Raw genomic sequence first — 54,562 nt, forward strand, 5'->3', positions numbered from 1 at the left:
CCATATCGGGGTGGACACCCTCGGCCTGCTCCTGGCTGTCCGGGTGAGCGCGGCGAGCGTTTCCGACAACGTCGGCGGCATGCGCCTGATGTCCCACATCGCCGCCACTCACCCTCGCGTGACCAAGGCATGGGCCGATATCGGCTACCGCACCAAAGCCATCGACCACGGCGCCCGCCTCGGCATCGACGTGGAAGTCGTCCACCGCGAACCCGGAAGCAAAGGCTTCAAGGTGATTCCGCGCCGCTGGGTGGTCGAGCGGACCTTCGGCTGGCTCATGCACCACCGTCGACTCGCCCGCGACTACGAAACCCACCCCCATCGCTCCGAAGCCATGATCCACGTCGCCATGATCGACCTCATAAGCCGCAGACTCGCCCGAGAAAGCACCCCGAACTGGCGCGACACCTGAAGCTCGAACCAAACAACCCTGCCGGGACAAAACGCTCTTTTAGCCCGGAAAGGCAGACGGTGCATCCGAGGGAGCAGGACCCGCGCACTCAACCGCGGAGATCCCCTGCACCACGCAGCGGGACGCCATCAGTCCGGTCCGCTTGCGCACGTCGGCGGGTGCGTCCGTGGCGAACCGGGCAATGCCGGCCAGGCTGGTCGCCCCGCCCAGGACCGCGAGCAGGCACAGGGCGAGCAGAGAACCCAGCCGGTGACGGCGGCACCATACCCGTCTCGGATCCGGGAGCCGGTCCAGCATCTCGCGGAGCGAGGTGAGTTCCTCGGGCGGGCGGCACGGGTCGATGACCCCGCAGTGGCGCTGCAGGACACCGATCAGGGAGGATGACACCCGAACGCGCCCCCTGTCCGTGGGCAAAGACTTCGAGAACCTTGATCATCAGAGGTCGCGTTCGCCATCTCCAACCTGGACAGCTCCCCCCCCATCTCGCCGTAGACAGCTCCAATCGGCACGTCTCGCCGAGTGAGAACGCGTCAGCCCTGGGTCAGGCCTTCCCCGGTGACGACCTGGTGGAGCGCAGGTTGGCCTCGGGCGTGCCTGCGTCCGCGGGATGTACTGCCCGCAGACGGGTGAACGAGGCAGCCGCGAAAATGCATGCCCAGGTGGTCGCGACGAAAGGCGCGGTCAACACGGGCAGACCGATCGGCGCGAGGACTGTGGCGAACATGGCGTAGACCACGACACTGGCCACGGCGGCGAGCGCCGCGAGGACTGCCGACCACAGGCTGAGCAGGTAATAGAGACCACCCAGGGCAATCGCGGTCAACACCGCGTTGTAGCCCGGAATCCCCTCGTGCAGAGTGCCGGCCGGCATGCCGAAGGCCCACCCGATTCCCAGGCCGATCAAACTGCCGATGGCCGCCACCACGGCCGATAGCCGTGAGTTCACCAGGATGCCGACCAGGAAGGCCGCCCCCGTCCACAATCCGGTTTGCAGCAGGACCTGGGAGAAGCCGTTGAAGAATCCGAAGAGAAGGTCAGACGGCGTCAGGGCCCCACTGGTGTGCGGGGTCCCGACCGGGAGGTGTGGTCGGGCAAAGGCGGGTGAACCCGTGAAGTGGCTGAACTGGCGCAGGCCGGCGAGGAAGGTCCACGCGGTCAGCACAAAAACCGCCGTCAGGGTGGGGAGGTGCTCGGAGCTGAGGAAGTCGCGGGTGGCGGCGGTGAGGACTGGTACCGCCATGGAGGCGAGAACCACATAACCGACCAGCGCGTAGCCGTGCTTCACGTAGGTGGCCAGGCCAACGGCCGTCAGGGTTCCGTTGAAGCCGTAGAAGCCCCGCTGCACCGTCGAGCGGTCGACACCGGCCGCCAGGGCTGTGGCCGTGGAGACCGCCACTCCCAGCAGGGCATAGAGGCCGACCACGCAGTTGCTCAGGAAGACGCCCACCAGGAACAGCAATCCGGAGAGAGGGTTGTTCTGCAAGAACACCTGCCCGACACCGCGCAGAACGGCATCGACGAAACCACCCACAGGCGACTTTGAGACGCCTGTCAGGAAGCACGTCGCCATTGCGACTCCTACGTCAGTGGTCCGGCGTGCTGGCTTCCTTGTGGGGCGAGACGCAGCGCGACTGGTCGGATTGCAGCCCTCCGGATCTCCCCCTGGGGCGAAGGCGAGTCACGGAAAAGAAGTATGCACCTATTTAGTGAAGATAAACCGACTCGTGGCGCTATGAGGAGTAATCGTCATATTCCCCAAGAGGGGCGTACGGATCGTGTGGACCGTATGCGTCCCTCCGGGAGGCAGGGGGCGGCGCCCACCTCGATTGCATCGCTGGAAGATGGGTTCCTCCGGTTTCGCGCAAGTCGCCGGTGCGGCGGAACGTCGCCCACGAGCGGGTGTGGCCAGTGGGTGGCCGCCTCGACGCATTCGTCGGAGGCGCCGCCGACGGCCGTGCCGTCTTCGCCGGCCGCGACCGAGGTGACGCTCGGTCGCCGGCCACCCGATGGCCCAAGCCGAGACGACCGGGCGTCATCCGGAAGGTATATATGGCTCATATGACGTTTTCATCATATTCCGGGCGTCCTGGGAGTCGGGCACCGACGTCACGATCGCTTCCGGAAGTGCTCTCCGGTGGCACGTGACGAGCTGCCGGGATGACGGCCGGACCCCACCGCGGACGGAAGACGAGGAGAGGTGCGGATGACGGTGAAGAAGGACGCGAAAGGATCCTCGTCGAAGCGGGATGAGGGGAAGCGGAAGGCGGCGAAGCCCTCGGAAGGAGGAGGGGCGGTCCGCAGCGCGTCGGCCCCGGGCACCGAGACCTGGCTCTCCTCCCTCATGCTCTCCCCGCGTGAGACCGAGAAACTGGTCGTCTACCAGGTCGCCGAGCTGGCCCGGCGGCGACTGGGCCGGGGCACCAAGCTGAACTTCCCCGAGGCGATCGCGCTGATCTGCGAGGCGCTGATGGAGGCAGCCCGGGACGGCAAGACCGTCGCCGAGGCGATCGAGTCGGGCAAACAGGTCCTGACCCGGGACGACGTCATGCCCGAGGTGCCCGACATGGTCACCCTGGTGCAGGTCGAGGCCACCTTCAAGACGGGCACCCAGCTGGTCTCGGTACCCCACCCCATCCCGTGACGCCCCATCCTGTGCCCCGTCGTCCCGTGACCTGCGGTCCCGTGACACCCCGCCCACCGGGCACGCCCGCCCGTACCGAGGCCGGATCCCCAGCCGGGCCGGCGAGTCCTCCGTGGAGGCCCTTGTGAATGTCCCTGGCGAATGGCTGCTCTCCGACGAGCCCGTGGAGATCAACACCGGTCGGCGCACCGTGCGGATGAAGGTGCGCAACACCGGGGACCGCCCCGTGCAGGTCGGTTCCCACTTCCACTTCTTCGAGGTCAACCGGGCGCTGGAGTTCGACCGGACACAGGCGCTGGGGATGCGGCTGAACGTGCCTGCCGGTCAGGCCATCCGTTTCGAGCCGGGAGACGAACGGGACGTCGAACTCGTCGAGTTCGGCGGGACGCGGCGGGTGACCGGCTTCAACGGGCTGGTCGACGGAGCGGTCACGGCCCGGCGGACCGTCGAGCGGGCACGAGTACGCGCGGCGGAGCACGGGTTCACCGGTGAGGGTGGTCCGGGGACAAAGCGCTCCGGAACCGTTTCCGACGAGGTGGCGGAGGACGGGCGATGACCTCGATCCCGAGGCGGACCTACGCCTCCCTGTACGGGCCGACCACCGGCGACCGGTTCCGCCTGGCCGACACCGACCTCATCGCCCAGGTGGAGCGCAGCCTGCTGGTGCCGGGGGAGGAGGTCGTCTACGGCGGGGGCAAGACGGTCCGGGACGGCATGGGACAGGCCCCGGGCCTGCGCAACGCCGACGGCGTCCTGGACATGGTGATCACCGCGGCGGTCGTCATGGACCCCGTGCTGGGCATCGTCAAGGCCGACATCGGCATCAGGAACGGCCGGATCGCGGGGATCGGCAAGGCCGGCAACCCCGGTGTGCAGGACGGTGTGGACCCCGCTCTGGTGGTCGGCCCGGGCACCGAGGTGATCTCCGGTGAGGGGCTGGTGGCCACCGCCGGCGCGATCGACGCGCACGTGCACTTCCTGACCCCGGCGCAGGTCCCGCACGCGCTGTCCAACGGGATCACCACGCTCATCGGCGGAGGCACCGGTCCGGCGGACGGGTCCCGGGGCACGACCTGCACCCCGGGGCCGTGGAACATCGCCCGGATGCTGGAGTCCACCGCGACACTGCCGGTGAACATCGGTCTGCTCGCCAAGGGCAACAGCAGCGGACCACCGGCGCTGCGCGAACAACTGGAAGCCGGCACCTGCGGGTTGAAGGTGCACGAGGACTGGGGCGCCACCGCGTCGGTCATCGACTGCGCGCTGAGCGTCGCCGACGAGTACGACGTGCAGGTCGCCATCCACACCGACTCCCTCAACGAGTGCGGCTACCTCGCCGACACCATCGACGCGATCGACGGCCGGACGATCCACACGTACCACACCGAAGGGGCCGGTGGCGGGCACGCCCCGGACATCATGGCGATCGCCGCGCTGCCCCACGTGCTGCCGTCCTCCACGAATCCGACCCGGCCGTACACCGTCGACACCAGCGACAACCTCTTCTACATGACGATGGTGACCCACCACCTCAACCCGCAGAACCCCGAGGACGTGGCCTTCGCCCAGTCCCGCATCCGCGGGGAGACCCAGGCGGCCGAGGACGTCCTGCAGGACAGGGGAGTGCTCTCCATGTTCTCCTCGGACTCGCAGGCCATGGGGCGCATCGGGGACACCGTGACCACGGCATGGCGCACCGCGGACAAGATGAAGCGCCAGACCGGCAAGCTCGAGGGCGACCCCGCGGAACACGACAACAACCGGATCCTGCGCTACCTGGCCAAGTACACGATCAACCCCGCCCTCACCCACGGCGTCGGGCACCTGATCGGCTCCCTGGAGCCCGGCAAGGTCGCCGACATCGTCCTGTGGCCGACCAACACCTTCGGGGTCAAGCCGAAGTACGTCATCAAGGGCGGCCTGGTCGCCTGGGCCACCATGGGCGACCCGAACGCCTCCATCCCCACCCCGGAACCGGTCATGCTGCGCCCCATGTTCGGCACCGAGGGCAAGGCCGTCGGACGCACCTCGATGACGTTCATGTCCCAGGCGGCGGTCGACGCGGGCGTCCCCGACCGGCTCGGCCTGGACCGGTGGGTGGAACCGGTGCACGGCTGCCGCACCATGAGCAAGCAGCACATGGTCCGCAACAACGCGACCCCGGAGATCCGCATCGATCCCGAGACCTATCAGGTCTACGTCGACGGGCAGTTGGCCACGGTGGACCCGGCCGACCGGGTCGCGATGTCCCAGCTCTACTACATCGTCTGATGACCGGCGCGCAGACCTCTCCGTCCGGAACGGCTCCGGTACGCGCCGCGCCCGGCCCGTCGCGGCGGCGCACCGCGGGCGGTGGCCGGGCGCGGGACGGCGGGCTGCGGGCGTTCCTCGGCAGTCTCCAGCTGGCCGACTCCGCCTTCCCCAGCGGCCGTTACACCCTGTCCCACGGGCTGGAGGCGTTCGTCCAGGCCGGTCTGGTCGACCGCTCGACCCCGCCGCAGGTGCTGGCGGACCTCCTGGCCGACCAGATCCGCCACGGGATCGGCCCCTCCGACGGGACGGCACTGGCCTGCGCGCACCGCGCCGCCGGCGAGGCGGACGGGACGGTGTCGGCCGGACGGGCCGACACCCGGCTGAGCGAGGTCAAACTGCCGCGGGAGGTACGGGAGAGCTCGGTGCGCACCGGCCGGGCGCTGCTGGCCACCGCCACCGCGGCCTTCGGTGACGAGACGGTCGCCGCGTACGCCCGGCAGGTGCGGTCCGGCCGGTGGCCCGGCAACGCCGCGGTCGTGCTCGGCCTGGTCACCGCCTCCCTCGGCATCGACCGCGAACACGCCGTCGCCGGGGAGCTGTACTCCTTCGCCTCCGGCTGGCTCACCGCCGCGGTCCGCCTCGCCGTCATGGACCACCGCGCCGCCCAGGCCCTGCTCCACAGGGTCACACCCGTCCTGGCGGAGACGGCCCGTGCCTCGTGCGCGGCCGGTGTCGACGACATCACCGCCTGCACCCCGCTGATCGACATCATGAGCATGCGACACGAACGCGCGTCCCTGCGCCTCTTCATGAGCTGACCGGACGACCACCACGGACCCGCCAGGAGGAACTCCATGGGGCACACCCGTCCTCACTCCCACGACGACGCTCCCGCCGCCGGGCAGGACATGCCCCGGCTGGGCGGCAGCGTGCCGAGGGTCGGCATCGGCGGCCCGGTCGGATCGGGGAAGACCGCGCTCATCGAAGCACTCGTCCCCCTGCTCCTCGCACAGGGCCATTCCCCCGTCGTGGTCACCAACGACATCTTCACCCAGGAGGACGCCGAGCACGTCCGCTCGACGCTGGCCGGCGTCCTGGATCCCGCCCGGGTGGTGGGAGTGGAGACGGGCTCCTGCCCGCACACCGCGGTACGCGACGATCCCACCATGAACCTCGACGCCACCGAGGAGCTCACCGCGCGCTTCCCCGACGCGGACCTGGTCCTGCTCGAGTCCGGTGGCGACAACCTGACCCTGACCTACAGTCCGGCACTGGCCGACTACTTCGTCTTCGTCATCGACGTCGGCGAGGGGGACAAGATCCCCCGCAAGCGCGGTCCCGGAGTCACCCACTCCGATCTGCTGGTCATCAACAAGATCGACATCGCCACCCATGTGCGGGCGGACCTCGCGGTGATGGACCGGGACGCCCGCGCCGTCCGTGAGGGCCGCCCGATCGTGTTCACCGACTGCTACGGCGGTACCGGTCTGAGCGAGGTCGTCGAGCACATCCGCGCGGCCGTCCTGCGCGGATCCGGCCCGCCCGCACCGTCGGCCCCGTCCGCCCCGGAGCGCGGATCCGGCCGGACGGAGGGGCGGACCACGGGCCCGTCCCGGTGAGCCCTCCCGCGGTGACGGCGAGACCGGAGCGCCGGGACGAGGCGTGGTACACCCCGGCACACCTGCCCGAGGCGGTGAAGGCGTTCGACACCCCCCTGGCCGGTGTGGCGGTGGGCCGCGCGGGCAAGACGGGGCTGCTCGAACTCGACCTGGCACCGGTCGCCGGGGCCACCAGAATCGTGGGGCAGTACCACCAGGCTCCGCTGTACATCTTCCAGCCGATCCATCTGGACCCCCACAGGCCGGACATGGCCTTCGTCTACCTGCAACAGGCCGGTGACGGGCTGGTGCAGGGCGACCGCTACCGCATCGACGTCCGGGCGGCGCCCGGGGCCGCCGTCCACCTCACCACCCAGACCGCCACCAAGATCTACGGCATGCGCGCCAACCTGGCCACCCAGCTCGTCCACCTGACCGTCGGCCCCGACGCGGTCCTGGAGTACCTGCCCGACCCCGTCATCCCCTTCAGGGGTTCCCGCTTCTTCGGCCGGACCTGTCTGACCGTCGACCCCAGCGCCACGGTGGTCCTCGGCGAGATCCTCCTGCCGGGGCGGGTCGCCTTCGGCGAGTCGCACGACTACGACCTCTACTGGTCCGAGGTCCGGGTACGCGAACCCGGCGGGAAACCCCTGTTCCGCGACGTGCTGAACCTCGTCCCGGCCACCGCGTCCCCCACGTCGCCCGGTCGCCTCGGCCCTCACCGCGTACACGCCACGCTCCACGTACTCACCCGGCGGGAGCACCCCTCCGCCCTCTGCGCCGCGGTCGATTCCGCTCTCGGCGCCCACCCCGGGGTCCTCGCCGGGGCGAGCGAGTTGCCCGGTGCCTGCGGAATCACCGTCCGCCTCCTCGGCCCGGCGTCCACCACCGTCGCCGCCGCCCTGGGAGCGGCGTGGAACGCGGTCCGCCTCCGCCTCCTCGGGGCTCCCGCTCCCGATCTGCGCAAGGGGTGACGACAACCCAGGCCCAGCGGGACCGGGCGGGCCGGGAGCAGATCGCGAATCGACATGGCGCGGCTCCCTCGGGACGGCGGTGAGACCGGAACGCGGGGGCGGACGGTCACGTGCTCTCCTGTCTCGACGACGGCAGGAGGAACTGGCGAAGGCTGGGGCCACCGACATCAGTCAGCACCGTCTTCGCCCGGGTCCCGTTGCGGCTGTTGCCGCTGCCCCGGCCTTCGGCCTCGTGCTTCTCGTATCCGAGGTGATCGGTGATCTCGCCCTCCAGGGCGGACTCCAGCCCCCGCTTGGTCAGCTGCCGGAGCAGCCCGCCCTCCCCAGTCAGCTGCAGGCCCTCCGACCGGGCCCGGTCCACAAGCATCGCCACCAACTGCTCGTCACTCGCCGCCACGGCCTCCGCCGCCGGCTCGCTGCCCGGTATCTGCTCGATGGTGGTGTCGCTCATCTGGCGTCTCCTTGATCATCGGATCCGCCGATCAGTGAACACTCCCGCTGGTGAGGGCCTCCGGAGGCAAGGGTCATTCGTCCGGGTGGTGATGGGACCCTGAGCGGCTTTCGTTGCGCTGAATGGGGGACGCACCCTCTAGCGTGCAGGCGTGACGACTTTGAACAACCCACCGCGTGAGGCAGAGCAGCCGTTCATGTGCCCGGACGTGAGCGGGATACGCGTGGTGGTCACGGGGGCCACGGGGTTCGTGGGCCGTCGTTTGTGCCGCCGGATTGTTGAGGGCGGTGGCCGGGTGACGGCGCTGGTGCGGCCGCAGTCCGATCGCCGGGTGCTGGACGGTTGTCCGGTCGACGTCGCCGTAGTGGATCTGCTCACCGGTTCGGGGGTCTTGGAGGCTGTCTCGAGCGCGGATGTGGTGGTTCACCTGGCGGCTGCGGTGCGGGCTGCGTCGCGTGCCGAGTTCCGACTGGCCAACACCGTGGCGACGGGTGTGCTGGCGGGCGTGCTGGCTTCCTCGGGTGCGCCGCCGCGGCTGGTGCTGTGTTCGTCGCTGGCCGCGGCTGGTCCCGCGCCAGCGCCGCGGCGGGCGCGGCGTGAGGAGGACCGGGCCCGCCCGGTGTCGTGGTACGGAGTCAGCAAACTGGCCGGGGAGCAGGCGGCACGGCGGTTCGCCGGGCAGGTGCCGACCGTGATCGTGCGCCCTCCGATCGTCTACGGGCCGTCCGATGTGGCGTTCGTACCGAGCCTCGCCGCGATGGCCCGTACACGGGTGGCGGTGCGGCCCGGCCCGGCGGCTCGCGTCTACTCGGTGCTGCACGTGGACGATCTGTGCGACGGGCTGATCGCCGCGGGCTTGCAAGGGCGTACCGCTGGTCCGGGCGAGTCCCACAGCGGTGTCTATCACCTGTGCGACGGGGGTGAGTACACCCTTGCCGACCTGGTGCGGACGGCCGGTGCGCTGCTGGGCTGTGGCAGGCCGCTGGTGCTGCCCGTGCCATCGGCTGTGGTGCGGGCGGCCGGTGTGGTGAGTGAGGAGGTCGGACGGCTGCGGGGCGGTGTGCCGGTGTTCAACCGGGACAAGGCGCGCGAGGCGGTGGCCGGATCATGGACCGCCACTGCGGACCGCGCATACAGGGATTTCGGGTTCCGGGCCCGGGTGGGGCTCGAAGACGGACTGCGAGAGGCTTTCAAGGAGATGCTTCATGGCTGAGACCACCGAGCTGGCCCCGGCAGCGGCGAGCACGCCGTCGCGTCACGCGGCACGGAGAGGGCTGGGGCAGCTGACGGTCGCGGTCATCGGTATGTCCGGGCTGCGCCTGGACCAGCCCGGACGCCGTGTACTGCGCGCCTTGGTCTGGGCCTGTGTGGTGGCCGCCGGTTTCGCCGCCGAGCAGCAGATCCGTGCCGCCGCAGACAGCGGTGCGGTGCGATGGGCAGCGGTCGGGTACACGGTGGTGATCGCGGTCCTGTACTACGGCGGCCTGATCGCCGTACTGGACACGGCGGTTGCCCGCCGCCTCACTCGTGCCCTCGGTGAGGCGCGAGCGGTCGAAGGGTTCGACTTCGTGCTGGGGCTGCTGTTTCTGCAGCAGGGCTTGTGCCAGGGGCTGCTGATGGCGGCCTTCCCTGGCCAGTTGCCCGAAGTGGGCGTCGAAGGTCTGTGGGTCGTGCTGGGCGTGGTGCTGGGCATCGTGGGCTTCGGCACGAAGCTGTGGGCGACCTGGCTGACCGGCCTGAACACCTACTATTGCCGGGACATGTTCCTGGGACGGGCCGACGCGACGGACGGGTTCGTGGTCCGCGGTCCCTACCGCTGGCTGCGCAACCCGATGTACGGGGTCGGAAACCTGCACGGCTACGGCGTGGCGCTGTGCTACCGGTCGGTGGCCGGGCTGGTGTGCGTGGCGGTGTTCCAGGCACTGATCTACGTCTTCTTCCTCGTGCGGGAGAAGCCGTTCATCGTCCGTACCTACCTCGGCGGCACTACCGCCTGAAACGCTCTGTGGGACAGCCCCGTTGGCCGTGGCGGCCCCACACTCCTGGCTCCGCACGCCGGATGCGGGTCAGACTCCACGCAGGATGAGTGCGGCGTTGGCTCCCCCGAAGCCGCACGCGGTACTCAGAACGGCGCGCAAGCGCGCGGGTCTCGGGGCTTTGCTGACGATGGCGAGGTCGACGGCGTCGTCCTGGTTGTCGAGGTTGGCCGCGGGTGGGATGGCCTGGTGCCGCAGGGCCAGCAGGGCACAGGCGGCCTGGATGGTCGCCGCCGCCCCCAGTGAGTGCCCGAGCAGGCTTTTCAGGGCCGTGACCGGCGGCGACGTGGAAGAGAAGGCGTGGCTCAGGGCGCGGGCCTCGGCAAGGTCTCCGGCCCGGGTGGAGTTCGCGTGCGCACTGACGTGATCGATGTCGGCGGGCGTCAGGCCCGCATCGGCCAGGGCTGTCCTGGTGGCCTGCTGCAGGCCGTGCCCGTCGGGGTGGGGGTTTGACAGGGTGGTGGGCGTCGGCAGAGGCGCCGTACCCGGCGACGACACCGTGGAGGGCGGCACCGCGGGCGCGAGCATGGTCACCGCGTTCGAGGACCAGGACTGCCGCACCTTCACTCAGGACGAAGCCGTCGCGGTTCCGGTCGAAGGGGCGGGAGGCCCCGGACGGATCGTGCCGGCGGGTGGACAGGGCACCCAGGCGGGCGAAACTGATGGCGCTGATGGGGGAGCGGCCGGATTCCGTACCGCCGGCCACGACGATGTCGCAGGTGCCGGAGCGGATGAGAGCGCGGGCGATGCCGATGGCGTGAGCCCCTGAGGCACAGACGCTGGAGACGGTGGAGTTGGGGCCTCGGTAGTCGAGGTGAGCTGCCACTTCTCCGGCTGCCATGCTGGACACGCTCCGTGGCGGAGCCAGTGGGGACACCAGGTGGTGTTCACCGGTCTGAAGGAGCTCGAAGACCCTTCCGTATCCCGTGAGGCTGTTGGAGCCGACGCCGAGGACGACGCCGATGCGGGTGGGTTCGGCGGACCCGGGTGCGAGGCCCGCCTCCTGGGCGGCCTCCTGTGCGGCGGCGAGCGCGAAGTGGATGAAGGCGTCGGTGCGCCGCACGGTGCGTCGCGTGAGGTGATCGCATGCGTCGAAGTTCTGTACGGGTCAGGAGAAGTCCACCGGTAGCCCGGCCAGGAGCGGACCGTGGGCCGTGGTGAAGGACCGCCCTGAACACAGGCCCCGCCAGGTCGAGCCGGCGCCGGCGCCGACCGGTGTGACCAGCCCGATTCCCGTGATGGCGATGTCGAGGGTCACGGCGTGCCCGTGGCGGACGGAGCGGCCTCAGCGCTGGAGGACTGCTCGGCCAGTACGTGCGTGAAGTCGGCGATCGTGGTCGCGGGCGTGACATCCAGGCTGCCCACCAGGTCGACTCCGTGGCGCTCGGCGAGAATGGCGGCGAATTCGGCCAGGTCCAGGGAGTCCATTCCTATGTCCAGCAGGGTGGTCTGCGGGGTGATTTCCTCCTCACCCATTCCAGTGATGTCGACGAGGATCGAGACGACGTTGTCATACCTGAGCGGCATGGGTGGCCTCCAGGGCGGGGCGGGCATGGGCGGCGAGGCATGAGCACGGCTGGCTGTGGCGCACACAGCGTGCGTACAGGCGGTGGCGTTTGTGGATCGTGGCGCCGGCGGCGGCAAGCGGTTTGTTGGCGGCCTGGTTGTCCTCCAGGACCCAGGACACGTCGATCTCGTTCCAGCCGCGCATGAGGGCGCCGGCCGCTACATCGGCGACCAGGGCGAGCGTGGCTCCTTGGGCACGGCTGCCTTCGCGGACTCCGAGGGCCATCAGCCGACCGCGGGTGATGGCGCGGCGGCCCCGCCACACGCGCCAGGCTCCGACCGGCCAGCCGTAGCGGGTCAGGTGTCCCCGGGCGGGCGCCAGGGCCTGGTTGAAGTCGGGCAGCAGGACGCTGAAGCCGAGGGGGGTTCCCTCGTGCTCGACGATGCGGACGCCGGTGGGGGCGAGCAGCCGGATCTGCCGAGCCAGATAGGTGAACTCCGCGTCGGTCGCCGGCGCGAAGCCCCAGTTGTCCTGCCAGCACGCGTGATACAGCTCCCGCACGAGATCGGACTCGCTGCCGAAGCGGCGCCAGTTCGCTGCTCGCACCGTCAGGCCGCCCTTGCGCCGAGGCATGTCGCCGTAACGGGCCCACCGTTTGAGCTTGGGGCTGGTCGGGGACAGCCGCCACGACAGCAGTTCCTTGACCGGGGTGAAGCCGCCCGCGGCGAACAGGTCCGGGTAGTAGGGAGGGGTGTAGGGCATGCCGATGCGGGGGGCGTCGTCGAAGCCGTCGACGAGCAGTCCGCACTCGTGGTGCATGTTCGGGTTCATCGGGCCCGTCACGCTCTGCACGTCCCGCTCCCGCAGCCAGGCCACTGCCTGCTCCCACAGGGCGCGAGCCACGGCGGGGTCTTCGGTGCACTCGAAGAAGCCCACGTGGCCTTGGCGTTGGCGGGCTGGTCCGTCCGGGCCGATGATGGCCGCGACTCGGCCCACAGGTGTTCGGCCGCGGCGAGCCAGGAAGTAGCCGACGTCGCTCTGGCGCAGGTAGGGGTTGCGGCGCGGGTTGAGGAACTGCCGCCGCTCGACTTCCAGCGGGGCGACCCAGTGCGGGTACGCCCGGTACAGCTGGTAGGGCAGCTTGATGAAGTCATCCATGTCGGCGCGGCTGCCGACCATCACGATGTCGGCAGCGCCTTGCGGGGGCTGGGGAGCGCGCATCAGGCGGGACACGGGATCGGCTCCGCTGCCGCGCCAGTGATGTCGGTGGTCGGCAGGAGGTGGCCCACGACCTCCAGGATGTGGTCGATGTGTGCTTCGGTGTGGGCCGCGGTGATGGACAGTCGCAGCAGGGACTGTCCCGGCGGGGCGGCCGGCGGCAGGAACGGCGCAGCGAACACCCCGGCCTTCAGCATCGCCTGCCAAGTGCGCAGGCATCGGTCGGCATCGCCGGCCGGGAGCGTGACGATGGGGCTGGCCCAGTGGGGACGGGCGTATCCCAGCTCGGCCAGTCCGTCGTGCAGACGGTCCGCCAGGCGTGCCAGTACGGCGCGCTGCTCGGGCTCGTCCCGGATGATGCGCAGCGCGGTGAGCGCCGCTGCGGCGGTCGGTGGCGGCATGGACGCCGAGTAGATGGTGGCCTGCCCGAACGCGCGGCAGTGCTCGATGAGTTCGGTGCTTCCGGCGATGTATCCGCCACCGGCCCCGAACGCCTTGGAGAAGGTCCCGGACAGTACGTCGATCTTCTGCTCGCAGCCGAGGTGCTCACCGGCTCCGCGCCCCGACGGCCCCAGGACGCCGATGTCGTGAGCCCCGTCGACGATGAGCATGCCCTCATGACGTCCGGCGAGATCGGCGATCTCCGGCAGTACGGCCAGTTCCCCGCCCAGCGAGAACGCTCCCTCGGTCAGGACCACCGGCGACAGACCCTGTCCCGACGCTTCCTCCAGCAGCCGCGCCAGGTGGCGGGGCGTGTTGTGCCGGAACCGGCGGTGCTTGGCGGCTCCGAGCCGCAACGCGTCGACGAGAGAGGCATGGATGTGCCGGTCGGCGATGACCGCGCGGTCCTCGCCGAAGAGGCAGGCCAGGGTGAGATTGGCCTGGAATCCCGTGGTGGCCAGCAGCACCGCCGGCCGGTGCAGGAAGTCGGCGAGTTCCTCCGCCAGTTGCGCGTGCACCGACCAGGTGCCGATCACCACGGGTGAGCCGGAACAGGAGGCGCCCAGATCACGCGCCGCGGCCGCGGCCGCCTCACGCACCCGCGGATCCGCCGCCAGGCCCAGATAGTCACCGGAGGCCGCGTTGATCGCCCGTAGGCCCTCGACGAAGACCTCCCCCGCAGCCGGCTGCCCTGTGATCCGGCAGTAGAAGGGGTAACGGCCGGCTTTTCTAGCCCTGTTGATGGCGGCCCAGGTAGCGGTCGCTCCACTCGCATCTGACATCGTTTACCCGCCTTGTCACAGCATGCATTTCAAGACCGCGGCAACCGTAGCCTATTGGAGTCATGCGATGACAAGCTGTAATTTCGAGTGTCTCCTATCCGGAGATCTGACACTCAACGTAAGGACATACGAGGTCCCTTGACCCCATCTGATCAGCGGAAACCCGCCACGCATCGAGGTCCTCACCCCGCGTCGGCGCCTCCCCGGACACTGCACAGAGGGCCCTCTCTCCCCGCACGGCTATCACCCGTTCGGACCACACCGTCGATCGCCCGCCGGACCCACCCCCGCCCGGCAGCCCGGCCCCTCCTGAGGGCCGTCGAGAAAGTAACCCTCGGGTACCTCTTCCTCGCTGCCACGGCGGTGGTCCTGGGCCGCGAGGCCGTACCGCACGCCGCGTGGCTGACGGGGGCCTACGCGGCCCTGGCCGGCTTCGTCCTCGGCTGCGCCGCGGCACACCGCTACTGGGCATCGCCAGCCCTGGCAAACGTGCGCGCGCTGTACCCGCTGGCCTGCGCGCCGCTGTTGTTCTCCGCGTCCGGCCCCCAGTCGCTTGCTATGCATGGCCGCCTGCGTGACGACGTCATGCTGGCCTGGGAACAGCACCTCTTCGACGCCTACCCCAACCTCCTGCTCGGCGACCTCGCCTCCCGCCCCCTCACCGAGGCCCTCAGCCTCAGCTACAGCTCCTACTACCTGTACTTCGTGCTGCCCCCGGCCTACTTCCTCGCCAAAGGCATGCACCAGGCCCTGCACCGCTACGTCCTTGCTCTGTGCCTCGCCCTCTACCTGTGCTTCCTCGGCTTCATGCTGCTGCCCCTCGCCGGCCCCATCACCGCGCTGGCCCCGGCGTTCACCCCCGACCAGTTGCACGGTTACCTTGCCCAGCCCCTCCAGGCGCAACTGATGGCAAGCGCCGACCCGCCCGGCACCTGCTTCCCCTCCTCCCACGTCGCCGGCGCCTGGGCAGCGGCGCTCTGCGTGCTGGCCGCCCCTGTACCGCCCCCCGCAAAAGGGCTGATGATCGCAGCCACCGCGCTGCTCACCGTGGCCGTGGTGTACTGCCGCTACCACTACGTCCTCGACGCTGCCGCCGGACTGGCCACCGCCGGACTGGCCTTCTTCCTCACCAGGCAGCTCACCCGCCGCGACAGCAACTGACCGCTGCGCCGTAGAGCGTCAGGGAGCCGCAGACGCCTCCGTGGGACTCTCAGCCACCATGTCCTGCCCGTGCTGTGGGGCGTTCGCTCCCTGGGTGACAGGCCGTTTGACCCATGCCGGGGCCCACCAGTTGGCCCGCCCGGTCAGCTGCATGAAGGCCGGCACCAGGATGCCGCGCACGAGCGTGGCATCGATCAGGACCGCCACTCCCAGCCCCACGCCCATCATCTTCAGTGTCGTGATGGCGGAACTCGCCAGTCCGGCCATGCTGATGGCGAAGACCCCGGCGGCCACGGTGATGAGCCGGCCCGTGCGGGCGATGCCCTCGATGATCGCCGCCCGGTGATCCCCGTCGGCGTCGTAGTGCTCCTTGACCCGGGCCAGCAGAAAGACCTCGTAGTCCAGCGACAGCGCGAACGCGATCGCACACAGCAGCGGCGGAATCGTCATGTCCAGGAAGCCCGTGGTCGTGAAGTCGCCTACCAGCCACCGAAAATGGCCCTCCTGGAAGATGTAGACCATGCTGCCCAGGCTGGCCGTCAGACTCAGCGCGGCCATCGCGACGGCCTTCAGCGGAATCAGCACGGACCTGGTGTACAGCAGCAGTGCGGCGAGCGTCGTGACTGCCATGAGCAGTACGGCCCAGGGCACCCCATCGGCCAGAGCCGTCTTCGCGTCGACGTGCCGGGCGGGCGAACCCCCCACCCAGCGCGGTCCGGGCGCGCGCAGCTCCCGCACTCGCTCCACCAGGCGTGCGGCCGCCGTCGACTGCGGATCCAGCCCCGTCGATGCCTTCAGCCACACTGCCTTCGCCCCATCCGGTACCGCCTTGAACACTGCGGTGCGGTGGCGGTCCTGGTAGCGGCCCGTCGGGGCGGTGACCTGGACGACGCCGGGCACCCCACTGATGCGCCGCGCATAGTCGTCCACCTCGCGGTCATCGGGCACCGGGGCCAGCAGGAAGACGAGCCCGCGGTCGGGCTGGACAGGGAAATCGGTACGGAGGCGTTCGGTGAACTCCCGGGCTTGTGAACCGGCGGGGAGCGCACGTTCGTCGGCGAACCCCCACTGGACCTGACCGAACGGCCACACCAACGCGGCCATCAGCACCGCGCAGCAGACCGCCCACGGCCAGGGCGCTCGGGTCACCCACCTGGCGAGTCGCCGCCAGGCCGGACTCGACGCCGCTTGGCGGTGCCCGATCCTGGTACCCAGCATCGCCAGCAGCGCCGGCAGCAGGACGACACTCGCCATCGCCGCCAGCAACACCACCGCGATCCCCGCCACGGCCATCGACCGCAGCCACGGGAACGGGAACACCCACAGCGCCAAGAACGCCAGGGCCACGACGCAGGCAGACACGAGCACACTGCGACCCGCAGTCCGGGCCGCCTCAACCGCGGCATCCGGCACCGCCAGCCCCCGCGCGCCTTCCTCACGGAAGCGAGTCACCACCAGCAACGCGTAGTCCACGGCCAGCCCGAAGCCCAGAGCAGTCGCGATGTTCAGCGAGATCGCCGACACCTCCATCACACCACCCAGCAGACGCAGGAACGCCCATGCCCCCGCCACCGCCAATGCCCCCACCAGCAGCGGAAAAAGCGCCGCAAGCCACGACCCGAAAGCGAAGACCAGGCAACCGAAGACGACCGGCGCGATCATCAGTTCCGCCCGCACCAGGTCGCGTTCACCCAGCTCGGCCGCCTGGATCCCGCCCCAGACCCGTCCGCCCGGCGACACCCGCAGCACCCCTTGCCGGCCCGTTACCCGGGGCACGAGCCGCGACGCGGCGCGCGCCTGCGCCGCCTCATCACCCTTCAGCGCGACACCGATCAGCGCCGACCGTCCATCGTGCGCTCGCATCGCGGGCGAACGGGACGTCCAGTACGCCTCCACCGCGGCCACTCCAGGTTGAGCAGCAACCCGCCGTGCCAGCGCCACCCCGTCCGAACGCGCCTGAGCCGAGTCGACCGACCCCTTCGACCGGACCCGCAGTACCAGCCCCGGATCAGCCCCCCCGAACTTCCGCAACAGCGCATCAGCATGCGCGGACTCCGTTCCCACGGAGTTGAACCCCCCCGTCGACAAGGCAGCCGTGGTGCCAAGCGCCGCCACGCACACCACAGCCACCGCGCACAGCACCGCCGCCCACACAGTGCGCATCGGAGCCCTGACACTGCGACAGGCCAGCCGGCACAGCCATCCGCCCCCGTCTGCACCCACGCCCACCTCCGGTCCCCCCGGCATCGCTCCGCTGCGACTCGGCGCACAACCGTCCGGCAGCCCGCCGGCATCACGGTCGTCACTCTCGGAACGGATGGTCACGAGAGTCCCCCTGCGTCGCTGGGGGCTGGATGCACGGCGGCCGGAGTAATCAGAATGGCGGCTGTGGCGCCAACGGCGCGGGGCAGACACACGAGCGGGGTTCCTCTCGAAGATCACGGACAAGTCGGCGATCTTCGTATCGGGCACTGTCTCCGTCTGTACGGGGTTTGACCGTTGACTCACCCTCCCGGGCGGCAAATCACATGATCGGCGGGGAGAGTTCAACCAGCATGCCCCCGCGGCTTGCGACACGCTCTGGCCCCTCGCGCTGACCGCGTGCGCGGTTCTGACCGAGCAACCTCCTTGACGTTCGCTGAGGGTGCCTCCCAGCTGCGGACGACACCGCGCCTCGTGCCATGGCCCCCTGGCGCACTCTCGCCGTCGGCGCCCTCCGCCTGACTGGCAAGACGGACAGCGCCTCCGCACTGCGGCACGACGCCCGCCCTCCCCGGACTCACCTGATCACGAAACGGGCACCATGTGACTACGCCGAAGCCCTGCGCCCGCTCCACGTCCCGCACCGTGCGGAGCTGCACCTCCAGGTCGCCCGTCCCGTGGTGGCCGAGACCGGACACGTCCCGGGTGAACCCCGGCACGAGGTCAACGTCCTTCGGGTCGACCTTCAGACAGACCAGCAGCTTGCTGCGCTGCGGCGGGCACCGGCAGGCGAAGTTCCGCAGCCGCTGATACACCCGGCAGGTCTTGCGCTCGACCCGGTTCACGCCGTCCCCGAGCCCAAGCAGTGCCTCGTCGACCACGTTCGCCAACGCCGCCATCGACGCGCCTTGGACGTCGTCCGCCGCTTGGACGACCGCCTGTCGGCGAGCCTGACGGGCCACCCGCGTGCCGCCGCTGACGGACGCCACGGTCGCAAGCCCGAGCAGGTCGCTGCCGAAGAGTCGGCAGCGGACCAGGTCGATCGACCTCCGGTGCTCGCGCACGGCATGCGCGTCGTAGCGGGTGAAGTCGCCGGCGATGCAGATCAGGCGTGGACCGCTCCGCAGGACCTGGGACGCAGCCTCAGGCGCCCCGTCGGCAGTGCTCGACGGGCCGAGCCGCGGATGCATCGGGCCAGCCGGCTTCCCCCCGACTGTGTGAGATTTCGTGAGACGTGAGAGGGTGCGGGGCGTGAGTGAGACAGTGCCGAACACCCTGCAATACCGCTTTGACGGGCCAGAAGAGGCCCCGGTCCTGATCCTCGGTCCCTCACTGGGTACCACATGGCACAGGTTGCAGAGACCGTCTACGGGTGTCCACGCCAGTCCATGGTGTGTGCGTTGTAGCAGGTCAGGGCTTTGCGGCCCGGTGGCGTCGGCGTAGTTGGTGACAGACGTGTGACAGGTCCGGTGACAGACCGAGGCCCCGCCGGGGGCATCCTTGGCGGGGCCTCTGCCCAGAGCCGTGAGACGAGTCCTCACCGGAGCGCAGGCGGGCAGGACGGCGGCCCTGACGCTGTCACTGCATGCGGCGCGGGCACCCGTTAACGGGACGGTCGGCTCAAGACCGCCCCGCGCTTGCCCAGCCCCGCTGCACTTCTCACCGCCACGCCGATGACAGCAGAGATACAGAAGTCCGGCTGACGTATCAGAAGTCGAGGTCCAGAGCCTTGACCTTGTCCCGCTCGCGCGTCGGGTGAGAGTCGCTGAAGACGAAGCAGCGAGTGTTCTTCAGAGTGTTGTCCTCCACCTTCGCCGTGGAGAAGATCACCACCGGGACGCGCTCGTCATCCCTGGAGCGGTCCATGAAGTCCGCACGGAAGTCGATGATGGGGGCGTCCTCGCCCCAACGCCCGAGGAAGTCCTCGACAACCGGCTGGTCGGCGTAGATGTGCCGGATGTGGTGGCCGACGTAGGAGGTCGGGTTGTCCGTCGCGCCGACGAGTGCGATGTCCTTCCAGTTCGCGTGCTCGACCGTGCCGTCCTCGGCGATGAGGTGAATCGCGACAGGGCAGGTGTCGTAGTAGGCCTTGAGCAGGTCCACAGACTTCTCGCCGACGGGTACGTAAGCGCTGCTGGGGGCATCAACCTGGTTGATCCACGACTGCGCGGTGGTGGCACCCTGGCCGTCCTGTGGGGCCGGCGTCGGGTGCGAGGTGACCGGGCGGAGTGCCCAGAAAGCGTAATCGGTGCCGCTGACCGCCGCGAAGCCGACGTTGGCGTAGCCGGAGGGGAAGTTCGGGTTGGCGAAGGCCGCGGCAATGTTCTCCACCGGCTTGCCGGCCTGCCGGTAGGCGGCGTAGTCGTTGATGCCGAGTGCGGCCGGGAGGTCCGTGCCCTTGGTGGCCTTCTCGCCCAGCAGCTCGGTGGCTGCCTTGTTGGCGATGACGACCTCTCCGTCGGCGGTGGTGACGATCAGGCCGGGGGATGCCCAGTTGAACAAGTCAAGGAACTGTTCGACGGACGGGTATGCAATGGTTGCGGTCATTTCGATGTCTCTCCTGGTGGGCGTTCAGAGAACCTTGCGGCTGTAGTTGAAAACCTGGCCTGTCGGGCCGTTCGACGGGAACTCGGCGATGGTGGCGATCCATTCCGCGACCGTGCGCGAGGACTTGAGCCAGTCGGTCCCGAAGCCCTCGTTGATCGCCCGGAGGACCTGTTCGTTCACCGCGCTGTCGAGGCCCGCCATTGTCATGGCGGTTGCCACGGGGCCGGGGCGCACTTCGTTGCTGACGATCCCGTCGTCCTTGAACTCGGTGGAGCAAGCCCGCATCAGCGTGGTCATGGCGGCCTTGCTCGCGGCGTAGGCGAAGCGGTCCGCCTGGTAGCCGTTGGCGAGGCTCGCGCCGACGAACGTCAGCGATCCACCGCCGGCCTGCTTGAGCAGCCCGCAGGTGGCCTGCGTCAGGTGGAGCGCGGTGGCCACGTTGACGGCGTACGTGTCCGCCACCGTCTCCCAGGGCAGCTTCGGCAGGTCCACCGGGGCCGGGGAGTAGCCGGCGTTGAGTACGACTGCTTTGACGCCGTGCTCCCTCGCCTGGGGTACGGAGGCAATGGCCTCGTGGACCGCGGTGGCGTCGCGCAGGTCAGCGGTGCGGTCGATGTATGCCTCGTCCTGTGCGAGCCGTGCGTTGCCGCGCCGAGAGAGGCCGACGACCGTGTATCCGCGCTCCAGCATGACCTCGGCCACGGCCTCGCCGATGCCCGAGGAGGTGCCGGAGACGACCGCGATGCGGGCCGGATCCTGCTCCATCAGACGGTCTCGCTCTGCGTCTGGAAGACGGCCTTGTCGATGGCGCGCAGGCTGCGCATCTTGTCGATGGTGATGACGCCCGGTTCCAGCTTGTCGCCGTGGATGCGCTCGATTTCCATCACCATCTGCACGAACTGCAGGCTCGTGACGAGACCCGACTCGATCAGGTCGGTGTCGTGGTCGAAGGCCGGCAGTTCGGCGTGCTGGGCCGTGATCCAGGCATGCAGCTGATCAATCTTGGTGGTCATGGGAGTTCCTTGTCGTCGGCCCGTGTGTACCGGGCGGCTTGAGGTGCTACTTGGTGGTGAACCGGACGGTGAAGTCGACAGGGTGAGCGAAGGCCTGGCTTTCCAGGGCCCGCGAGTCCTGGGTGACCGCGACCTGCGAGCAGCGACCGGCAATCGAGTCGATCAGTACGCCGAACTCCGCCTTGGCCAGCCGCATGCCGGGGCAGGAGTGCGCGCCGGCCGCGAACGGCATGGAATCCTTGTGCGAGCGGGTGACGTCGAACCGGTCCGGATGGGCGAAGATCCGCGGGTCTCGGTTGGCCCCGGCGATGGACGTCAGGACGGCGGAGTGCCGGGGGATGGTCACCCCGGCGATGTCCACGTCTTCCACGGCGAACCGCACGGCGGTCTGCACGGGGGGAAACATCCGCAGGGTCTCGTCGATGAAGGCGTCGCGGACGGTTTCGTCCGCGAGTTCCTCCATGCCGAACATCTGCCGACCCATGCAGTAGACCAGCGAGGTGATGAAGGCGCTGGACGTCTCGGTCCCGGCGATGAAGAACAGCAAAGCGGTCGAGCGCACCTCGCTGTCGGACAAGGTGATGCCCTTGCGCTCTCGTGTCCGCTCGATCTTCTCCAGGAGCGAGTCGCCGTCGCCGGACCGTTCTGCGCGCTGCTCCTCGATGAGTGCCAGCAGTTCGGCGGTGTTGAGGTGGGTCTGCTCCGACTCCACCGTGGGGAAGTCGAGCAGTCGTGCCAGGGGCCTGGTCAGACTGTGGAAGCGGGACTCCAGCTCGCGGTCGATGCCAAGTATCGTGCAGACGATGCCGTACGGGACACGGTGCGCGTACGTGTCGTAGAAGGCGCTGCTCTCCACCCCCAACAACTCGTCGACCAGGGCGTCGACCAGATCGGGCATCAGCTGTTGCTGGTATTCCGCGATCCGGCCCCTGGACAGTGCGGGCGCGAGCAGCGCGCGGAAGGAGCGGTGCTCGGAGCCGTCAGCGTCCAGCACATTGGGACCGAAGGCGCGGGCGGATGCCTTGAGCGGATGTTCCGCGAGAATGTCCGGGTGGGAGAGGGCGGCGCGCACGGCCGCATTTCCGGTAATGGCATATACACCGTCGTGCAGCGAGTGAACGTCGCGCTCGGGAGGCAGATCCCGGTACCAGAAAGGGTTGTCCAGCAGATCCAGTGGGTTTGCGGTCGTGGTTGCGGTCATATGGTGGCGCTCCCCCCGAGAGCGAGCCCGAGGATTCCGGTAAGCAGCCGCATGGCGGCCTGCCATTCATCCGCAGTGAGGCCGAGGGTGCCCGGCGGAGCGTAATAGGCAGTTACGGTGCCGGCGGCGCCATCGGCCCCCTTGAGAGTGGCGCGGAATACGTGGTCGCCGCGCTCCGCGCTGACCGCGTCCGTACAGAGCACGAGGCCGCGGAATTCCACTGCAATTTCGGGGGTGAAGTTGCGACGTACCAGCTCGAAGAAGGCGTTGACGCGGTCTTCGGTTCCGGTGTGCGTGGAATAGCGCTCAAGGAGTGCGGTGGCCGCCTCGTTGACGCGCTCGATACGGCGCTTGGACTGGATGGCGTCCAGTGCCAGGGAAACCTTTGTCTCGGCATGCGTGGTGGCGCTCACGGTGAGGAGTCCTTCCCGTCGGTCAGGCGGTGTAGCCGTACTGCGCGGCCAGCGCCTTTTTGTCGATCTTGGTGTTGTCGAGCAGCGGAATCCGCGGCACCACATGCGTCCTGGCCGGCACCATGTAGGCGGGGAGGGTCTCCTTGAGTTCCGCGCGCAGCCGTTCCTCCGTGAAGCCGGCCTCGGCCTGCTCCGCAAAGAGGATCAGGCGTGGGTTGCCTGCCGCGTCGGGCAGCGGCAGGACCACGGCGCGGGGTGCGCCGAGAACGCGCGCGGCGGATTCGATTTCCGCGGGCTCGATCCGGTGGCCGGACACCTTGACCTGGGCGTCCCTGCGCCCGGCGAAGTGCAGCCTGCCGTCCTCGTCGATGTGCCCGTGGTCGCCGGTGAGGTAGACGCGCCGCGGCTCACCGTCGATGGCGATAGTGGCGAAGACGGCGTCTGTCAGCTCCGGCTCGTTCAGGTAGCCGAGAGCCAGGCCACTGCCGCTGAGAGCGACTTCGCCGATCTCGCCGCGAGGCAGCGTTCGGCCGTCCGCCACGATGTGCACCCCGGTGCCCGGCACCGGCTCGCCGGCCGGGATGGGACGCGCGGAGAGGGCGTCGGCCATGGTGATCCGGTGCGTGGTGGCGAAGACACAGGACTCCACCGGCCCATAGCCGTTGAGCAACGTCATCTCCGGATAAGCGCCAAGCACCTTCTGGCAGCTGGTCGGGGTGGGCTTGTCACCGCCGATCATCAGGCAGTCGAGGCCGGCCAGGCAGTCGATGTCGCCGGCGATCAGCACATCCGCGAGGGCAGGGGTGAGGAAGAGGTGGGTGGCCCCGAAGTCCCTGATGTACAGGCGCAGGTCTCCCGGCAGCAGCACGTCGGCCGGATGTACGAGCAACGTGCCCCCGAGCAGCAGCATGCCCCACATTTCCAGTGAGAAGGCGTCCCAGGCGACGGCCGCCGCGTGGATCATCGCCGGCGCCGGGCCGTAGTCCAGGAACGGCGAGGCGTGGAACAGGCGGGTGGTGGCCTGATGCGGCGACAGCACAGCCTTGGGAGCACCCGTGCTGCCGGAGGTCCAGAACACCGTGGCGCAACTGTCCGCCGGTACCTGAGGCAGCGGGCCGCTCCCCGCCGGGGCGTGGTGCAGTTCGTCCACCGTCAGTATGGGTAGGCCGGCGTTGGCCAGCCCATCGTGCGCTCCCGGATCTGCGATGGCGAGCGGCGCCTCCATGCGACTCAGGAAGTGCTCCAGGCGACGGCGCGGCCAGCGGACGTCGAGCATCCCGTAGGCCGCGCCGGTCGCCAGAATCCCCAGCAGCACGGCGGGGAGCCGAGCGCTGCGCCGGGACGCCACGGGCACGATGTGACCGGGCCCGATTCCGCGGGCGATCAGCTGCCTCGCGATGCGGCGCGAGTCCGCCGCGACGGCCGCGTAGCTGACACTGCGGTCGCCGTCGCGTACCGCGACCCTTTCCGGATGACGGTCGGCCACGTCGTAAAAGGTGCTGTGGATGGTCCGCGGTCGGCATTCCAGGCCGATGCTGCTGGCGCCCATGGCTGGACACCTCCTCCCCGAATTTACTGCTGAGTCAGTTTTGTGGCTACACCTGATGAGGCGTGCTCAGTCGTCGAATTTCATCGACGAGGGCACGAGAGATCCGGGTGCGAGATCCATTCGCGGCGGGGCGGAGAGTTCGAGGAGTACCGCGCCCTTGGGGCCTACATAGGTGGCGGTGTGCTTCTGGCCGGAAGGTATGTAGGCGACGTCGCCCGCGTTCAGCTCGTATTCCTTGCCCTCGCACACGAAGCGGATGGAGCCCTCGGTGACGACCACCCATTGCTCATTGGTGTGCCAGTGCGGCGGCAGGTTCAAATCCCCTTCCTCGCTGGCCTCCACTCGCAGGCAGGACATTTCCTGGCCGTAGGCAAAACGGCGGGATAGGGCGATGCCCTGCGCCGGCAGAACCTCATGGTCATCCCAGTTGATCTTCATTGAATTTCTCCCTCGATGGCACACGTAACCCCTTCAACAGAATGTTGATAGAGGAGCTGAATGAAAGTTACACCGACACTTGTCCGGCGAGTCAAGGCTGTCCGGATCGCGGGCAACCGAGCCTGCATTCACTGCCGTTGGGCAGCTATCCGGCGGCGCCCTCGGCGACGGCGGGCTGCTCCTTGGGGGGCTGTTCCCGCAGACTGGGCTCACGCAGCGTGAACGACAGGATCAGCGGCACGGCGAACACGGCGGGGAGCGTCCACAGTGCGGTACGCAGGCCGCTGGCGTCGGCAAGCCAGCCCAGCAGCGGCGAGCACAGCCCGCCGGCGGCGATGGCCACGCCGAGCGCGAGTCCGCTGGCTGTGCCCGGCCGATTCGGCAGGTAGTCCTGAGCGAGGGTCACCTGCGCCGCGAAGGGCAGGAACATCGCCGCGCCGAAGCAGCCGGCGCAGACCAGCAGAACTGGCAGCGACGGCGCCCAGGCGATCCCGGCCAGTGCGGGCAGCGAGAGCAGGTATCCCCAGCGGATGACGGTCATGCGGCCGTAGCGGTCCCCGAGCCAGCCACCGCCGAGCATGCCGACGGCCTGCGCGGCGACGTACACGGTCAGCACGGTGGCGCCGACGGCCTTCGCCTGGTCCAGGTCGCGCTGTGCATGCAGCGCGACCATGGAATTGATGGCCTGGAACGGGATGGACCACCCCACGATCACCAAGCCGAGCCGTGCGAACGACCGCCAGTCGTCGACCGCGGCGAGCCGCCCCTTCTTGGCCACGGTCAGCGGCTGGACAGGCTCGTGCCCACGCCAACGCATCCAGGGGCCATGGGCGGCCCACAGGATCGCCCAGACGATCGCGGGAATGACGAGCAGCGAAGTTCCGGACAGGCCCGCACCGCCGACCACCAGCGTGACCAGGGACGGCGCGATGGCGCTTCCGGCGGTGCCGCCGACGGCGAAGATGCTCATAGCCGTCTGTGAGGAGCCGCCCGCGGCGCGGGCTTGGCTGGTGGCGGGCGGGTGGTAGGCGGCGATCCCGATCCCGGCCAACGCGAACAGGATCCACGTCAGCACGTACGAATGCACGAGCCCCACCGCCGACACCCCGACCGCGGCGACGCAGAACCCGGTGGGCACGAGCCAGGTGCGGGCGCTGCGGTCGGCCATGATCCCGAACACCGGCTGCGCCACGCTGGACAGCCCACTCGCCGCAAAGGCGAGGCCGGATACCTCGGTGTAGGAGTAGCCCCGCTGCGACATGAGGAACGGCAGTAGCGCGGGCACCGCGCCCTGATACATGTCGTCCACCAGGTGCGTGCTGGTCAGAAAGCCCAGTTGGCCGCGCTTCACGCGCTCGCATCCCCTCGTTCGATGACAGTGATGGGCAGGCCCATCCCCTCCGGTGTTCAGGTTGTCAGACATGTTGCTGGAAGATCAACATCTGTCCGATGGGTGGACTGCACCCTTGCCCGCACGCCGTGTTCGAGCACCTGGGTGTATTGACCCGCAGCGTTGCTCACACGGCTGATCGGTGGCTTTCCTCGGAGTGCGGTGTGGCAGCAGTGATGGTGGTTGTGCAGGAAGTCCGCCAGGGCTGCGGTGCGTTCGACGTTGCTGGTGCGGGGCCGCAGACAGGCCCATTCGTCGAGCAGGGTCCGGTTGAAGCGCTCGGCCTTGCCATTGGTCTGCGGCCGGTGGGCGCGGGTGGGCGTGCCGGACGCGCCGAGTCCGACGAGCGCCTGCCGCCAGGCGAAGCTCTTGCGGCCGGGCCAGGCCTCATCCGCCAGGACGCGTTCGATGCGGAGGATGCCGCAGGTGGCGAAGAAGGCTGCGGCCCGGGTCGGGAAGGCAGCGCAGGTGGCAGCCTTCTCGTCCGGGTGGACCTCGCTGTAGGCCAGGCGGCCGTGGTCGTCGATTGCGGAACGGATGTGCAGTCCAAGACGGTGGTGCGGCGGCGGTCGGGGCGGGCGGCACGGCCGTGGACGTGTCAGCCTCCGCCGTCGAGGATGACGAAGACCTCCGTGCGGGGCGGTCCTGGACAGCTCCACCGCGCCGGAGGTCTTCGCCATGATCAAACCCGACAGGCGTCAACGACGCTCGTGATCAACACACCTGACTGTCGGCAGCGCTGTGGGCCCGGTTGACGGCAGCCATCACCGCGTGGACCGAAGCGGTCAGGATCGAGGTGTCCCAGCCGGCACCCCAGACGTCTTGCCCCGCGGTGCGGCAGTGCGCGTATGCAGCGGCCGGCGCGTCCGGTCCCGTGGTGGTGGCGTGCTCGCTGTAGGTGAGGATGTCGACCGCGATGCCGGCCTGCGCCAGGGCATCGGTCAGGGAAGCGAGAGGGCCATTGCCGCTGCCGCGTACCGGGGTGCGCCCGGACGAGGTCACAACAGTCGCGGTGAACTCGTATGCGGACTGGACCTGTCCGGTGCTCCAGTCCTCCAAGCGGTACGGGCCTTCGTGGGCCGGAGCCAGATACACCTCATGGAACAGCTTCCACAGATCCTCCTCCGACTGCTCCTGCCCGGTGTCGTCGGTCACCCGCTGCACCGCGGTGTAGAAGTCCGGCCGCATTCCGGCCGGCAGGTCCAGGCCGTAGCCGGTCCGCAGGAGGTGGGCCATGCCGCCCTTGCCGGACTGCGAGTTGACGCGGATGACCTCTTCGTACGTGCGGCCGATATCCGCGGGGTCGATCGGCAGGTAAGGCACGTTCCATGGCGCCTGTGCCTCGGCGATGCCCTGCGCTGCGGCATCCTCGCGGTGCCGGATGAGGCCCTTGGCGATGGCGTCCTGGTGAGTGCCGGAGAACGCGGTGTGCACCAGCTCGCCCACGTACGGGTGGCGGACATGCACGGGCATGCGGATGCAGTCCTCGACCGCGTCCTTCACGGCATCGATGTCGGAGAAGTCGACCATCGGGTCGACGCCCTGGGTGTGCAGGTTGAGGGCGAGGGTGACCAGGTCGACGTTGCCGGTGCGCTCGCCGTTGCCGAACAGGCAGCCCTCCACGCGCTGGGCACCGGCCAGCACGGCCAGTTCCGCACAGGCCACACCGGTTCCGCGATCGTTGTGCGGGTGCACCGAGAGGATCACTGCGTCCCGACGCTCCAGATGCCTGGACATGTACTCGATCTGATCCGCGTACACGTTGGGGGTGGAAATCTCCACCGTCGCGGGCAGGTTGACGACAACGGGGCGGTCGGGAGAGGCGTCCCACAGGGCAGTGATGGAGTTGCAGACGTCCAGTACATAGGCCGGCTCGGTGAGGTTGAACACCTCGGGAGAGAACTCGAACCGCACATCGGCGCCGGCCAGCTTCGTCTCGGCCTGGCGCAGCAGGTACTCGGCAGCGCCCAGCATCATGTCCTTCAGCTGCGCCTGGTTGCGGCCCAGCACCACGTTGCGCCACGTCGGAGCGCAGGGCGTGTACATGTGCACCAAGACTCGGGGCAGCCCGACCACGGAGTCCAGGGTGCGATCGATCAGCTCGGCGCGGGCCGGCGTGAAGACGGAGACGGTCACGTCGTCGGGCACGGCGCCGCTGGTGGCGAGGTGGCGCACGAAGTCGAAGTCGGTCTGGCTGGAGGAGGGGTAGGCGACCTCGATCTCCTTGTAACCCATGGCGCACAGGAGGTCGAACATCTTGCGCTTGCGGGCGGTGTCCATCGGCTCGGGCAGGGCCTGATTGCCATCTCGCAGATCAACTGGCACCCACAGCGGCGCCGTCGTCGTCTGCCGGGTCGGCCACTTCCGCTCAGTCTCGGTCAGGGGAACCTCGACCCGTTCGTGCGCGGGGAGGTAGCGGAAGGACGGCATCCGGCCCGGCCGCTGCGGGTTCCACGCCGGAGCGTCGGTCGGCAGCGGTCCAGCGGGTGCATGAATCGTCGGGAACGCGAAATCGGATACGACGGACTCGGACACGGGATTTCCTCAACGTCTCGGTCGGCGGGTTTCGACCGGCGGGCACCAGCAGACTCCGCTGCGGGGTGCCGGTCGGATCAGGCCCCGCAGCGGCAGCCGAGAAGGAGAAGGCCACGCAGCGTCACGCCGGGTAGACTACGCACCTATCAGCTACGCAGACAACCTGAGAGGTGATGTGCCGCTATGGCGCTCGACACGTTGCGACCCAACTCCCTGGTGGATCAGGCGGCCCAACGTCTGGGCGCCGAAATCACCTCGGGGGAATGGCCGGTGGGGGCCAAACTGCCCGGGGAGGTGGCGCTGGCCAAGAGCCTCGGTGTGGGCCGCTCGACCGTGCGAGAGGCCATTCGCTCCCTGGCCTCGGCCGGGCTGGTCCAATCCCGGCAGGGGGCCGGCGTCTTCGTCATCGCCTCCACCCCGCAGGAGGGCTGGCCCGCACAGCTGCGGACGGCCGAGATCACCGAGATCTATGAGGTCCGCGCCATGCTGGAGATCCAGGCCGCCCAGCTCGCGGCGGAGCGCCGCGACAAGGAGGACATCGCCGCCCTCGACCAGGCCATGAAGCAGCGCAGCGAAGCGGCGGCGGGCAGCGACGCCGACTTCGTCGACGCCGACATCCACCTGCACGCCACCATCGTCGCAGCCGCCCACAACAGGCTGCTGACGGGCCTCTTCGCGGAATTCGTGCCGGCCCTGCGGCGTGGGCTCATCGACCTGCTGCGACTGACCGGCGCCCGCTCGGACCAGGCCAACCACGGCGAGGAGGCACACGCCGCGCTCGTCGACGCCATTCGGCGCGGCGAAGCGGACACGGCCGGGCGGTTGCTGCGGGCCGAACTGGACCAGACCCTCGCCCTGCTCCGGGACATCTGAGCGGCGATTCAACCCGACATGACACCAGCGCCGCTGCTCAGGCCGTACCCGCGCACCTCCCCTTCCGAGACTGCTCGGAACGTGCTCTTCTTCCCTCACTCCGGAGGCTCTCCGGCCTCGTATCAAGACCTCTCCGCCGCCCTCTCGCACTCGGGGGAGGTGAACACTGCGGCGGTGCACTACCCCGGGCGGGCGGAGCGCTGCCGGGAGCCGTTCTTCACCAGCGTCCATGCGCTCGCCGATCAGGTGGCCGATGCCCTCCCCGCATGGGCCGACTCCAGACCGACACTGCTGTTCGGGCACAGCCTGGGCGCGGTCATCGCCTACGAGACGATCCGCCGCCTGCCGGCCTCCGGCAACCTGTTCCTGGTGGCTTCCGGCTGCCCAGCGCCCTCGTGGCCCAGCCCCCCGCTCCTGGATGACCGGCCGGAAGGGCTCGACGAGCGCGTCGCCCAGGTGGTCCGGGAACTCGACGGGCAAGCGGCCGAGATGCTCGATCATCCGGTGCTCAGCCAGATGTTCCTGCCCGTCATCCGCGCCGACCTCCTCGCGTATCACCGCTACCGCCCGGACCCCGGAAGCGTGATCGAGTGCCCCGTGGTCGGCCTGCGCGGGCACGACGACGCGCGCACCCCCACCTCGGCGATGCGGGCGTGGGCCAGGCACACCCGAGGAGGCTTCCGGCTGCACGGATTCCCAGGTGGACACTTCTTCGTCCGCGACCATGCTCGGCCCATCGCGGAAATCCTGCGCGCTGCCGTACACGAATGCGATGTCGCATCGTTGCGCACCAGCAGCTTCCGCACACCCTGGATGGTGTAGGTCAGGTGGAGGCGCCGGCCGATCATCGTCTTGATCCGCGCGAGCGTCCACCGCTGGTCCTCCCAGCCGTGCGCGGCAGGCCCGTTGGCCATCTCCTTCTCCAGTTGCGCAAACCGCTTCTCGCTCAGCCTCGGCAGCGACGCAGGCCCCTGCGACCGCAAAGCCAGCGGACCTCTCTCGGGCGGCGACCGCCAGGCCAACGCCGCCCTGCACCGCATCGCCCTCACCCGGCTGCGTCACGACCCGCGCACCCAGGCGTACTGTGAACGCCGCACCCAGGAGGGCAAGACCCGGCATGAGAACATCCGATGTCCCAAGCGGTATGTCGCCCGCGAGGTCTTCAACCTGGTCAGACCGGTTTCCCGCGCCCCCGCGTCATAGGGGCGTCTGTCCGATCCGCGCCGGATCCCCACGACGCGGCGCGTGCAGAAAGCGCTCCTCGCGGCGTCCCGGCAGGCATGGGGCATCTCCGCCGGGTCGGACCGCTCGATGCCGGGCGCGGTGTGCAGTGCCCTGGCCTCCGGGCCGACGGACCGCGTCGCCGGCTGGTACCTGCGGCGCGTCCTGGAGCGCTACCCCGGTGACCCGGTGGCGGGGACCGCCTTCCGCTCCGTACTGGGCCTCTGCGCACCCGTCACCAGCCTGTTCGCCCCCTCCGCGGCCCGTGCCGTCCTCCTCCGGCCGCCCATGCCGACGCCGGCCGAGCCGCCGACGTCACCGGAGGAACCCGGGGCCTGAGGAAGTGCGGCAGCTGATGGTCTGTCCGGCTGCCCAGCTGTCCGGCTGGGTGGGCGGTCGCAGCCTTCTGGGCCTGGCGGGGGACGGTCTGGGCTTGTCGAGGTGCCCGTGCACCGTGAAACGGGGCACGCCGAGTCTGTCGGGGATCTGCTGGACGGTCTTCTCCCGCTCGTCGTCGTCGTAGAGCCGCTGGACGAGCACGGCCTGGTCCGCGGCGAGCTCGGCCTGCGCCCGCCGTCTGTTCCGGCGGCGGATCCAACGCGTTCGGCGCGGGATTCCATCTCCACGCTCACGTCACTCCGCCCCGGTGGGCAGAACCCACGCCGAACCCTACGGTTCGCACGGGGTCGCCCAGCTGATCAGAGAGGCTGGCGAGGTGCCGCGAGTACGTCCCTGAGCACCTTCTCGAGCGTGACGCGGGCCAGTTCGTGTCTCAGGGTCTCCTCGATGTCCTGGTAGATGCCCCGCATTGCCGGCTGGATGCCGTGACCCACCACGCATCCCTGGTCCGGGGTGGTGCGGTGCATCGCGAACAGCGGGCCGGGTTCCACTGCCTCGTACACGTCGAGCAGGGTGATCGACCCCAGCTCGCGCGCCAGCGACCAGCCCGCGCCCGCGCCCCGCCGGGACTCCACGAGCCCGGCCCTGCGCAGCTCTCCGAGCAGCCGCCTGATCACCACGGGGTTGGTGTTCGCGCTGGTCGCGATCTGCTCGGAGGTGGCGACCTCGTGCCCCTGGCGCTGGTAGAGACCGATCCAGGCCAGCGCATGGGCGGCAATGGTCAGCCTGCTGTTGGCGCTCATGATCCCTCCTCCGGTCGCAACGCTCCATGTTACGACAGCGCAGTCGCAACAGTAAAGGTTGCGACAACCTGCCGTAACAATTATCGTTACGACAGTCGGGAAGGGTCGATCAAAGACAAGCGCGGACCCTGAGCGTGTTGCGAACTCAAAGGAGAACAGGAATGGAAAGTAACGAAAAGATCATTCGCGAGGCTTACCGGCTCGCGGAAGGGAACGTTCTCGACGGTGACGGTTTCCTGGCCTTGTTCACCGAGGACGGGTCGTTCAACGACATGTCGACCTCGCAGAGTTTCCGCGGAGAGCAGATTCCGCAGGTGATCGCGGGCCTCGCCCGCTCGTTCCCCGATGTACACCGTGAGCTGCTCGAGGTGCATGCGTTCGGTGATGTCGTCGCCGTCGAGTTGCGAATCCAGGGCACGCATCTCGGAGGGTTTCCGACTCCGGTCGGCGAGATCCCACCGACCGGGAACCGGATCGACGTGCCGGCGGCGGACCTCTGGTACCTCCGTGACGGAAAGATCGAAAGGTTCAATTGCTACAACTCGATGAGCGTGTGGCTTGATCAAATCGGGGTCCACCCTGACTTCAAGTCCGCGGTCGAAGCCACCGAGACAGCAGCCACGACGGCGTAACTCTGCCGGTCAGCGCCGAGTATGCGACAAGACAATCCCTTCTTCGGGCCGCATACCCGGCGCTGCTTCTTGAACAAAGTTGTTGTTCGCACCCAGCCGCCGACACGACCCGGCAGGCCGACTCATCGAGTATCAGCAGCCCTGGCCGGCAGGTAGGGCGACGACCCACATCGAGTGACGTTCTCCGGGCCCGCCTCCACGAGACACACGGCTGCGACGAGACCCCACCCCAAAGATCATCGAGGTACGCGGGGCCGGACTGCCCTTCCCCATGCCGCCAAGCCCTGCGCGTCCGACGCTGACCGTGGACGAGTTCCACGCGTGCGCGGACCGTGGAGGGCTCGGCCTGCCATGAGTCCGCGACGATCACGAGAACCGGCGCGGAGGCCGGCGTAAGAGACGGCACCACCCGCGCCCCTTGCTCCGCCCTCGGGCAGGACGACGACTCCCAGCTCGACGCCTTGCGGGCCACGGCATCCCGAGGGACAAGATCTTCAGCGAGAAGATCAGCACCCGCGTCCGCGGAGGGCCCAGTTCGAGGAGGCGCTCGTACGGCGCGGGAGGTCAAGGCCCACGCCCCGCACTGCCGCGTCATCTTTACCGTGTACGAGATGAAGCGGCTCGGTCGCGACGCCGCCGAACTCACCGCGCTCGCCGACCACCTCACCGCCCACGGCCTGGTCCTGGAGATGCTCGCCGGGCCCCTGCCCGGCATCTACGGCCCCCCCGGCCCCGGCAAGCTGCTGTTCGCGTTCTTCGCGGCGATGGCGGAGACCGAACGGGAGAACATCCCGGAGTCGACGCTGGAGGGGCTCGACACCGCGGCCCGCAAGGGCAAGCACGGCGGCCGACCCCCGGTCATCACCGCCGACATGCTCCACACCGTGCTCCGCCGCCGCGCGGGCGGCGAGTCCGTCGAGCAGATCCAGCCCGACCTGATCATCCCCACCGGCAAGCGCAAGGGACAGAACCCCTCCGTCGCCAGCCTCTACCGGGCGCTCGCCGAACACGCCAAGCGCGAGGCGTACCCCGAAGCCGTCGAGGCCGCGCACGCCGACTTCGCCGCCCTGAAGGCCAGGGACGTTCCCGCCCCGCGTACGGCGGACCAGCCGGAGCCCACCCGGTACCTCGCGGTCCTCCGGTTCGAAGAGGGCGGCCCGGCCGTCACCGGCGAATGGACCGACGACGCTCCCGCCCTGCGCACGTACCGCGGCTGGGTCGGGCTGTACGGCAGCCAGGACAGCGTGGTCATCCGCCTCATCGAAGTCAGCGACGGCCGCGAACATGTACTCAGGACCTGGACCGCACAGGGCGAAGTCGGCACCCTACCAGGGGCAAATCCGTAAATCTGCTGGTCACCGGCCCGACGGCGGGGTGATGACGGCCGCCGCAACGCCGTACGAGAAGGGGTCCCCGAGGGCTCTGCCCGCACTGACCGCCGAGGCCTGCGCCGAAGCGCTGAAGAAAGCCGCCGCTGTCCGCAAGGAGCGCGGCGAGATCCTCGCCCAGCTCAAGGACGGCAAGGTCTCACTGAAGGAGGTGCTGGAGCGCGAGGACACCGTGGTCGGCAAGGTCTACGTCCGCCGCCTGCTGGAGTCGATGCCCGGCATCGGCAAGGTCCGCGCCGCACAGCTGCTGGACGAACTCGAAATCTCCGAGAGCCGCCGCGTCCAGGGCCTGGGCGCGGCAGAAGGAACGCCTGCTCGAACTCTTCACGCCAGCGGCCTGACCACCGCGAACACCAAGCTCCCGGCCGGGGCCCTCTGCTGTCCTTCTACCGCTCCCGCAGCTCGTACGGGTTGATCTCCGCGTACCGGTCGTCCGCCTCAGTCAGGCTGATCATCGGCGTCGTCGTGCTGGCCGCATCCGCCCACGACAACGCGGCCGACACCGCCCTGCTCGACCAGGCCGCCGAGCGGTGCGGGATGCGTCTGGAGAAGGCTCTGGTGGACCAGGGCTTCAAGGACGAAGTCCTCATCCATGGCGCATTGTTGGACATCTACGTCGCAGTCGTCCGCCGCAACCCGGCCGACCAGGGCGAAGGCTTCGTCCCGCAACCGAAGAGGTGGATCGTGGAGCAGGTCAACGGCACGTTGACGCTGCACCGCAGACTGGCCCGCGAGTACGATCACCGGTTCGACACGTCCGCCTCGCGCGTCTACTGGGCCTCGATCGCGAACATGACCCGGCGCCTCACCACACCGAGTCCAGCCTGGCGCGACACCCTCGGACTGGCCGCGTGAACGTCATCGAGCTCCTGGCCGGCCTCCAGGCCCAGCACGACAAGACCGCAGCCCGTGCCGACGAACTGCGTGATCAGGTCCAGCACTTGACCGCCGCCCTGACCAAGACCGAAGCGCGACTCGCGAACCTGGACACCACCCGGAAGGTCATCGCCGAACTCGCACCGGCTTCAGGCCGACCCGCACCGCCCGAGACGAACACCGCCTACCAGGCCATCGTGAACACCTTCAACCAGCATCCCGATCAAGAGTTCCGAGCCCGTGAACTGCACGAACGCCTCGGCATGCCCACCGACGAGGCATCCGTCGACATCACCCGCAGCCGCCTCGGACACCTCACCCGCCAAGGCTTCCTCACGCAACCCGGACGAGGCCGCTACCAGAAGCGGACTCAACGTCCGCTGAGAACCACCGGTCGGGTCTCAGCACTGCCCCGGTACTGACGTGAGCGAGTCGTCGGCCGGATGTCAGTCAGCTGACGGAGGCTGTCGGCACGGTGGCCGAGCCATTCTCGTGGAGACATCGAATCCGCCCGGTACCCGGGCGAGACCACGAGGAGCGGACCATGAACACCATCGCGCAGCACTGGATCAACGGACAGTGGACCGGCTCCGGCTCGATTCTGGAATCGATCAACCCGGCCGACGGCACCGTCGTCGGCTCGTTCTACGACGGTGGCGAGGCAGAGGCCTCGGCCGCCGTGGACGCAGCCGCCGCCGCGTTCGAGACCACCGAATGGGCGCACACTTCCTCGCTCCGGGCGACCGCACTCAGCCGGCTGGCCGACGCCCTCGAGGCCCGGGTACCCGAGGTTGCGGCCATGTTGTCCCGGGAGAACGGCAAGCTGCTGGGCGAAACCACGTGGGAGGTCAGCGGTGCAGTCGGGTGGCTGCGGTACGCGGCGGCCTCTGTGCGCACCCAGACCGCCGGGCGCGCCGCCGAGACGGCACCCGGCCAGTACACCCACTCGGTGCCCGAGCCGCTCGGTGTCGCCGGGATCATTTCTCCCTGGAACTCCCCCATCATGCTGACCGTGCGGGCACTGGGCCCGGCGCTGGCCGCCGGCTGCACCGTCGTGGTCAAACTTCCGGCTCAGACGGCACTGACCAATGAACTTTTCGCGCAGGTCCTGGCCTCGGTCCCGGAGATCCCGGCGGGCGTGGTCAGCGTGTTCACCGAGTCCGGCAACACCGGGGCCCCGTTCCTGGTCTCCTCGGACAAGGTCGACGTGATCAACTACACCGGCAGTACGCCGGTCGGGCGCCGTATCGCGGCCGCGGCCTCCACCACACTCAAGCGGCTCGGTCTGGAACTGGGCGGCAAGGCGCCCATGGTGATCTTTCCCGACGCCGATCTGGACATGGTGATCCCCACCGTGGTGCAGTCGCTGGTGCTGATGAACGGGCAGTTCTGCTGCACCGGCTCCCGCGTACTGGTTCACCGGGACATCGCCGACCAGGTGCGCACTCTGCTCACCGCCGCGCTCGCGCAGGTGCGGCTCGGGTCGGGCGACGACGAGAAGGCCCAGCTCGGCCCGGTGATCGACCGGGCGTCCGCTCAGCGGGTGGACGCGATCGTCGAGGAAGCCACCTCGTACGGCACGGTACTGCTGCGCGGCGGTGTGGTCACCGACGGCCCGCTGGCCGCCGGCGCGTTCTACCGGCCGAGCCTGGTCGAGGTGGACCGCACCGACGTCCGGATCGTGCAGGAGGAGGTCTTCGGTCCGGTCCAGACGTTCGAGATCTTCGATGACGAGGACGACGCCGTGGCCAAGGCGAACGCCACCATCTACGGTCTGGCCGCCTCGGTGTTCAGCTCGGACTCGATGAAGGCCCGCCGGATCGCCCGGCGCATCCGCACCGGCACGGTATGGATCAACACCTGGGGGGCCATCAGCGAGGACTTCGAGGAGGGCGGCGTCAAGGGAAGCGGTTACGGTTACCTGTGCGGCCCGCGAGCGATCGAGGAGTTCCAGGCCCTCAAGGTGTACGTGGAGCAGGACCACACCCAGTCCGCTCACTGATCAGATCATCACCTGGCCCGGCGCCCACCTGGGCGCCGGGCAGCCCTCCTGCACAGGAAGGGTGCACCATGGCCTCGATTCTGATCACCGGAGCGACGAACGGTCCTGGTCTCGCTCTGGCTGAGGAGCTTGCGGAAGCCGTACACCAGTTGCTTCCGCACGGTCGTGCCCCGCAGCGACCGGTGCCGGTCGCGCAGCGTTTCGGGGTCGGGCAATACACCGCCGACCTGTCCGCTCCGGCCGAGCCCCAGCGACCCGCGGCCGAAGTGGCGGCACGGCGCGGTCGCCTCGACGTGCTGGTCAACAACGCGGGTGTGGCTTCACCTGGAACGGCACCATCCGAGGCATGCCTGCAGACGGATACCAGCAGCGGCTGGCGGTGAGCCATCTGAGCCCTGTGCTGCCCACCCGGCAACTGCTGCCGCTGTTGCGCTCGGGCAGCCCATCACGCAGCGCCGGCATCGCCTCGGTCGCGCAGGAACCGATGGAATCAAAACGATACGCAGCTTTTCGATGTGGAGTGGTCCATGAACGAGAGAACTGTTTCTGATGCCTACGGTGCCGACGATTCTGGACTGCCAAGCCCACCGGCAGTGACAGGCATCCGGCACACGCTCCGGGAGCAGAGCCGGAACGCGTTCGCGAACGCCGAACCCCGGCTCGGCCCCACCGTTCCGGCCGCCGTCCGGCGTTGGAAGCTGTGGCTCCTCACCGTGTGCGGTATCTACCCCACCATCGTCCTGCTGGGCCTGGCCACGAACCCTGTTCTGGAGGATCTGTACCTGCCGGTGCGACTCGCTGTACTCGTCCCGGCGGCGGCAGCAGCGATGGTCTGGCAGATCAATCCCCGACTGCAGCGGCATTTCGGAGCTTGGCTCACCAGATGACAAGCAGCCCGGCTCCGCCGCCGGTGTGCTCCGCGGCGCCCGCACACCACAGACCACTGCGCAGGCTCACGGCGCGAGGCCGCGACGAGACCCGCCGCGGCGTCTCCTCACTGGAGCTCTTCTACGACCTGTGCTTCATCGTGGCCATAGCCCAGGCAGGCGCCCAGTTGGTGCACGCCATGGTCGAAGGACACACGGGCGAGGGGATCCTCGACTACTTGATGATCTTCTTCGCCATCTGGTGGGCGTGGATGAACTTCACGTGGTTCGCCTCGGCTTACGACAACGACGACGTGCTGTACCGGATCGTCACGCTGATCCAGATGGCCGGCGTGCTCGTCCTGACGGCAGGCGTCTCCCAGGTGTTCGAGGAACACACGTACCTGGTCGTCGTCCTGGGCTATGTGATCATGCGGCTCGCCATGACGGCGCAGTGGCTGCGCGTGGCGCGGTCGAGCCAGGGCCCCGAGCGGACGATGGCGCTGCGGTACGCCATCGGGCTGTGCCAGATCGGCTGGCTGGGGCTACTGGCCCTGCCGGAGGCCGGCCGCCCGTGGGTCTTCCTGGTGATGGCGTTGCTGGAGATGACCGTACCGCTGTATGCGGAGCGGGCCCACCCCACGCCCTGGCACCCCCACCACATCGCCGAACGGTACGGGCTGCTCACGCTCATCGTGCTCGGCGAGACCATCGCGGCGGCCACCGTCGCCGTGAAGTCGGGGATCGACGAGCACGAGGCCCTGGGTGAGTTGCTGCCCATCGCCGCCGGCGGACTGCTGATCATCTTCGCCGCCTGGTGGGTCTACTTCGCGGTCCCCATCCACGGGCACCTCCGCTCCAACCGGCAGTCCTTCCTCTGGGGCTACGGCCATTACCTGATCTTCGTCTCGGGTGCCGCGATCGGGGCCGGCCTGGAGGTGGCGGTGGAGCAGGCGGTGGGCAAGACGCACCTTTCGGCGCTGTCGGCGTCGGCAGCGGTGACGCTGCCGACAGCGCTGTTCCTGCTCACGGTGTGGGCGCTGCACTCGCGCTTCTACAAGGTGGGGATCGCCCAGCAGTCGGTGCTGCCGGCCACGGCGCTGCTGGTGGTCGTCTGTACGTTCCTGGGTCACTGGGCGGTGCTCGCGGCGGGGCTGGTGGCGGCGCTGGCGGTGGCAGCCGGGGTGACGCTGACGGCGCTCGGGGCGAGCCCGGAGCGCGGGATGGGGGAGGAAGGCGTCGCGGTGCCAGTTCTGTGAGGGAACCCTCGCCGCCGCGGGAACCTGGCCGGCACGGCGTACGACGGCGCCCGTGCCGTGCGCCCGGTGCACCTGCTCGATGACGGCGACACGTTGTTCACGCCGACGACGGGGATGCACCCGCTCGGCACCGCGAACCCGCTGGCCCTGGGCAACGTCCTCACGGCGGGGCGCGGACGCGGTGACCCACGCGACCGTACACGCCGTGGGCACTGCCGAGTCGGTGCCCACGCCTGCTCGACGAACCGGGCACCAGCCTGCACGGCGAGGCCCAGGGCGACTTTCTCCGGTACGCCTACGGCCAGCTCGGACCCAAGCAGCGGGTCCTCCGCAGCCTGATTCGCCGGGCATGGGTCACCCACCGCTGGGTCACCCACCGCTGGGTCACCCACCGCTGGGGCACCCGTCCCCGACGCCTCCCACGACTCGTCACCAGGGCACGGGGGTTCCGTCCCAGGAGAAGAAGCCACCGGTGGGGCCGTCGTCCGGCAGCAGGGCCAGGCGGAGGGCACCTTGGGCGGCCTCGGCCGGGTCACCGCCGGCAGCGGCGGCCCCGGGAGTGAGATCAGTGGCCCGCAGGCCAGGAGCGAGCGCGTTGACCTTGAAGCCGTCCTCGGCCAGCGTCTGGGCGTACAAGACGGTGAGGGCGTTGAGGGCGGCCTTGGACGACCGGTAGGCAGCGGCGCCGCCGCTTCCCGGGATGAACTGGGGGTTGGGGTTCGTGCTCCAGGTCAGCGACGCGGTGCCACTGGAGATGTTGACGACGCGCGGGCGCGGCGACCGGCGCAGGGCGGGCAGGAAGGCATTGGTCACCGCCACTACCCCGAACACATTGGTTTCGTACGTGCGCCGGAACTCCTCGACGCCGGTGCCGGCCGGCGGGGCGAGTGACAGCGAGATGCCGGCATTGTTGACCAGCACGTCCAAGCGGTCCACCTGAGCCGCGGCCTGTGCGATGCCGTCGGGATCACTCACGTCGAGGACCAGCAGGCGGGCCCCGGCGCCGATCTCCTCGACGGCCCGCTGCCCGCGCCCGGGGTCGCGGGAGCCCACGTACACGGTGAGGCCCTCGGCGGCGAGCAGCCGGGCAATACGCTTGCCGATGCCCTTGTTGGCACCGGTGACCAGAGCTGTGCGTTTGTTCATGGCAACCACGCTTCCCTGGTCGCAGGCGCCCGGCCAGGGACAGTCTGTACCAGGCAGTGGGAGGAGACAGGAGGCGGTATGGCACGGCAGGAGCTGGCCCGCTACCTGCGGGACCGCCGGGCGGCCCTGCGTCCGCACGAGGTCGGCCTGACGGAGACGGGCACCGCCCGCCGCACACCGGGCCTGCGCCGCGAAGAGGTGGCGGAGCTCGCCCACATGTCGGTCGACTACTACACGCGGCTGGAGCAGGCCCGGGGACCGCGGCCGTCGGCCCGGATCCTGGACGCATTGGCCCGCGCGCTGCGGCTCACGCCGGCCGAGCGCAGCCACCTGTTCCGCCTGGCGGGTTCGAGCGCGCCGCCCGGCACCAGCGCCGTGCGGCGGGTGCGCCCGCACGTGGCCCGGATGCTGGACCGGCTGCCGGAGACCGGTGCCATCGTCACTGACGCGGCGTACCACGTCGTCGCCTGGAACCCCCTGGCCCAGGCACTGCTCGGCGCCGACCTCGGAGACGGGACGACGAACCTGGCCCGCCGCCACTTCCTGGGCCAGGGGCGGACGTACGAGAGCTCCAGCGCCGAGGAATTCGGGCACATCGCGGTGGCGCGGCTGCGCCGGGCCGCCGACCGCTACCCGCACGACCCGCAGCTGGCCGCCCTGCTGGCCGAACTGCACGACGGCAGTGAGGAGTTCCGGCAGATTTGGCAAACACATCCGGTCCACGCTCCCGGGCACCGCACCAAGACCCTGGACCATCCGGAGGCCGGCGCGCTGCGGTTGAACTGCGACGTCCTGCTCGTGCCCGAGGACGACCAGGAGGTCGTCCTGATGACGGCCGACCCCGGATCACCTGCCGTGCGGGCCCTGCGCGGGCTGGCCAGGCAAGCAACCTGAGACGAAGGATGCGCACAGGTCTCGCCGGCGATCACAGAGCGTCGCAACTCCTGATTCACCGGGGCCTTGTACCCACCTCGATGCCGAGGCTTTCCACGCCGCCTATCTGCGCGAGCTCCAAAACCGTGTCCTACATGGTCAGTTGGTCGTCGGACTGGTCATGGGGAGTGGGCGGTGGGGATGGATCGTGCCGGATGGCCTGTGGGAGATCGCCAGGCCACTGTTGCCGCCGGCGCGGGTGCGTCCGCAGGGCGGACTCGGCAGCGGCGTCGGCGTCGTGGTGTTCTTGGTCTTCGCCGTCGTCCTCGCCGCCGTTGATCCGTCCGTCTTCGTCGCGCCGGACGTGGATCTCGCGCTGTCCGCTGGTGCGGGCGTGGGAGGCGAGCTGCTCGACGAGTCGTTCATCATGACTGCGCAGGCCTCCGGAGGACGGCGACGAAGGGGCGATAGCCGGCGGAGGCGGTCATGCCGGCCGGGTCTTTGCCAGGCCGGGGGGAGAGAGACCGGCACGATGACCCGCGTGACCTTCGTGCTGTCGTTGCGGTGGGGCTGCGGCGCCCGGCTGGTGTTCTGCATGATCTTCGTCCGGGAGCTGGGGGTGTCGGCGAAGCAGATGGCTTCAGGCTCCGTTTGCCGGTGGGTGCAATACTTCCTGGTCAAGTGCGTGGCTAGTGTTTCGACTGCTTCGCGAGGCAGGACGAGGGACGCGGCGGATGTGGGCGAAGTCAGGGACAGGCACGGGCGTCGGCCCGACCGGGCTGGTCGGCCGGGAGGGCGAGCTCGTCGAGCTTGCGGCGTTCCTGGACATGGCCGGGACGGACGGAGCTGCCCTGCTGCTCACCGGTGATCCGGGCGTGGGGAAGACGGCACTCCTGGACGCGACCGCCGAGCTGGCGGTGGCGAAGGGAGTGCGGGTCGTCCGCGGGAGCGGTGTCGAGTACGAGACGGACATCAGCTACGCGGGGCTCCATCAGCTCGTCGGCTCGCTGCCGGACGAGCTCGGTCGTCTGCCGCGTTCCATGCGGGAGGCCCTCGAGGTCGCCCTCGGTCTCGGCGCCGGTCCCGCGCCGAGCCGGATCGCCGTCCTGAACGCGGCACTGTCCCTGTTCGACGAGGCCGCGAAGGAGCGGCCGTTGCTCCTCGTGGTCGATGACCTTCATGTCGTCGACCAGGCGAGCCGGGCCGCGGTGGGTTTCGTCGCCAGAAGACTGGGGGGCCGCTGCATCGGGCTGCTCGGAGCGCAGCGGGCGGAGTCCGGCGAATCCTTCCGGTCCCCCGGTCTGCCGGAGCTCGAGGTCGCACCGCTGGGTGACGCGGACGCCCTGCGGCTGCTGTCCCGACGCTTCGCTCACCTTCCCCGCCGGGTTCTTTCGACCGTGGCCCACGAGGCGCAGGGAAATCCCCTGGCGCTGCTCGAGTTCGCCGGGTCCACCGGGGTGTCCGGCGACCGACACGGCCAAGGGGCGGGGCGGGCGAGCGGCCCGGGGCGGGATGTCCGCGCTCTGTACGGCGCCCGCGTCGGACGACTGCCGCGGGGAACGCGCGAGGTACTGCTGCTCGCGGCTCTCGAGGGCTCCGGCGACATCGGCGTCCTCGAGGCGGCCGGCGGGCCGGGCAGCCTCGAGGAACTCGCTCCCGCGGAGCGTGACCACCTGGTCATGGTCACGGAGAACGGCCGCGCGGTGCGCTTCAGGCATCCGCTGGTCAGGTCCGCGGTGGTCGACGGTTCCACCGGTGAACAGCGGCGCGGCGCCCACCGCCGGCTGGCCGACGCGCTGGCCGACCAGCCCGAGCGGCGCGGTGATCACCTCGCGAGAGCCACGACGGCGCCCGACGAGGTGGTCGCCGCCGTCGTGGAGTCGGCGGCCCGGAGCAGCCTGCGGCGCGGTGACGCTGACGGCGCGATAGCGAGATTGCGGCGCGCGGCCGAGCTGAGCCCCGACCGCGCGGACCGCAGGCGCCGCCTGTCGCAGGCCGCCTATGCCGCCGCCTGGGTCGCAGGCCATCTGGAGGTCAGCCACGAGATCATGCGTGAGGTCGAGGGCGATCCGGCGGCCCGGTCGCTCTCGGCGGCCGCGACGGCCGGCTTCCTGGTGCTCGTCACGGAAGGCGACGCCGATACAGCCCATGCGCTCCTGATGGAGGCGGTCGAGCAGGCCCCGGTGATGCCCAAACCGCCGCGTGAGGAGCTGGAGACCGCGCTGTTCACCCTCACCCTCGCCAGCCAGTACTCGGGCCGGCCCGAGCATTGGCAGCCTCTGGTTGACGTGCTCGCCCGGTTCCCCGAGGCGGCGCCCGCCGCTGCGGCGTCGCTGGGGCGCGTCCACCACGACCTCGGCTCCGTCACCGACGGCGTGCTGCGCCGCCTGGACGAGGAGATCGCGCGGCTGAGGGACCAGAGTGACGCCGACGTGGTCATCCGCACCGCCCTGACCGCCTCGTACCTCGACCGGCTTCCGGGCTGTCGCGAGGCCGTGTCCCGGGTCATACGCGACGGCGGCGCGGTGGGGTCGAGCATGCCGGCCCTGATGTTCGTCGCCCTGGACGACCTGTACACCGGCCGGTGGCAGCCGTCGGCCGACGCCGCGGACGAGCTCATCGCCCTGTCCGAGGAGACGGGATACCACTTGTTCGCCCAGGTGGGGCACTACATCGCCGCGATGGCCGCGGCCCAGCGCGGCGACCTCGACGCGTGCCGCCGCCACTGCGAGGCCGTCTGGGGGTGGTCGGGGCCCAGAAGACTGCGGCGGCTGGAGAACTGCGCCCACCAAGCGGCGGCCCGGGCGGCCCTCGGCGCGGCCGACTTCGAGACGGCCTTCCGGCACGCCACGGCGATCTGCGCCCCGGGTGTGCTGCCGCCGTTCAACCCCGAGGCCGTGTGGTCCGCGCCGGACCTCGTCGAGGCCGCCGTGCGCACCGGGCGGCACGCGGAGGCGCGACGGCACGCGGACGCGCTGCGCGACGCCGGTGTCGGCCACCTCTCGTCGCGGTTCGCGCTGAGCTCGGCCACGGTCACGGCGATGACATCGGCTGCCGAGGACATGGTCCGGTGCTTCGAGGAGGCACTCGGGCTGCCGGGCGTCGAGCAGTGGCCCTTCGAGGTCGGCCATGCTCGTCTGGCGTACGGCGAAGCGCTTCGCCGGCAAGGACTCAACCGTGACGCCCGGGTGCAGCTGGCCGCCGCCCGCGACCGCTTCGAGGAACTCGGGGCCCGTTCGTGGGAGGCCCGGGCCGCGGCGGAGCTCCGCGCCACCGGGATGACGCGGACCGGCCGGGGCAAGGCCGGCACGGCCCTCACCCCGCAGGAGCTGGAGGTCGCCCGGCTGGCGGCGACGGGGCTGTCGAACCCGCAGATCGCGTCACGTCTGTTCCTCTCGCCGCGGACCGTGTCGTCGCATCTCTACCATGTGTTCCCGAAGCTGGGGATCACGTCGCGGGCCGGGCTCCGCGATGCACTGGAGGCGCTGCCTCCCGAGCCTTCGACCACCCGGCTGTGAGAGCTACCGGTCGGGTCCCAGCACTGCCCCGGTACTGACGTAAGCGAGCCGTCGGCCGGATGTCAGTCAGCTGACGGAGGCTGTCGGCACGGCCGCCGAGCCATTCTCGTGGAGACATCGAAACCGCCCGGTACCCGGGCGAGACCACGAGGAGCAGACCATGCCGTTCGTCACCGCCAGCGACGGAACCGAAATCTTCTACAAGGACTGGGGCTCGGGCCGGCCGGTCATGTTCCACCACGGCTGGCCGCTGAGCTCGGACGACTGGGACGCCCAGATGCTGTTCCTCGTCCAGCACGGCTACCGTGTCGTCGCCCACGACCGCCGCGGGCACGGGCGCTCCGCCCAGGTCGGCCACGGGCACGACATGGACCACTACGCGGCGGACGCCGCCGCCGTGGTGGCGCACCTCGGCCTGCGCGACGTCGTCCACGTCGGCCACTCCACCGGTGGCGGAGAGGTCGCCCGGTACGTCGCCAGACACGGTGCCGGGCGGGTCGCCAAGGCCGTCCTCATCGGAGCGGTCCCGCCGCTCATGGTCCAGACCGAATCGAACCCGGGAGGGCTGCCGGTCGAGGTCTTCGACGGCTTCCGCGAGGCCGTGGCCACCAACCGCTCCCAGTTCTACCTCGACCTCGCCTCCGGGCCGTTCTACGGGTTCAACCGCCCGGGCGCGGACAGCTCCCAGGGCGTCATCCAGAACTGGTGGCGTCAGGGAATGACCGGCAGCGCGCAGGCGCACTACGAGGGGATCAAGGCGTTCTCGGAAACCGACTTCACCGACGACCTCCGGGCGATCGACGTGCCCACGCTCATCATGCACGGCGACGACGACCAGATTGTCCCGATCGCCAACTCCGCCGAGATGGCGATCACGTTGGTCAAGAACGCGCGCCTGAAGGTCTACCCGGGACTGTCCCACGGCATGTGCACCGTGAACGCCGACACCGTCAACGCCGACCTCCTCGACTTCATCGAGAGCTGACACCGGCCCGGTACCGACACACAGCCCGCCAGCACGGAACAGAAAAGAAATGACCATGACCGCAACACCCACCGGCTACGTGACCGTCGTCTGGGACGCGAAGGCGAAGGCGGGCAGGGAGGACGACCTCAAGGCGTTCATCACCGCCGCCGTCACCCCCTCGCGCAACGACCCCGGCAACATCGACTACGAGTCCCACGAAGTCGAGGGCCGACCCGGCGAGTTCGTCATCTACGAACGCTGGGAGACACGCGCCCACCTCGACGCGCACCTCGCCGCGCCCCGGATGCGGGAACTCGTCCCGCAGATGCTCGAACTGATCGACGGATCCATCGAGGACGGCATCCGCCTGCTGCGTCCGTTCCGTCCCGCCCACTAGCGCCGGACGCCCGCCGGCATCGACGCCGGCGGGCCGCACCACCGCGAACCGATCCCGCGGGTGCTCCCGGTGACCGCTTTCCGGGAGCACCCGCTCCGACGACACGCACAGGAGAGACACGACGTGACCACCACATCGATCACCGGCGGCAACAGGGGCCTCGGCCACGAGATCGCGCGCCGACTCGTACAGGCGGGCCAGACGGTCTGGATCGGCGCCCGGGACGCCGGGAACGGACGCAAGGCCGCCGACCGGCTCGGCGGTCGAGACGCTGCGCGCTCGGGCGGGCCACCTGGACATTCTCGTCAACAACGCCGGGATCCTCGGCGAAGTGACCACGCCCGAGGACATGACGGCCGACCAGATCCGCCACGTCTACGAAACCAACGTCTTCGGCCTGGTGCGCGTCACGCACGCGTTCCTGCCCCTGCTGCGTAAGGCAACTGCCCCGTCCGTCGTCAACGTCACCAGCGGTCTGGGGTCGTTCACGCTGACCCACGACCCGGAGCGGGTCGAGTCGCAGTATCCGCTCGCCGCCTACGGCTCGTCGAAGAGCGCGGTCACCATGCTGACCATGCAGTACGCCAGGACGATCCCCGACGTCCGCTTCAAAGCGGTGGACCCCGGCCGGACCGCGACCGAGTTCACCGGCCACATCGGGCAGAGCGTCGAGGAGGGCGCGGAGGCGGCGGTGCGTATCGCCACCCTGGGGCCCGACACGCCCACCGGCACGGTGACCGACCGCGCCGGCGCACTCCCCTGGTGACGGCGGCAGGCCCGACCCCGCGACAGTCCTGGCAACCACACCCACCCGGCGCGAACGCCGCCCTACACCGCATCGTCCTCACCCGGCTGCGCCATGACCCACGCACCCAGGCGTACTACGAACGCCGCCCCCAGGAGGGCAAGACCCGGCGTGAGGACATCCGATGTCCCAAGCGGTATGTCGCCCGCGAGGTCTTCAACCTGGTCAGACCGGTCTCCCGCGCCCCGCGTTATAGGGGCGTCAGTGATACGGCGAGGCCCCGTCGGCGTCCGTCCTGACGGGGCTTTGAGCCGAGCCGTGAGACGACGAAGTGCATCGGAGCGCTCCGGTGTAGCTTCGTCAGAGACCGCGCAGCCGGACACGGATCTTCGGATCCGCGACGCCTCGGCCAGTCCTGGGCAGCCTTGGCGGCATCGCCGCTGAAGCGACGGTGCGCGCCACGCTGGGAGAACTTGACCAGGCCCTCCCCATGCGCCAATGGCCGTGTGTCAGCTGGTGGTTACGCCGGGTCGATGGCCTGCGCTTCAGCGAAGGTGTCGTAATCGGTGGAGCGGTCGAGCAAGGTGAAGTCCATGTCACCGGCGGTAAACCGGCTGGTGTAGTAGCGACCGGTGGCGGCCTGCGGGGTCAGGCCGGTGATCGCTATGCGGCAGGCGCCCTCGTGTCGGGGGGCTGCGGTGCTGATGTTCCACCCGCGGCGTGTTGCCGTAGAGGAATCCGATCTCGGCGGTGCCCGAATTTTCGGGAGCGTCGATCGAGGCGTTGCTGGATCGAGAAGTGCTCTCCTTGGTACGGAGCGTGGCGTGCAGGCTCCAGAACGTTTGCTCAATGGTCATGTAGGTAGTGATAGGGCCCCGGTTTCCGCCTTCGGGGATGTGGCTGTCCGGGCTTGGGGCCAGGATCACTCGCCAGGTTCCGGTCAGCGACGTCGCGAACTTTGGCAATCGTCGTTGGCGGGCACGTCGACCCCCTGGGTGCGAAGGTCGTCCCAGAGCCCGGTGGGGAGGTGCCGGCCGTGAAGTGCCACGTTGCGCAGTACCTGGTCTGGGTTTCGCATGCCGAGTGGTGTTGATGATGCGGGTGCGTGTGTGTGGGGGGGCGATCGCGGCTGTGGGCAGGTCGTTCCGTGCGCCTCGCAGACCTTCGCGATCCTTCGGATCTGAGTGACGAGTGCGGGCGGGGCGTCCTGGGAGTCGTACTTCATTCCGTCGGCGGGGCGGTCCTGAACGTGCAGGTCGTCACCGATCCCGAAGGTCGGCTGCTGTGGATCTCACCGGCCCTGCCGGGCCGGACCCACGACCTGACCGCCGCCCGCACCCACCGCATCATCCGGATCTGCGAACGCCCCCAGCTGACGCTGAACCGCGCACTCGCCCACGCTCGCGCTCCCGTCGAACGAGGCGTCGCCAGCCTGAAGTCCTGGCAGATCTTCCGCAGATCCCGCATCAGCCCCAACCGCATGTCCGTCATCACCAAGGCCGTCCTCACCCTAGAGAAGCAACGCTGAAAAGGCTCAGTAAGACCAAGGTCCAGCAGCGGTTCGCCACGCTCCTGACCGAACGCGCCGCCGCTGAGCACGATGAGCGCGCCGAGGAACTGCTACGAAAGGATCCAAGCACCCGCCGGCACCCGATCGACGGGAAGGTCATGGCCTGCGTAGAAGAGGGCATCTACCTGTCCGGCCCCGACAACCGCGCGGTGTGGCTGGAGCCATTCCTCATCGACGTCTACCCGACGACCAACGAGGACTACGCGAGGTTCGTGCAGGCCACCAAACACCGGCCGCCCCAGCACTGGCCCGACGGTCACTGCCCCGTCGCCCTGGCAACCCATCCAGTGGTGTGGGTGACGTGGCACGACGCGACCGCGTACGCCCGCTGGGCAGGCAAGGCACTGCCTACCGCGCGACAGTGGGAGAAAGCGGCTCGCGGACCACGCGGGCGCATCTACCCCTGGGGCAACGAACCGACAGCTGCGAAGGCGAACACGGCAGAGGCCGGCATCGACGCGACGACCCCCGTCTTCCGCTACCAGTCCGGAGCCAGCCCTTACGGCACCTTCGACATGTGCGGCAACGTCTGGGAGTGGTGCTCCACCGAAGAAGACCCCGGCAGCGGGCGATACCACCTCAAGGGATCCGCATTCACGTCCCCCATCGAACGGGCAGCGCCCTCCTTGCTGAACACCGCCGCTGCGTCGATGAAGGACAACGACACCGGATTCCGCTGCGCCATGCCAGCATGATTCGCGCACGCGGCGGGACAATCGATCTGACGCCGACGGCCATGAGATACGGATTCGCCCATCAGCTCACTACCACCGGCTGCGTCCGTCTCTTCGTCGGCGACAGCCACGGCCGTAAGCGAAACCCAGACTCAGCGCCCCTCCATACGCACCAACTTGAGCACACCCAGCGCACCACCGTTGGCAGGCTGCCCGATAGACATGATGCCGCCACCCGTGCTCAGGCCCAGCTCTGCACCGAGAGTGCCGCCGATGTTGCGTATCTGTGTAGGTACCGCAGGGTGACCTCGGTATTCGCTCACGGCAGACGAGGAATCTTCCGCAAGAGCTGGAACTAATTTCCTGCCTATGTCAACGTACAACACCCCGGAAAAAAGTGGCGGGAAGTGGCCTGTCGGTGACGAGATCGGGAAAAGTTCTCCGGCGATGTGCGATGTAGTCCTTCCGGAGCTTGCTCTCGCCCTCTCCCCTGGTGAGCTTGGCGGCCCGACTCAAGCCGGGACGGGCAGGAAGCCGGAGAGGGGCAACATATACGACGATCGTCGGTTGGGCCAACCGGCGATACTTCAGACCATGGGACGGTTGATCCTGATCGCTTTCTGTGGCTATGTCGCGAAGGCTTGAGAACGAAAATTCCGAAAAACCCGGCTGCTAACTAAGGAGGTTAAGGTGCCCGAACCGATCAAAAAACTGCCGCCAAACGCGAAGGGGCAGGTTCGCTACCGCTTCGTGGTGGACGTGGGTGTGGACCCCGAGACGGGGAAGCGGAAACAACTCCGACGTACCTTCGGCACACTGAGGGAGGCGAAAGCGGAGTATGCCCGCATCACCAGCAAGCGGCACGAGGGAACATTCGTCCCACCCAGCAAGATCACCGTGAATGAATGGCTGGATCAGTGGCTCACGATGAAGGCCGAAGACCTGGAGTCGACAACGATCTACAACTACCGGGTGACCCTGGATCGTGTGCGAGGAAAGCTCGGGAACCTCCGGCTGCAAGAGCTTACGGAGGACCATGTGGTGGAGTGGATGCGGTGGGCACTCCAAGGAGGCCGTGTACGTGGCGAGAAAGCCGGAATGGGACTCGGAGTTACGTCGGTGGACATGAGCCTGGCCAGGTTGAAGGATGCCCTGAACCGCGCTGTCACACGCGGCCTGGTGACCGTGAATGTAGCCAGCGAAGTGCACATCCCGCTGAAAGCCCGGAAGGCGGAGCGGAAGACGAAGGTGGTCGTCCAGCCATGGAACGCCTCAGAGGTGGGTGACTTCGTCGCTGCGATGAAGGGCGATCGTCTGTACGCGCCCCTGCTGCTCTCCCTGATGGGCCTGCGCCCTGCGGAGGTCTGCGGGCTGCGGTGGTCGGACATCGACCTGGACGCGGCCACGCTCAGCATCGCCAACACGCGAACCATGATGGGCAACCGCACGGTGGTGGAGAAGGACACCAAGAGCATGGCGGGCGAACGCGTGCTGCCGCTCCCGAATCTCGTACGCGAGGCGCTGAAGGCGTTCAGGGCGCAACAGGCAAAGGAACGCCTGGTGGCGGGCGAAGGCTACGAGGGCGCGGGCTACGTGCTCGTGGACGAACTCGGGGCCGCGCTGAACGGTCGGCAGCTCCGGGTGCGGGCCTACAAGATCATGGACGAGAACGGCCTCCGCAGGGTCCGTCTGTACGATGCTCGGGCGTCATGCCTCACGTACCTCGCCAACAATGGGGTGCCGGATCACCTGCTCGCCATGTGGGCCGGGCACACCAACGTGAAGACGACCAAGAAGTGGTATGTGAAGCCGGACGTGGCAGACCTGCTTCCAGCAGCGGAGGCATGGGGAGGTCTCGCAGGGGGCGTGTGACAGATCGTGACAGATGAAGGTGTGAACCCGTGACCGAAGCCAAGATCGAAACGCTGCAATACCGCTTTGACGGGCCAGAACACCTCCCCGTCCTGATCTTGGGGCCGTCCCTCGGTACCACATGGCACATGTGGGACCGGCAGGTTCCCGAGCTGGCGCAGCAGTGGAGGGTCCTCCGGTTCGACCTGCCCGGGCACGGGGGCGCCCCGGCCTACGCGGCGGGCTCCGTCGCCGACCTCACCGCGCGTCTGCTGGCCACGCTCGACGGACTCGGCGTGCAGCGCTTCGGTTACGCGGGCTGTGCGTTCGGCGGCGCCGTCGGCATCGAGCTGGCCCTGCGCCACCCCGAGCGGCTGGCCTCCCTCGCGCTGATCGCCGCCTCGCCGCGCTTCGGCACGGCCGACGAGTTCCGGCAGCGCGGCGTGATCGTCCGGACCAACGGGCTGGACCCCATCGCCCGCAGCGCGCCCGAGAGATGGTTCACCGGAGGGTTCGCCGCCGCCCAGCCCGCGATCACCGAGTGGGCCGTGCAGATGGTGCGGACCACCGACCCCGGCTGCTACATCGCGGCCTGCGAGGCGCTCGCCGCGTTCGACGTGCGGGGCGAACTCGGCCAGGTCGGCGTGCCGACCCTGGTCCTCGTCGGCTCCGACGACCAGGTCACCGGACCCGCCGAGGCCCGCACCCTGGTCGCCGGCATCCCCGACGCCCGCCTCGCCGTCGTCCCCGGCGCCTCCCACCTGGTCCCCGTCGAGCAGCCCGCCGCCGTCACCGACCTGCTGGTCCGGCACTTCGACACCGCCTGGCAGACCGCGCACGACACCGGCACGGGCCATGTCCCCGTCCCGCCCGCCGCCCACGCCGCGCCCGCCGTGCCGGGCGGCTCTGCGGCCCCCGTCCAGCCCGCCCTGGCCGCCGCCCCCGTACCGGCACAGGTGGCCCCCGTACCGGCACCGGCCGCCGCCCCCGTGCCCCCGCAGGCCGCCCCCGTGACCCCGTCGGCCGTCCCCGTCGCGCCGCAGGCCGTGCCCGCGCCGCCGAGGACCGGGCCCGTCGCCGAGATCGCCCCGGCCGCCGTACCGCCGCAGACGCACGCGCAGGGGCGGCCCGACCCGTACGACCCGGGCCTCAAGGTTCGCCGCGAGGTGCTCGGCGACGCGCACGTCGACCGGGAGCTGGCGCAGGCGGACGAGTTCTCGGGGGACTTCCAGGAGCTCCTCACCCGCTACGCCTGGGGCGAGATCTGGGACCGGCCCGGACTGGACCGCCGCACCCGTAGCTGCGTCACCCTCACCGCCCTGGTCGCGGGCGGCCACCTGGACGAGCTCGCCTCCCACGTCCGGGCCGCCCTGCGCAACGGCCTCACCCCGGACGAGATCAAGGAAGTGCTGCTCCAGGCCGCCGTCTACTGCGGCGTACCGGCGGCGAACAGCGCCTTCCGGGTGGCGCAGCAGGTCGTCCGGGAGGAGACCACGCCGCCGGAGTGAGGGCACCCGGGGCCGTTCGCGCGACGGTGCGGTGCGGCGGCAGGATGGAGTCATGAGGTTCACCAAGAAGTCGCACTCCTGCGTCCGCCTCGAGAAGGACGGGCGGACGCTCGTCCTCGACCCCGGCGGATTCAGCGAGGAGGACGCCGCCCTCGGTGCGGACGCCATCCTCGTCACCCACGAGCACCCCGACCACTTCGACGAGCTGCGGCTGCGCGCCGCGATGGAGGACAATCCGGCCGCCGGGATCTGGACGCTGAAGTCCGTCGCGGAGAAGATCTCGGCGGCGTTCCCGGGCCGCGTGCACACCGTCGGCCACGGCGACACCTTCACCGCCGCCGGCTTCGACGTACAGGTCCACGGCGAACTGCACGCGGTGATCCACCCGGACATCCCGCGCATCACCAACATCGGGTTCCTCGTCGACGACGGCGCGGTCTTCCACCCCGGCGACGCCCTCACCGTCCCCGACCACCCGGTCGAGACGCTGATGCTGCCCGTCATGGCTCCCTGGAACAAGATCTCCGAGGTCATCGACTACGTCCGCGAGGTGAAGCCGCGGCGTGCCTACGACATCCACGACGCGCTCCTCACCGACCTGGCCCGCCCCGTCTACGACCGCCAGATCGGGCAGTTGGGCGGCGCCGAGCACCTGCGGCTGACCCCGGGGGAGACCGTCCGGGTGTGAGCGGCCGGGCGCCCCGCGCCCCCTGCCGGGCGGGGCCGGGCCGTCGGTCCCGCCGGGTAGGTTGGGGACATGCGCATCGCCACCTGGAACGTGAACTCGATCACCGCCCGCCTGCCGAGGCTGCTCGCCTGGCTGGAGAGCAGCGGCACCGACGTGCTGTGTCTCCAGGAGGCCAAGGTCGCCGAGGAGAGGTTCCCGTTCGACGAGCTGCGCGAGAAGGGCTACGAGGCCGCCGTGCACGCCACCGGGCGGTGGAACGGCGTGGCGGTGCTCTCCCGCGTCGGCCTGGCGGACGTCGTCAAGGGCCTGCCCGGCGACCCGGGCTACGAGGGCGTGCGGGAGCCCCGCGCCGTCTCGGCGACCTGCGGCCCGGTCCGCGTCTGGTCGGTGTACGTGCCGAACGGCCGTGAGGTCGGGCACGCCCACTACGCCTACAAGCTCCAGTGGTTCGAGGCGCTGCGCGCGGCCGTCGCGGGCGACGCGGCCGGCGGCCGGCCGTTCGCCGTGCTGGGCGACTACAACGTGGCACCGACCGACGACGATGTCTACGACCGCGCAGCCTTCGAGGGCTCCACCCACGTCACCCCCGCCGAGCGCGCCGCCCTCGCCTCCCTGCGGGAGGCCGGCCTGTCCGACGTGGTGCCGCGCCCGCTGAAGTACGACCACCCCTTCACGTACTGGGACTACCGCCAGCTCGGCTTCCCCAAGAACCGCGGCATGCGCATCGATCTGGTCTACGGCAACGAGCCGTTCGCCAAGGCCGTCACCGACGCCTACGTCGACCGCGAGGAGCGCAAGGGCAAGGGCGCCTCGGACCACGCGCCCGTCGTGGTCGACCTGGACGTGTAGGCGGCCTCCCGCGCCCCGCCCCGACGGAATCCGGCCCTGCGTGCCTGTGGTGCGCGCGGCGGTACGAATGCCAGTCTGGGAGGATGCACTTCCCCTTCCTGGGCAAGCGGCGCGAACCCGACCGGGTCCACGACCCGGCCGGCATCGCCGAGCTGCTCGCCGACTGTGAACTGCTCCGCTCGCAGGCGTCGCAGGAGGGGATCGAACTCGACGACTCCGAGACCTCGCTGGCGCGGCTCGACCAGATGCTGCCGCGCTGGCGCGCCGACGCGGAGACCGTCCCCTGGCTCGGCAACGACGCGGGTCTGTACCTGGGGACCGTGATCGTGCGCACGGTGCCCGGTGCCGCCTGGGTTGTCCGGGCGGACGGCCGGCCGGTCGTCCGGCTCGGCTCGGGCCGGGAGTTCGACGTGGTGGCCTCCGGCTGCGCCTGGGCGGCGGACGGCGCTCCCGAACTGTCGCAGCTGTACGCCGAGGTCTCGGAACGGTGAGCCTCCGGCCCGGCCGTGGCCGGGCCGCAGACCAGGACGTGCTGGCCAGGACGTGCTGGGGTGCGGACCTGCCGGGTCCGACGGCTCACCGACGAGATCACGGCATGCGCACCCTCTTCCGGGGTATACGCCCCCTCGCCGACCGACGGGCTGGACAGACAGGGCCGGCCGACAGGGCCGACCGACAGGGAGGGCGCATCATGGCGACGACGACCGTGCAGGCTAGCGGGCACCGGACCACCGGTGTGCCGGAGATCGCGGACC

At 69.5% G+C, this 54,562-nt stretch carries 49 protein-coding genes and 13 pseudogenes; 37 read left to right on the plus strand and 25 right to left on the minus strand.

Annotated elements, in window-relative coordinates:
* Nucleotides 1–412 (plus strand): transposase (locus tag ACIRFH_RS32020; RefSeq protein ID WP_403528600.1); only part of this gene is annotated, 412 nt, incomplete at its 5' end.
* 39 nt (nucleotides 413–451) lie between these two features.
* On the opposite strand, the gene ACIRFH_RS32025 is transcribed toward ACIRFH_RS32020, so the two are convergent.
* A complete protein-coding gene (locus ACIRFH_RS32025; protein WP_403528721.1) occupies nucleotides 452–709 on the minus strand; it encodes a transposase family protein in 258 nt (85 codons plus the stop codon).
* A gap of 244 nt (nucleotides 710–953) precedes the next feature.
* Nucleotides 954–1,982 (minus strand): urea transporter, encoded by a 1,029-nt coding sequence (locus ACIRFH_RS32030; RefSeq protein ID WP_403528603.1) that lies wholly within the window; start codon nucleotides 1,980–1,982, stop codon nucleotides 954–956.
* A gap of 633 nt (nucleotides 1,983–2,615) precedes the next feature.
* Between ACIRFH_RS32030 and ACIRFH_RS32035 the strand changes: the two genes are divergently transcribed.
* From ACIRFH_RS32035 to ACIRFH_RS32060, 6 genes are all read left to right on the plus strand, one after another.
* Entirely contained in the window at nucleotides 2,616–3,053 is a 438-nt protein-coding gene (locus tag ACIRFH_RS32035) for an urease subunit gamma (protein WP_403528605.1), read from the plus strand.
* A 124-nt stretch (nucleotides 3,054–3,177) separates the two neighbouring features.
* Nucleotides 3,178–3,609: an urease subunit beta gene (locus tag ACIRFH_RS32040; RefSeq protein ID WP_403528607.1), complete on the plus strand. Its 432-nt coding sequence runs from the start codon at nucleotides 3,178–3,180 to the stop codon at nucleotides 3,607–3,609.
* Complete coding sequence (gene ureC / locus ACIRFH_RS32045) at nucleotides 3,606–5,324, plus strand: urease subunit alpha (RefSeq protein ID WP_403528610.1); 1,719 nt, start codon at nucleotides 3,606–3,608, stop codon at nucleotides 5,322–5,324. Before ACIRFH_RS32040 ends, ureC begins: the two co-directional genes overlap by 4 nt.
* The gene (locus ACIRFH_RS32050) at nucleotides 5,324–6,124 is read left to right on the plus strand and encodes an urease accessory protein UreF (protein WP_403528613.1); all 801 of its coding nucleotides are present in this window, start codon (nucleotides 5,324–5,326) and stop codon (nucleotides 6,122–6,124) included. The genes ureC and ACIRFH_RS32050 overlap by 1 nt, the downstream gene beginning before the upstream one ends.
* 99 nt (nucleotides 6,125–6,223) lie before the next feature.
* Entirely contained in the window at nucleotides 6,224–6,925 is a 702-nt protein-coding gene (gene ureG, locus ACIRFH_RS32055; RefSeq protein WP_403528724.1) for an urease accessory protein UreG, read from the plus strand.
* Nucleotides 6,926–6,936: 11 nt separating this feature from the next.
* Nucleotides 6,937–7,878 (plus strand): urease accessory protein UreD, encoded by a 942-nt coding sequence (locus ACIRFH_RS32060; RefSeq protein ID WP_403528616.1) that lies wholly within the window; start codon nucleotides 6,937–6,939, stop codon nucleotides 7,876–7,878.
* Between the two features lie 157 nt (nucleotides 7,879–8,035).
* On the opposite strand, the pseudogene ACIRFH_RS32065 reads toward ACIRFH_RS32060, so the two are convergent.
* Nucleotides 8,036–8,245: pseudogene (locus ACIRFH_RS32065) on the minus strand (transposase); the annotation flags it as partial.
* A gap of 235 nt (nucleotides 8,246–8,480) precedes the next feature.
* Here ACIRFH_RS32065 and ACIRFH_RS32070 point away from each other — a divergent pair.
* Nucleotides 8,481–9,542, plus strand: a complete 1,062-nt coding sequence (locus ACIRFH_RS32070; protein ID WP_403528619.1) for an NAD-dependent epimerase/dehydratase family protein — start codon at nucleotides 8,481–8,483, stop codon at nucleotides 9,540–9,542.
* Nucleotides 9,535–10,326, plus strand: a complete 792-nt coding sequence (locus ACIRFH_RS32075; protein WP_403528622.1) for a PEMT/PEM2 family methyltransferase — start codon at nucleotides 9,535–9,537, stop codon at nucleotides 10,324–10,326. Before ACIRFH_RS32070 ends, ACIRFH_RS32075 begins: the two co-directional genes overlap by 8 nt.
* Nucleotides 10,327–10,395: 69 nt before the next feature.
* On the opposite strand, the gene ACIRFH_RS32080 is transcribed toward ACIRFH_RS32075, so the two are convergent.
* From ACIRFH_RS32080 to ACIRFH_RS32105, 6 genes and pseudogenes are all read right to left on the minus strand, one after another.
* Entirely contained in the window at nucleotides 10,396–10,893 is a 498-nt protein-coding gene (locus ACIRFH_RS32080; RefSeq protein WP_403528727.1) for a hypothetical protein, read from the minus strand.
* A 58-nt stretch (nucleotides 10,894–10,951) separates the two neighbouring features.
* Nucleotides 10,952–11,428, minus strand: a pseudogene (locus tag ACIRFH_RS32085) (beta-ketoacyl synthase N-terminal-like domain-containing protein); the annotation flags it as partial.
* Nucleotides 11,429–11,473: 45 nt separating this feature from the next.
* Complete coding sequence (locus tag ACIRFH_RS32090) at nucleotides 11,474–11,623, minus strand: beta-ketoacyl synthase N-terminal-like domain-containing protein (protein WP_403528624.1); 150 nt, start codon at nucleotides 11,621–11,623, stop codon at nucleotides 11,474–11,476.
* The gene (locus ACIRFH_RS32095; RefSeq protein WP_403528627.1) at nucleotides 11,620–11,892 is read right to left on the minus strand and encodes an acyl carrier protein; all 273 of its coding nucleotides are present in this window, start codon (nucleotides 11,890–11,892) and stop codon (nucleotides 11,620–11,622) included. The genes ACIRFH_RS32090 and ACIRFH_RS32095 overlap by 4 nt, the downstream gene beginning before the upstream one ends.
* Nucleotides 11,876–13,030 (minus strand): hypothetical protein, encoded by a 1,155-nt coding sequence (locus ACIRFH_RS32100; protein WP_403528630.1) that lies wholly within the window; start codon nucleotides 13,028–13,030, stop codon nucleotides 11,876–11,878. The genes ACIRFH_RS32095 and ACIRFH_RS32100 overlap by 17 nt, the downstream gene beginning before the upstream one ends.
* Nucleotides 13,031–13,092: 62 nt before the next feature.
* A complete protein-coding gene (locus ACIRFH_RS32105) occupies nucleotides 13,093–14,313 on the minus strand; it encodes an aminotransferase class I/II-fold pyridoxal phosphate-dependent enzyme (protein ID WP_403528633.1) in 1,221 nt (406 codons plus the stop codon).
* A 363-nt stretch (nucleotides 14,314–14,676) separates the two neighbouring features.
* Between ACIRFH_RS32105 and ACIRFH_RS32110 the strand changes: the two genes are divergently transcribed.
* Nucleotides 14,677–15,474 (plus strand): phosphatase PAP2 family protein, encoded by a 798-nt coding sequence (locus ACIRFH_RS32110; RefSeq protein WP_403528636.1) that lies wholly within the window; start codon nucleotides 14,677–14,679, stop codon nucleotides 15,472–15,474.
* An 18-nt stretch (nucleotides 15,475–15,492) separates the two neighbouring features.
* Here the strand turns inward: ACIRFH_RS32110 and ACIRFH_RS32115 are convergent, their stop codons facing one another.
* Together ACIRFH_RS32115 and ACIRFH_RS32120 are read right to left on the minus strand one after the other, a co-directional pair.
* The gene (locus ACIRFH_RS32115; RefSeq protein ID WP_403528639.1) at nucleotides 15,493–17,637 is read right to left on the minus strand and encodes an MMPL family transporter; all 2,145 of its coding nucleotides are present in this window, start codon (nucleotides 17,635–17,637) and stop codon (nucleotides 15,493–15,495) included.
* Nucleotides 17,638–18,296: 659 nt separating this feature from the next.
* Nucleotides 18,297–18,818 (minus strand): annotated as a pseudogene (locus tag ACIRFH_RS32120) (transporter); the annotation flags it as partial.
* A gap of 109 nt (nucleotides 18,819–18,927) precedes the next feature.
* On the opposite strand from ACIRFH_RS32120, the pseudogene ACIRFH_RS32125 reads away from it, so the two are divergent.
* A pseudogene (locus ACIRFH_RS32125) lies at nucleotides 18,928–19,038 on the plus strand (3-oxoadipate enol-lactone hydrolase); the annotation flags it as partial.
* Between the two features lie 345 nt (nucleotides 19,039–19,383).
* Here the strand turns inward: ACIRFH_RS32125 and ACIRFH_RS32130 are convergent.
* From ACIRFH_RS32130 to ACIRFH_RS32175, 10 genes and pseudogenes are all read right to left on the minus strand, one after another.
* On the minus strand, nucleotides 19,384–20,223 hold the full coding sequence (locus ACIRFH_RS32130) for a PAS domain-containing protein (protein WP_403528641.1): 840 nt from the start codon (nucleotides 20,221–20,223) through the stop codon (nucleotides 19,384–19,386).
* A 24-nt stretch (nucleotides 20,224–20,247) separates the two neighbouring features.
* A complete protein-coding gene (locus tag ACIRFH_RS32135; RefSeq protein WP_403528644.1) occupies nucleotides 20,248–20,988 on the minus strand; it encodes an SDR family NAD(P)-dependent oxidoreductase in 741 nt (246 codons plus the stop codon).
* Nucleotides 20,988–21,236, minus strand: a complete 249-nt coding sequence (locus ACIRFH_RS32140) for an acyl carrier protein (RefSeq protein ID WP_403528647.1) — start codon at nucleotides 21,234–21,236, stop codon at nucleotides 20,988–20,990. Before ACIRFH_RS32140 ends, ACIRFH_RS32135 begins: the two co-directional genes overlap by 1 nt.
* A gap of 46 nt (nucleotides 21,237–21,282) precedes the next feature.
* The gene (locus tag ACIRFH_RS32145) at nucleotides 21,283–22,437 is read right to left on the minus strand and encodes a cytochrome P450 (RefSeq protein ID WP_403528650.1); all 1,155 of its coding nucleotides are present in this window, start codon (nucleotides 22,435–22,437) and stop codon (nucleotides 21,283–21,285) included.
* Nucleotides 22,434–22,850: a hypothetical protein gene (locus ACIRFH_RS32150; RefSeq protein ID WP_403528653.1), complete on the minus strand. Its 417-nt coding sequence runs from the start codon at nucleotides 22,848–22,850 to the stop codon at nucleotides 22,434–22,436. The genes ACIRFH_RS32145 and ACIRFH_RS32150 overlap by 4 nt, the downstream gene beginning before the upstream one ends.
* Before the next feature lie 22 nt (nucleotides 22,851–22,872).
* Nucleotides 22,873–24,399, minus strand: coding sequence for an AMP-binding protein (locus ACIRFH_RS32155; protein WP_403528656.1), 1,527 nt, complete (start codon nucleotides 24,397–24,399; stop codon nucleotides 22,873–22,875).
* A 66-nt stretch (nucleotides 24,400–24,465) separates the two neighbouring features.
* Nucleotides 24,466–24,837: a cupin domain-containing protein gene (locus ACIRFH_RS32160; RefSeq protein ID WP_403528659.1), complete on the minus strand. Its 372-nt coding sequence runs from the start codon at nucleotides 24,835–24,837 to the stop codon at nucleotides 24,466–24,468.
* A 145-nt stretch (nucleotides 24,838–24,982) separates the two neighbouring features.
* On the minus strand, nucleotides 24,983–26,188 hold the full coding sequence (locus tag ACIRFH_RS32165) for an MFS transporter (RefSeq protein WP_403528662.1): 1,206 nt from the start codon (nucleotides 26,186–26,188) through the stop codon (nucleotides 24,983–24,985).
* Nucleotides 26,189–26,331: 143 nt separating this feature from the next.
* Nucleotides 26,332–26,769, minus strand: a pseudogene (locus tag ACIRFH_RS32170) (integrase core domain-containing protein); the annotation flags it as partial.
* A 172-nt stretch (nucleotides 26,770–26,941) separates the two neighbouring features.
* Complete coding sequence (locus tag ACIRFH_RS32175) at nucleotides 26,942–28,657, minus strand: 2-isopropylmalate synthase (RefSeq protein ID WP_403528730.1); 1,716 nt, start codon at nucleotides 28,655–28,657, stop codon at nucleotides 26,942–26,944.
* 288 nt (nucleotides 28,658–28,945) lie between these two features.
* Here ACIRFH_RS32175 and ACIRFH_RS32180 point away from each other — a divergent pair, with 288 nt between their 5' ends.
* Both ACIRFH_RS32180 and ACIRFH_RS32185 read left to right on the plus strand, forming a co-directional pair.
* Complete coding sequence (locus ACIRFH_RS32180; protein ID WP_403528665.1) at nucleotides 28,946–29,635, plus strand: FadR/GntR family transcriptional regulator; 690 nt, start codon at nucleotides 28,946–28,948, stop codon at nucleotides 29,633–29,635.
* Nucleotides 29,636–29,653: 18 nt separating this feature from the next.
* A complete protein-coding gene (locus ACIRFH_RS32185) occupies nucleotides 29,654–30,457 on the plus strand; it encodes a thioesterase II family protein (protein ID WP_403528667.1) in 804 nt (267 codons plus the stop codon).
* 8 nt (nucleotides 30,458–30,465) lie between these two features.
* Here ACIRFH_RS32185 and ACIRFH_RS32190 read toward each other — a convergent pair.
* A pseudogene (locus ACIRFH_RS32190) lies at nucleotides 30,466–30,675 on the minus strand (transposase); the annotation flags it as partial.
* On the opposite strand from ACIRFH_RS32190, the pseudogene ACIRFH_RS32195 reads away from it, so the two are divergent.
* Together ACIRFH_RS32195 and ACIRFH_RS32200 are read left to right on the plus strand one after the other, a co-directional pair.
* Nucleotides 30,638–30,838 (plus strand): annotated as a pseudogene (locus ACIRFH_RS32195) (IS110 family transposase); the annotation flags it as partial. The pseudogenes ACIRFH_RS32190 and ACIRFH_RS32195 sit on opposite strands and share 38 nt — an antisense overlap.
* A gap of 6 nt (nucleotides 30,839–30,844) precedes the next feature.
* Nucleotides 30,845–31,195, plus strand: a pseudogene (locus tag ACIRFH_RS32200) (monooxygenase); the annotation flags it as partial.
* 359 nt (nucleotides 31,196–31,554) lie between these two features.
* Here the strand turns inward: ACIRFH_RS32200 and ACIRFH_RS32205 are convergent.
* Entirely contained in the window at nucleotides 31,555–31,998 is a 444-nt protein-coding gene (locus tag ACIRFH_RS32205; RefSeq protein ID WP_228967424.1) for an Rrf2 family transcriptional regulator, read from the minus strand.
* 161 nt (nucleotides 31,999–32,159) lie between these two features.
* On the opposite strand from ACIRFH_RS32205, the gene ACIRFH_RS32210 reads away from it, so the two are divergent.
* The 9 genes and pseudogenes from ACIRFH_RS32210 to ACIRFH_RS32250 all read left to right on the plus strand — a co-directional run bounded on the left by ACIRFH_RS32210 (nucleotide 32,160) and on the right by ACIRFH_RS32250 (nucleotide 39,021).
* Nucleotides 32,160–32,630: a nuclear transport factor 2 family protein gene (locus ACIRFH_RS32210; RefSeq protein ID WP_385195332.1), complete on the plus strand. Its 471-nt coding sequence runs from the start codon at nucleotides 32,160–32,162 to the stop codon at nucleotides 32,628–32,630.
* Nucleotides 32,631–32,962: 332 nt separating this feature from the next.
* On the plus strand, nucleotides 32,963–33,976 hold the full coding sequence (locus ACIRFH_RS32215; RefSeq protein ID WP_403528670.1) for a recombinase family protein: 1,014 nt from the start codon (nucleotides 32,963–32,965) through the stop codon (nucleotides 33,974–33,976).
* 31 nt (nucleotides 33,977–34,007) lie between these two features.
* Nucleotides 34,008–34,316: pseudogene (gene mihF, locus ACIRFH_RS32220) on the plus strand (integration host factor, actinobacterial type); the annotation flags it as partial.
* Between the two features lie 149 nt (nucleotides 34,317–34,465).
* A pseudogene (locus tag ACIRFH_RS32225) lies at nucleotides 34,466–34,873 on the plus strand (IS5/IS1182 family transposase); the annotation flags it as partial.
* Nucleotides 34,870–35,316 (plus strand): hypothetical protein, encoded by a 447-nt coding sequence (locus ACIRFH_RS32230; RefSeq protein WP_403528673.1) that lies wholly within the window; start codon nucleotides 34,870–34,872, stop codon nucleotides 35,314–35,316. The pseudogene ACIRFH_RS32225 and the gene ACIRFH_RS32230, both read left to right, overlap by 4 nt.
* Nucleotides 35,317–35,438: 122 nt before the next feature.
* Complete coding sequence (locus ACIRFH_RS32235; protein WP_403528676.1) at nucleotides 35,439–36,896, plus strand: aldehyde dehydrogenase family protein; 1,458 nt, start codon at nucleotides 35,439–35,441, stop codon at nucleotides 36,894–36,896.
* Nucleotides 36,897–36,964: 68 nt separating this feature from the next.
* Complete coding sequence (locus ACIRFH_RS32240; protein WP_403528679.1) at nucleotides 36,965–37,279, plus strand: SDR family NAD(P)-dependent oxidoreductase; 315 nt, start codon at nucleotides 36,965–36,967, stop codon at nucleotides 37,277–37,279.
* 144 nt (nucleotides 37,280–37,423) lie between these two features.
* On the plus strand, nucleotides 37,424–37,783 hold the full coding sequence (locus tag ACIRFH_RS32245; RefSeq protein WP_403528682.1) for a hypothetical protein: 360 nt from the start codon (nucleotides 37,424–37,426) through the stop codon (nucleotides 37,781–37,783).
* A complete protein-coding gene (locus tag ACIRFH_RS32250; protein ID WP_403528684.1) occupies nucleotides 37,780–39,021 on the plus strand; it encodes a low temperature requirement protein A in 1,242 nt (413 codons plus the stop codon). The genes ACIRFH_RS32245 and ACIRFH_RS32250 overlap by 4 nt, the downstream gene beginning before the upstream one ends.
* A gap of 429 nt (nucleotides 39,022–39,450) precedes the next feature.
* On the opposite strand, the gene ACIRFH_RS32255 is transcribed toward ACIRFH_RS32250, so the two are convergent.
* On the minus strand, nucleotides 39,451–40,167 hold the full coding sequence (locus tag ACIRFH_RS32255; RefSeq protein ID WP_403528687.1) for an SDR family oxidoreductase: 717 nt from the start codon (nucleotides 40,165–40,167) through the stop codon (nucleotides 39,451–39,453).
* 78 nt (nucleotides 40,168–40,245) lie between these two features.
* Here ACIRFH_RS32255 and ACIRFH_RS32260 point away from each other — a divergent pair, with 78 nt between their 5' ends.
* The 6 genes and pseudogenes from ACIRFH_RS32260 (at nucleotide 40,246) to ACIRFH_RS32285 (ending at nucleotide 46,688) form a co-directional block, all read left to right on the plus strand.
* Nucleotides 40,246–41,061, plus strand: a complete 816-nt coding sequence (locus tag ACIRFH_RS32260) for a helix-turn-helix transcriptional regulator (RefSeq protein ID WP_403528690.1) — start codon at nucleotides 40,246–40,248, stop codon at nucleotides 41,059–41,061.
* Between the two features lie 160 nt (nucleotides 41,062–41,221).
* Nucleotides 41,222–41,317, plus strand: a pseudogene (locus ACIRFH_RS32265) (IS5/IS1182 family transposase); the annotation flags it as partial.
* 457 nt (nucleotides 41,318–41,774) lie between these two features.
* A complete protein-coding gene (locus tag ACIRFH_RS32270) occupies nucleotides 41,775–44,558 on the plus strand; it encodes an ATP-binding protein (RefSeq protein WP_403528694.1) in 2,784 nt (927 codons plus the stop codon).
* Between the two features lie 160 nt (nucleotides 44,559–44,718).
* Nucleotides 44,719–45,543, plus strand: coding sequence for an alpha/beta fold hydrolase (locus ACIRFH_RS32275; RefSeq protein WP_403528697.1), 825 nt, complete (start codon nucleotides 44,719–44,721; stop codon nucleotides 45,541–45,543).
* 55 nt (nucleotides 45,544–45,598) lie between these two features.
* The gene (locus tag ACIRFH_RS32280; protein WP_087788960.1) at nucleotides 45,599–45,922 is read left to right on the plus strand and encodes a putative quinol monooxygenase; all 324 of its coding nucleotides are present in this window, start codon (nucleotides 45,599–45,601) and stop codon (nucleotides 45,920–45,922) included.
* Between the two features lie 123 nt (nucleotides 45,923–46,045).
* Nucleotides 46,046–46,688, plus strand: a pseudogene (locus ACIRFH_RS32285) (SDR family NAD(P)-dependent oxidoreductase).
* 575 nt (nucleotides 46,689–47,263) lie between these two features.
* Here ACIRFH_RS32285 and ACIRFH_RS32290 read toward each other — a convergent pair.
* On the minus strand, nucleotides 47,264–47,524 hold the full coding sequence (locus tag ACIRFH_RS32290; protein ID WP_403528700.1) for a hypothetical protein: 261 nt from the start codon (nucleotides 47,522–47,524) through the stop codon (nucleotides 47,264–47,266).
* Between the two features lie 386 nt (nucleotides 47,525–47,910).
* Here ACIRFH_RS32290 and ACIRFH_RS32295 point away from each other — a divergent pair.
* From ACIRFH_RS32295 to ACIRFH_RS32325, 7 genes and pseudogenes are all read left to right on the plus strand, one after another.
* Nucleotides 47,911–48,195 (plus strand): annotated as a pseudogene (locus tag ACIRFH_RS32295) (IS5/IS1182 family transposase); the annotation flags it as partial.
* Nucleotides 48,196–48,335: 140 nt separating this feature from the next.
* A complete protein-coding gene (locus tag ACIRFH_RS32300) occupies nucleotides 48,336–48,932 on the plus strand; it encodes a formylglycine-generating enzyme family protein (RefSeq protein ID WP_403528703.1) in 597 nt (198 codons plus the stop codon).
* Nucleotides 48,933–49,601: 669 nt separating this feature from the next.
* A complete protein-coding gene (locus ACIRFH_RS32305; RefSeq protein ID WP_403528706.1) occupies nucleotides 49,602–50,783 on the plus strand; it encodes a tyrosine-type recombinase/integrase in 1,182 nt (393 codons plus the stop codon).
* Between the two features lie 29 nt (nucleotides 50,784–50,812).
* The gene (pcaC, locus tag ACIRFH_RS32310) at nucleotides 50,813–52,270 is read left to right on the plus strand and encodes a 4-carboxymuconolactone decarboxylase (RefSeq protein WP_403528709.1); all 1,458 of its coding nucleotides are present in this window, start codon (nucleotides 50,813–50,815) and stop codon (nucleotides 52,268–52,270) included.
* Nucleotides 52,271–52,322: 52 nt separating this feature from the next.
* Nucleotides 52,323–52,958 carry an MBL fold metallo-hydrolase gene (locus tag ACIRFH_RS32315; protein ID WP_403528712.1) on the plus strand — a complete coding sequence of 212 codons (636 nt, stop codon included), beginning with the start codon at nucleotides 52,323–52,325 and terminating at the stop codon, nucleotides 52,956–52,958.
* A gap of 69 nt (nucleotides 52,959–53,027) precedes the next feature.
* On the plus strand, nucleotides 53,028–53,807 hold the full coding sequence (locus tag ACIRFH_RS32320) for an exodeoxyribonuclease III (protein WP_403528715.1): 780 nt from the start codon (nucleotides 53,028–53,030) through the stop codon (nucleotides 53,805–53,807).
* A gap of 83 nt (nucleotides 53,808–53,890) precedes the next feature.
* Nucleotides 53,891–54,298 carry a DUF6278 family protein gene (locus tag ACIRFH_RS32325; protein ID WP_403528718.1) on the plus strand — a complete coding sequence of 136 codons (408 nt, stop codon included), beginning with the start codon at nucleotides 53,891–53,893 and terminating at the stop codon, nucleotides 54,296–54,298.
* Nucleotides 54,299–54,562: the final 264 nt, after the last annotated feature.

Source organism: Streptomyces sp. NPDC093586 (genome assembly GCF_044764905.1).
Classification (GTDB): domain Bacteria; phylum Actinomycetota; class Actinomycetes; order Streptomycetales; family Streptomycetaceae; genus Streptomyces.

Coding starts and splice junctions, on each gene's coding strand:
- ACIRFH_RS32185 (WP_403528667.1), top strand. CDS start 29,654: ATGACACCAGCGCCGCTGCTCAGGCCGTACCCGCGCACCTCCCCTTCC.
- ACIRFH_RS32320 (WP_403528715.1), top strand. CDS start 53,028: ATGCGCATCGCCACCTGGAACGTGAACTCGATCACCGCCCGCCTGCCG.
- ACIRFH_RS32235 (WP_403528676.1), top strand. CDS start 35,439: ATGAACACCATCGCGCAGCACTGGATCAACGGACAGTGGACCGGCTCC.
- ACIRFH_RS32300 (WP_403528703.1), top strand. CDS start 48,336: ATGGCCTGCGTAGAAGAGGGCATCTACCTGTCCGGCCCCGACAACCGC.
- ACIRFH_RS32080 (WP_403528727.1), bottom strand. CDS start 10,893: ATGCTCGCGCCCGCGGTGCCGCCCTCCACGGTGTCGTCGCCGGGTACG.
- ACIRFH_RS32035 (WP_403528605.1), top strand. CDS start 2,616: ATGACGGTGAAGAAGGACGCGAAAGGATCCTCGTCGAAGCGGGATGAG.
- ACIRFH_RS32030 (WP_403528603.1), bottom strand. CDS start 1,982: ATGGCGACGTGCTTCCTGACAGGCGTCTCAAAGTCGCCTGTGGGTGGT.
- ACIRFH_RS32260 (WP_403528690.1), top strand. CDS start 40,246: ATGGCACGGCAGGAGCTGGCCCGCTACCTGCGGGACCGCCGGGCGGCC.
- ACIRFH_RS32315 (WP_403528712.1), top strand. CDS start 52,323: ATGAGGTTCACCAAGAAGTCGCACTCCTGCGTCCGCCTCGAGAAGGAC.
- ACIRFH_RS32270 (WP_403528694.1), top strand. CDS start 41,775: ATGTGGGCGAAGTCAGGGACAGGCACGGGCGTCGGCCCGACCGGGCTG.
- ureC (WP_403528610.1), top strand. CDS start 3,606: ATGACCTCGATCCCGAGGCGGACCTACGCCTCCCTGTACGGGCCGACC.
- ACIRFH_RS32210 (WP_385195332.1), top strand. CDS start 32,160: ATGGAAAGTAACGAAAAGATCATTCGCGAGGCTTACCGGCTCGCGGAA.
- ACIRFH_RS32245 (WP_403528682.1), top strand. CDS start 37,424: ATGAACGAGAGAACTGTTTCTGATGCCTACGGTGCCGACGATTCTGGA.
- ACIRFH_RS32275 (WP_403528697.1), top strand. CDS start 44,719: ATGCCGTTCGTCACCGCCAGCGACGGAACCGAAATCTTCTACAAGGAC.
- ACIRFH_RS32280 (WP_087788960.1), top strand. CDS start 45,599: ATGACCGCAACACCCACCGGCTACGTGACCGTCGTCTGGGACGCGAAG.
- ACIRFH_RS32145 (WP_403528650.1), bottom strand. CDS start 22,437: ATGACCGCAACCACGACCGCAAACCCACTGGATCTGCTGGACAACCCT.
- ACIRFH_RS32180 (WP_403528665.1), top strand. CDS start 28,946: ATGGCGCTCGACACGTTGCGACCCAACTCCCTGGTGGATCAGGCGGCC.
- ACIRFH_RS32100 (WP_403528630.1), bottom strand. CDS start 13,030: ATGGATGACTTCATCAAGCTGCCCTACCAGCTGTACCGGGCGTACCCG.
- ACIRFH_RS32130 (WP_403528641.1), bottom strand. CDS start 20,223: ATGACCGCAACCATTGCATACCCGTCCGTCGAACAGTTCCTTGACTTG.
- ACIRFH_RS32025 (WP_403528721.1), bottom strand. CDS start 709: ATGCTGGACCGGCTCCCGGATCCGAGACGGGTATGGTGCCGCCGTCAC.
- ACIRFH_RS32140 (WP_403528647.1), bottom strand. CDS start 21,236: ATGACCACCAAGATTGATCAGCTGCATGCCTGGATCACGGCCCAGCAC.
- ACIRFH_RS32205 (WP_228967424.1), bottom strand. CDS start 31,998: ATGAGCGCCAACAGCAGGCTGACCATTGCCGCCCATGCGCTGGCCTGG.
- ACIRFH_RS32250 (WP_403528684.1), top strand. CDS start 37,780: ATGACAAGCAGCCCGGCTCCGCCGCCGGTGTGCTCCGCGGCGCCCGCA.
- ACIRFH_RS32240 (WP_403528679.1), top strand. CDS start 36,965: ATGGCCTCGATTCTGATCACCGGAGCGACGAACGGTCCTGGTCTCGCT.
- ACIRFH_RS32135 (WP_403528644.1), bottom strand. CDS start 20,988: ATGGAGCAGGATCCGGCCCGCATCGCGGTCGTCTCCGGCACCTCCTCG.
- ACIRFH_RS32290 (WP_403528700.1), bottom strand. CDS start 47,524: ATGACCATTGAGCAAACGTTCTGGAGCCTGCACGCCACGCTCCGTACC.
- ACIRFH_RS32175 (WP_403528730.1), bottom strand. CDS start 28,657: ATGCCGTCCTTCCGCTACCTCCCCGCGCACGAACGGGTCGAGGTTCCC.
- ACIRFH_RS32105 (WP_403528633.1), bottom strand. CDS start 14,313: ATGTCAGATGCGAGTGGAGCGACCGCTACCTGGGCCGCCATCAACAGG.
- ACIRFH_RS32325 (WP_403528718.1), top strand. CDS start 53,891: ATGCACTTCCCCTTCCTGGGCAAGCGGCGCGAACCCGACCGGGTCCAC.
- ACIRFH_RS32115 (WP_403528639.1), bottom strand. CDS start 17,637: ATGCGCACTGTGTGGGCGGCGGTGCTGTGCGCGGTGGCTGTGGTGTGC.
- ACIRFH_RS32160 (WP_403528659.1), bottom strand. CDS start 24,837: ATGAAGATCAACTGGGATGACCATGAGGTTCTGCCGGCGCAGGGCATC.
- ACIRFH_RS32255 (WP_403528687.1), bottom strand. CDS start 40,167: ATGAACAAACGCACAGCTCTGGTCACCGGTGCCAACAAGGGCATCGGC.
- ACIRFH_RS32095 (WP_403528627.1), bottom strand. CDS start 11,892: ATGCCGCTCAGGTATGACAACGTCGTCTCGATCCTCGTCGACATCACT.
- ACIRFH_RS32075 (WP_403528622.1), top strand. CDS start 9,535: ATGGCTGAGACCACCGAGCTGGCCCCGGCAGCGGCGAGCACGCCGTCG.
- ACIRFH_RS32155 (WP_403528656.1), bottom strand. CDS start 24,399: ATGGGCGCCAGCAGCATCGGCCTGGAATGCCGACCGCGGACCATCCAC.
- ACIRFH_RS32050 (WP_403528613.1), top strand. CDS start 5,324: ATGACCGGCGCGCAGACCTCTCCGTCCGGAACGGCTCCGGTACGCGCC.